The organism is Type-A symbiont of Plautia stali, from assembly GCF_059731155.1.
This window is the reverse complement of sequence record NZ_AP035891.1, coordinates 1,316,769-1,371,087: the sequence shown is the minus strand read 5'-3', so window position 1 is coordinate 1,371,087 and position 54,319 is coordinate 1,316,769. Positions and strand designations below refer to the sequence as shown.

General features: G+C 56.6%; 59 protein-coding genes and 8 pseudogenes (1 of these 67 running past the window's edge). 39 read left to right on the top strand and 28 right to left on the bottom strand.

The window, feature by feature from the left end; translation table 11 throughout:
• Positions 1-122: 122 nt before the first annotated feature.
• Positions 123-758 carry a metallophosphoesterase gene (locus AC6I8M_RS07410; protein ID WP_041387503.1) on the top strand — a complete coding sequence of 212 codons (636 nt, stop codon included), beginning with the start codon at positions 123-125 and terminating at the stop codon, positions 756-758.
• A gap of 6 nt (positions 759-764) precedes the next feature.
• On the opposite strand, the gene rsmF is transcribed toward AC6I8M_RS07410, so the two are convergent.
• From rsmF to AC6I8M_RS07395, 3 genes and pseudogenes are all read right to left on the bottom strand, one after another.
• Positions 765-2,138 carry a 16S rRNA (cytosine(1407)-C(5))-methyltransferase RsmF gene (gene rsmF / locus AC6I8M_RS07405; protein ID WP_498013800.1) on the bottom strand — a complete coding sequence of 458 codons (1,374 nt, stop codon included), beginning with the start codon at positions 2,136-2,138 and terminating at the stop codon, positions 765-767.
• A 113-nt stretch (positions 2,139-2,251) separates the two neighbouring features.
• Positions 2,252-4,887 (bottom strand): annotated as a pseudogene (locus AC6I8M_RS07400) (PqiB family protein).
• Positions 4,856-5,990 (bottom strand): annotated as a pseudogene (locus tag AC6I8M_RS07395) (PqiA/YebS family transporter subunit). The pseudogenes AC6I8M_RS07400 and AC6I8M_RS07395 overlap by 32 nt, the downstream one beginning before the upstream one ends.
• A gap of 218 nt (positions 5,991-6,208) precedes the next feature.
• Between AC6I8M_RS07395 and AC6I8M_RS07390 the strand changes: the two are divergent.
• The 4 genes from AC6I8M_RS07390 (at position 6,209) to htpX (ending at position 10,637) form a co-directional block, all read left to right on the top strand.
• Positions 6,209-6,709: a GAF domain-containing protein gene (locus AC6I8M_RS07390; RefSeq protein WP_010616373.1), complete on the top strand. Its 501-nt coding sequence runs from the start codon at positions 6,209-6,211 to the stop codon at positions 6,707-6,709.
• 96 nt (positions 6,710-6,805) lie between these two features.
• Positions 6,806-7,486: an RNA chaperone ProQ gene (proQ, locus tag AC6I8M_RS07385; RefSeq protein ID WP_010616374.1), complete on the top strand. Its 681-nt coding sequence runs from the start codon at positions 6,806-6,808 to the stop codon at positions 7,484-7,486.
• Positions 7,487-7,506: 20 nt separating this feature from the next.
• The gene (gene prc, locus AC6I8M_RS07380) at positions 7,507-9,546 is read left to right on the top strand and encodes a carboxy terminal-processing peptidase (protein WP_010616375.1); all 2,040 of its coding nucleotides are present in this window, start codon (positions 7,507-7,509) and stop codon (positions 9,544-9,546) included.
• Between the two features lie 209 nt (positions 9,547-9,755).
• Positions 9,756-10,637: a protease HtpX gene (gene htpX, locus AC6I8M_RS07375; protein ID WP_010616376.1), complete on the top strand. Its 882-nt coding sequence runs from the start codon at positions 9,756-9,758 to the stop codon at positions 10,635-10,637.
• A gap of 42 nt (positions 10,638-10,679) precedes the next feature.
• Here the strand turns inward: htpX and AC6I8M_RS07370 are convergent.
• Positions 10,680-12,059, bottom strand: a pseudogene (locus AC6I8M_RS07370) (MFS transporter).
• 162 nt (positions 12,060-12,221) lie between these two features.
• Between AC6I8M_RS07370 and kdgR the strand changes: the two are divergent.
• Positions 12,222-13,013, top strand: coding sequence for a DNA-binding transcriptional regulator KdgR (gene kdgR, locus AC6I8M_RS07365; protein WP_010616378.1), 792 nt, complete (start codon positions 12,222-12,224; stop codon positions 13,011-13,013).
• 40 nt (positions 13,014-13,053) lie between these two features.
• Here kdgR and AC6I8M_RS07360 read toward each other — a convergent pair whose 3' ends face one another.
• Entirely contained in the window at positions 13,054-13,290 is a 237-nt protein-coding gene (locus AC6I8M_RS07360; protein WP_010616379.1) for a YobH family protein, read from the bottom strand.
• Between the two features lie 218 nt (positions 13,291-13,508).
• Between AC6I8M_RS07360 and AC6I8M_RS07355 the strand changes: the two genes are divergently transcribed.
• The 5 genes and pseudogenes from AC6I8M_RS07355 to rlmA all read left to right on the top strand — a co-directional run bounded on the left by AC6I8M_RS07355 (position 13,509) and on the right by rlmA (position 16,656).
• On the top strand, positions 13,509-13,784 hold the full coding sequence (locus tag AC6I8M_RS07355) for a YebO family protein (RefSeq protein ID WP_010616380.1): 276 nt from the start codon (positions 13,509-13,511) through the stop codon (positions 13,782-13,784).
• Between the two features lie 18 nt (positions 13,785-13,802).
• A pseudogene (locus AC6I8M_RS07350) lies at positions 13,803-14,801 on the top strand (MBL fold metallo-hydrolase).
• Between the two features lie 540 nt (positions 14,802-15,341).
• A complete protein-coding gene (locus tag AC6I8M_RS07345) occupies positions 15,342-15,416 on the top strand; it encodes a DUF2627 domain-containing protein (RefSeq protein WP_110866451.1) in 75 nt (24 codons plus the stop codon).
• Positions 15,417-15,499: 83 nt separating this feature from the next.
• A complete protein-coding gene (gene cspE / locus AC6I8M_RS07340) occupies positions 15,500-15,709 on the top strand; it encodes a transcription antiterminator/RNA stability regulator CspE (protein WP_010616381.1) in 210 nt (69 codons plus the stop codon).
• A gap of 140 nt (positions 15,710-15,849) precedes the next feature.
• Positions 15,850-16,656: pseudogene (gene rlmA / locus AC6I8M_RS07335) on the top strand (23S rRNA (guanine(745)-N(1))-methyltransferase).
• Here the strand turns inward: rlmA and AC6I8M_RS07330 are convergent.
• The 4 genes from AC6I8M_RS07330 to manX all read right to left on the bottom strand — a co-directional run bounded on the left by AC6I8M_RS07330 (position 16,653) and on the right by manX (position 19,884).
• Positions 16,653-17,111 carry a DUF986 family protein gene (locus AC6I8M_RS07330; RefSeq protein WP_010616382.1) on the bottom strand — a complete coding sequence of 153 codons (459 nt, stop codon included), beginning with the start codon at positions 17,109-17,111 and terminating at the stop codon, positions 16,653-16,655. The pseudogene rlmA and the gene AC6I8M_RS07330 sit on opposite strands and share 4 nt — an antisense overlap.
• 92 nt (positions 17,112-17,203) lie before the next feature.
• Positions 17,204-18,049 (bottom strand): PTS mannose transporter subunit IID, encoded by an 846-nt coding sequence (locus AC6I8M_RS07325; protein WP_021510027.1) that lies wholly within the window; start codon positions 18,047-18,049, stop codon positions 17,204-17,206.
• Positions 18,050-18,063: 14 nt separating this feature from the next.
• On the bottom strand, positions 18,064-18,864 hold the full coding sequence (locus AC6I8M_RS07320) for a PTS mannose/fructose/sorbose transporter subunit IIC (protein ID WP_010616384.1): 801 nt from the start codon (positions 18,862-18,864) through the stop codon (positions 18,064-18,066).
• Positions 18,865-18,921: 57 nt separating this feature from the next.
• On the bottom strand, positions 18,922-19,884 hold the full coding sequence (gene manX, locus AC6I8M_RS07315; protein ID WP_010616385.1) for a PTS mannose transporter subunit IIAB: 963 nt from the start codon (positions 19,882-19,884) through the stop codon (positions 18,922-18,924).
• A 510-nt stretch (positions 19,885-20,394) separates the two neighbouring features.
• Here manX and AC6I8M_RS07310 point away from each other — a divergent pair.
• Positions 20,395-21,963 (top strand): TerC family protein, encoded by a 1,569-nt coding sequence (locus AC6I8M_RS07310; protein ID WP_010616386.1) that lies wholly within the window; start codon positions 20,395-20,397, stop codon positions 21,961-21,963.
• Between the two features lie 12 nt (positions 21,964-21,975).
• Here the strand turns inward: AC6I8M_RS07310 and AC6I8M_RS07305 are convergent, their stop codons facing one another.
• From AC6I8M_RS07305 to AC6I8M_RS07220, 18 genes and pseudogenes are all read right to left on the bottom strand, one after another.
• Entirely contained in the window at positions 21,976-22,692 is a 717-nt protein-coding gene (locus tag AC6I8M_RS07305; protein ID WP_498013743.1) for an EAL domain-containing protein, read from the bottom strand.
• Between the two features lie 58 nt (positions 22,693-22,750).
• Positions 22,751-23,170: pseudogene (locus AC6I8M_RS07300) on the bottom strand (CSS-motif domain-containing protein); the annotation flags it as partial.
• Positions 23,171-23,581: 411 nt separating this feature from the next.
• A pseudogene (locus tag AC6I8M_RS07295) lies at positions 23,582-23,983 on the bottom strand (L-serine ammonia-lyase, iron-sulfur-dependent, subunit alpha); the annotation flags it as partial.
• Positions 23,984-24,103: 120 nt separating this feature from the next.
• Positions 24,104-24,799, bottom strand: a complete 696-nt coding sequence (locus AC6I8M_RS07290; protein WP_022547375.1) for a hypothetical protein — start codon at positions 24,797-24,799, stop codon at positions 24,104-24,106.
• The gene (locus AC6I8M_RS07285; RefSeq protein ID WP_022547376.1) at positions 24,800-25,042 is read right to left on the bottom strand and encodes a DUF551 domain-containing protein; all 243 of its coding nucleotides are present in this window, start codon (positions 25,040-25,042) and stop codon (positions 24,800-24,802) included. It lies immediately after the preceding gene.
• Positions 25,043-25,148: 106 nt separating this feature from the next.
• Positions 25,149-25,523, bottom strand: a complete 375-nt coding sequence (locus AC6I8M_RS07280) for a Mor transcription activator family protein (RefSeq protein ID WP_498013539.1) — start codon at positions 25,521-25,523, stop codon at positions 25,149-25,151.
• Positions 25,517-25,939: a gp16 family protein gene (locus AC6I8M_RS07275; protein ID WP_022549413.1), complete on the bottom strand. Its 423-nt coding sequence runs from the start codon at positions 25,937-25,939 to the stop codon at positions 25,517-25,519. Before AC6I8M_RS07275 ends, AC6I8M_RS07280 begins: the two co-directional genes overlap by 7 nt.
• A 131-nt stretch (positions 25,940-26,070) precedes the next feature.
• Positions 26,071-26,250 carry a hypothetical protein gene (locus AC6I8M_RS07270; protein WP_498013742.1) on the bottom strand — a complete coding sequence of 60 codons (180 nt, stop codon included), beginning with the start codon at positions 26,248-26,250 and terminating at the stop codon, positions 26,071-26,073.
• A 16-nt stretch (positions 26,251-26,266) separates the two neighbouring features.
• Positions 26,267-26,896 carry a LysE family translocator gene (locus AC6I8M_RS07265; RefSeq protein ID WP_498013741.1) on the bottom strand — a complete coding sequence of 210 codons (630 nt, stop codon included), beginning with the start codon at positions 26,894-26,896 and terminating at the stop codon, positions 26,267-26,269.
• Between the two features lie 241 nt (positions 26,897-27,137).
• Positions 27,138-27,308 (bottom strand): hypothetical protein, encoded by a 171-nt coding sequence (locus AC6I8M_RS07260; protein ID WP_498013740.1) that lies wholly within the window; start codon positions 27,306-27,308, stop codon positions 27,138-27,140.
• Positions 27,305-27,835: a host-nuclease inhibitor Gam family protein gene (locus AC6I8M_RS07255; protein WP_498013739.1), complete on the bottom strand. Its 531-nt coding sequence runs from the start codon at positions 27,833-27,835 to the stop codon at positions 27,305-27,307. Before AC6I8M_RS07255 ends, AC6I8M_RS07260 begins: the two co-directional genes overlap by 4 nt.
• A 32-nt stretch (positions 27,836-27,867) precedes the next feature.
• The gene (locus tag AC6I8M_RS07250) at positions 27,868-28,098 is read right to left on the bottom strand and encodes a hypothetical protein (RefSeq protein WP_498013738.1); all 231 of its coding nucleotides are present in this window, start codon (positions 28,096-28,098) and stop codon (positions 27,868-27,870) included.
• Positions 28,099-28,100: 2 nt separating this feature from the next.
• Positions 28,101-28,403: an HI_1482 family protein gene (locus tag AC6I8M_RS07245; RefSeq protein WP_498013737.1), complete on the bottom strand. Its 303-nt coding sequence runs from the start codon at positions 28,401-28,403 to the stop codon at positions 28,101-28,103.
• A gap of 11 nt (positions 28,404-28,414) precedes the next feature.
• Entirely contained in the window at positions 28,415-29,569 is a 1,155-nt protein-coding gene (locus AC6I8M_RS07240; RefSeq protein ID WP_498013736.1) for an AAA family ATPase, read from the bottom strand.
• A gap of 12 nt (positions 29,570-29,581) precedes the next feature.
• Entirely contained in the window at positions 29,582-31,369 is a 1,788-nt protein-coding gene (locus AC6I8M_RS07235) for an integrase catalytic domain-containing protein (RefSeq protein WP_498013735.1), read from the bottom strand.
• On the bottom strand, positions 31,369-32,319 hold the full coding sequence (locus tag AC6I8M_RS07230; protein WP_498013734.1) for a DUF3102 domain-containing protein: 951 nt from the start codon (positions 32,317-32,319) through the stop codon (positions 31,369-31,371). The genes AC6I8M_RS07235 and AC6I8M_RS07230 overlap by 1 nt, the downstream gene beginning before the upstream one ends.
• A 12-nt stretch (positions 32,320-32,331) precedes the next feature.
• A complete protein-coding gene (locus AC6I8M_RS07225; RefSeq protein ID WP_498013733.1) occupies positions 32,332-32,652 on the bottom strand; it encodes an IclR family transcriptional regulator in 321 nt (106 codons plus the stop codon).
• 57 nt (positions 32,653-32,709) lie between these two features.
• Complete coding sequence (locus AC6I8M_RS07220; protein ID WP_498013849.1) at positions 32,710-33,132, bottom strand: helix-turn-helix domain-containing protein; 423 nt, start codon at positions 33,130-33,132, stop codon at positions 32,710-32,712.
• 72 nt (positions 33,133-33,204) lie between these two features.
• Here AC6I8M_RS07220 and AC6I8M_RS07215 point away from each other — a divergent pair.
• Positions 33,205-33,708 (top strand): annotated as a pseudogene (locus tag AC6I8M_RS07215) (DUF3102 domain-containing protein); the annotation flags it as partial.
• 72 nt (positions 33,709-33,780) lie between these two features.
• Positions 33,781-34,122, top strand: a complete 342-nt coding sequence (locus AC6I8M_RS07210; protein ID WP_498013799.1) for a helix-turn-helix domain-containing protein — start codon at positions 33,781-33,783, stop codon at positions 34,120-34,122.
• A 29-nt stretch (positions 34,123-34,151) separates the two neighbouring features.
• On the opposite strand, the gene AC6I8M_RS07205 is transcribed toward AC6I8M_RS07210, so the two are convergent.
• On the bottom strand, positions 34,152-34,919 hold the full coding sequence (locus AC6I8M_RS07205) for a DNA adenine methylase (protein WP_498013732.1): 768 nt from the start codon (positions 34,917-34,919) through the stop codon (positions 34,152-34,154).
• 277 nt (positions 34,920-35,196) lie between these two features.
• Between AC6I8M_RS07205 and AC6I8M_RS07200 the strand changes: the two genes are divergently transcribed.
• The 25 genes from AC6I8M_RS07200 to AC6I8M_RS07080 form a co-directional block, all read left to right on the top strand.
• The gene (locus AC6I8M_RS07200; protein ID WP_498013731.1) at positions 35,197-35,550 is read left to right on the top strand and encodes a putative holin; all 354 of its coding nucleotides are present in this window, start codon (positions 35,197-35,199) and stop codon (positions 35,548-35,550) included.
• A gap of 2 nt (positions 35,551-35,552) precedes the next feature.
• On the top strand, positions 35,553-36,191 hold the full coding sequence (locus AC6I8M_RS07195) for a transglycosylase SLT domain-containing protein (RefSeq protein WP_498013730.1): 639 nt from the start codon (positions 35,553-35,555) through the stop codon (positions 36,189-36,191).
• Positions 36,184-36,807, top strand: a complete 624-nt coding sequence (locus AC6I8M_RS07190; protein ID WP_058948999.1) for a hypothetical protein — start codon at positions 36,184-36,186, stop codon at positions 36,805-36,807. The genes AC6I8M_RS07195 and AC6I8M_RS07190 overlap by 8 nt, the downstream gene beginning before the upstream one ends.
• Positions 36,804-37,127 carry a hypothetical protein gene (locus AC6I8M_RS07185; protein WP_022547389.1) on the top strand — a complete coding sequence of 108 codons (324 nt, stop codon included), beginning with the start codon at positions 36,804-36,806 and terminating at the stop codon, positions 37,125-37,127. The genes AC6I8M_RS07190 and AC6I8M_RS07185 overlap by 4 nt, the downstream gene beginning before the upstream one ends.
• 2 nt (positions 37,128-37,129) lie before the next feature.
• The gene (locus AC6I8M_RS07180; RefSeq protein ID WP_022547390.1) at positions 37,130-37,441 is read left to right on the top strand and encodes a hypothetical protein; all 312 of its coding nucleotides are present in this window, start codon (positions 37,130-37,132) and stop codon (positions 37,439-37,441) included.
• Between the two features lie 2 nt (positions 37,442-37,443).
• A complete protein-coding gene (locus tag AC6I8M_RS07175; RefSeq protein ID WP_498013729.1) occupies positions 37,444-37,995 on the top strand; it encodes a DUF3486 family protein in 552 nt (183 codons plus the stop codon).
• Positions 37,992-39,308: a phage terminase large subunit family protein gene (locus AC6I8M_RS07170; protein WP_498013728.1), complete on the top strand. Its 1,317-nt coding sequence runs from the start codon at positions 37,992-37,994 to the stop codon at positions 39,306-39,308. Before AC6I8M_RS07175 ends, AC6I8M_RS07170 begins: the two co-directional genes overlap by 4 nt.
• Positions 39,308-40,759, top strand: a complete 1,452-nt coding sequence (locus AC6I8M_RS07165; protein WP_498013727.1) for a DUF935 domain-containing protein — start codon at positions 39,308-39,310, stop codon at positions 40,757-40,759. The genes AC6I8M_RS07170 and AC6I8M_RS07165 overlap by 1 nt, the downstream gene beginning before the upstream one ends.
• The gene (locus tag AC6I8M_RS07160; RefSeq protein WP_498013726.1) at positions 40,752-41,585 is read left to right on the top strand and encodes a phage head morphogenesis protein; all 834 of its coding nucleotides are present in this window, start codon (positions 40,752-40,754) and stop codon (positions 41,583-41,585) included. Before AC6I8M_RS07165 ends, AC6I8M_RS07160 begins: the two co-directional genes overlap by 8 nt.
• On the top strand, positions 41,582-42,037 hold the full coding sequence (locus AC6I8M_RS07155; RefSeq protein WP_022549422.1) for a phage virion morphogenesis protein: 456 nt from the start codon (positions 41,582-41,584) through the stop codon (positions 42,035-42,037). Before AC6I8M_RS07160 ends, AC6I8M_RS07155 begins: the two co-directional genes overlap by 4 nt.
• Positions 42,038-42,263: 226 nt before the next feature.
• Positions 42,264-43,340, top strand: coding sequence for a peptidase (locus AC6I8M_RS07150; protein WP_498013725.1), 1,077 nt, complete (start codon positions 42,264-42,266; stop codon positions 43,338-43,340).
• Complete coding sequence (locus tag AC6I8M_RS07145; RefSeq protein ID WP_058948961.1) at positions 43,333-44,271, top strand: hypothetical protein; 939 nt, start codon at positions 43,333-43,335, stop codon at positions 44,269-44,271. Before AC6I8M_RS07150 ends, AC6I8M_RS07145 begins: the two co-directional genes overlap by 8 nt.
• Positions 44,272-44,274: 3 nt before the next feature.
• Entirely contained in the window at positions 44,275-44,628 is a 354-nt protein-coding gene (locus AC6I8M_RS07140; protein ID WP_498013724.1) for a capsid cement protein, read from the top strand.
• Positions 44,628-45,092, top strand: coding sequence for a gp436 family protein (locus AC6I8M_RS07135; RefSeq protein WP_498013723.1), 465 nt, complete (start codon positions 44,628-44,630; stop codon positions 45,090-45,092). The genes AC6I8M_RS07140 and AC6I8M_RS07135 overlap by 1 nt, the downstream gene beginning before the upstream one ends.
• The gene (locus AC6I8M_RS07130; RefSeq protein ID WP_058948958.1) at positions 45,089-45,586 is read left to right on the top strand and encodes a Gp37 family protein; all 498 of its coding nucleotides are present in this window, start codon (positions 45,089-45,091) and stop codon (positions 45,584-45,586) included. The genes AC6I8M_RS07135 and AC6I8M_RS07130 overlap by 4 nt, the downstream gene beginning before the upstream one ends.
• Positions 45,561-46,184 (top strand): hypothetical protein, encoded by a 624-nt coding sequence (locus AC6I8M_RS07125; RefSeq protein WP_153005973.1) that lies wholly within the window; start codon positions 45,561-45,563, stop codon positions 46,182-46,184. Before AC6I8M_RS07130 ends, AC6I8M_RS07125 begins: the two co-directional genes overlap by 26 nt.
• Positions 46,181-47,617, top strand: coding sequence for a phage tail sheath subtilisin-like domain-containing protein (locus AC6I8M_RS07120; protein ID WP_498013722.1), 1,437 nt, complete (start codon positions 46,181-46,183; stop codon positions 47,615-47,617). The genes AC6I8M_RS07125 and AC6I8M_RS07120 overlap by 4 nt, the downstream gene beginning before the upstream one ends.
• A gap of 43 nt (positions 47,618-47,660) precedes the next feature.
• Positions 47,661-48,185: a phage major tail tube protein gene (locus AC6I8M_RS07115; protein WP_010616697.1), complete on the top strand. Its 525-nt coding sequence runs from the start codon at positions 47,661-47,663 to the stop codon at positions 48,183-48,185.
• 19 nt (positions 48,186-48,204) lie between these two features.
• Positions 48,205-48,531, top strand: coding sequence for a phage tail assembly protein (locus tag AC6I8M_RS07110; RefSeq protein WP_058948964.1), 327 nt, complete (start codon positions 48,205-48,207; stop codon positions 48,529-48,531).
• A gap of 131 nt (positions 48,532-48,662) precedes the next feature.
• The gene (locus tag AC6I8M_RS07105; RefSeq protein ID WP_498013721.1) at positions 48,663-51,101 is read left to right on the top strand and encodes a phage tail tape measure protein; all 2,439 of its coding nucleotides are present in this window, start codon (positions 48,663-48,665) and stop codon (positions 51,099-51,101) included.
• The gene (locus AC6I8M_RS07100; RefSeq protein WP_498013720.1) at positions 51,101-51,982 is read left to right on the top strand and encodes a phage tail protein; all 882 of its coding nucleotides are present in this window, start codon (positions 51,101-51,103) and stop codon (positions 51,980-51,982) included. Before AC6I8M_RS07105 ends, AC6I8M_RS07100 begins: the two co-directional genes overlap by 1 nt.
• Positions 51,983-51,996: 14 nt before the next feature.
• Positions 51,997-52,239: a tail protein X gene (locus tag AC6I8M_RS07095; protein WP_010616691.1), complete on the top strand. Its 243-nt coding sequence runs from the start codon at positions 51,997-51,999 to the stop codon at positions 52,237-52,239.
• Complete coding sequence (locus AC6I8M_RS07090) at positions 52,227-53,411, top strand: phage late control D family protein (RefSeq protein ID WP_010616690.1); 1,185 nt, start codon at positions 52,227-52,229, stop codon at positions 53,409-53,411. The genes AC6I8M_RS07095 and AC6I8M_RS07090 overlap by 13 nt, the downstream gene beginning before the upstream one ends.
• Complete coding sequence (locus AC6I8M_RS07085; RefSeq protein WP_010616689.1) at positions 53,408-54,049, top strand: phage baseplate assembly protein V; 642 nt, start codon at positions 53,408-53,410, stop codon at positions 54,047-54,049. Before AC6I8M_RS07090 ends, AC6I8M_RS07085 begins: the two co-directional genes overlap by 4 nt.
• Before the next feature lie 20 nt (positions 54,050-54,069).
• Positions 54,070-54,319 carry the 5' portion of a GPW/gp25 family protein gene (locus AC6I8M_RS07080; protein ID WP_010616688.1) on the top strand. It continues 113 nt past the right edge of the window, so the window shows 250 of its 363 coding nt (coding positions 1-250); it begins with the start codon at positions 54,070-54,072; its stop codon lies off the right edge, out of view.

The window sequence follows — 54,319 nt, the reverse complement described above, 5'->3', positions numbered from 1 at the left end:
TCATCACGAGGATGCCAACAAACTGTTTCCGACAGCTCACGCTGATGCCTCCGCGGCTACCCCTCACCGGACTATACTTTATGCCGGGTTTACTAAACTTCCAGTCAACCGGGGTTGATTACATGTTTTATCAGATGCTGCGTGCAAATAACTGGCGCAATATTTGGGTGGTCGGTGATTTGCACGGCTGCCGCGCGCAGCTGCTGCGGCAGAGCTTTGATCGGCAACAGGATCTGCTGCTATCGGTCGGGGATTTAATCGACCGCGGGCCGGAAAGCCTCGGCTGTCTGCAACTGCTGGAAGAGCCGTGGTTCCGCTGCGTGCGCGGCAATCACGAGCAAATGGCGCTCGATGCGCTGCAGGGCGACGATCCGATGCTGTGGATGATGAACGGCGGGGACTTGTTGTGGCAGCTGAGAGGTGCGCGGTTGATTGCCGCGCGTCATGCGCTGAAGCGCTGTGCCGATCTGCCGCTGATTTTACATCTGCAATTTGATGAGCGCGTCATCGTCATTGCCCATGCCGATTATCCTGCCAGTGCTTATGCCCTGGGACTGGATGTCGACTGGCATCAGGTCGTCTGGAGCCGCGACCGGCTCGCTCGCCATCAGCGCGGCCGTTCGCAGCCGATCGCCGGTGCCAGTGCGTTCTATTTTGGCCATACGCCGCTGGAGCAGCCGCTTAACGCCGCTAATCAGCATTACATTGATACCGGCGCGGTATTTGGCAACCGGTTGACGCTGGGGCAATTGCAGTAATGCTTGTTAGCGGAACAGCCGGCCGTCGCGCACCAGTTCACGCGGATAGCTGTTTTTGATGCGGCTTCCGACGCGTTTCACTAGGCCCAGCGGCTGCTGCTGGTAGGTGACAATCACTTCATCGCGCGCGGGCGGCGTGTCGGGATGAATATCCTGATCGCGATACCAGCTTTCCGCCTGCGCTTCGTCCAGTTCGAACGCCAGCGCGCTGTCCGGTTGCGCCAGCGCCACCACCGCTTCATGCTGCCAGCGAAAGCCTTTCGGGAAGGTTTCTGCCAGTTTGAGACCGATACGCGAGAAACGCACTTTGCTGAGCCAGCTCTCCAGCGCAGCCGGGAACAGCCACAGCTCTTTGTCGCGCTGCCACAGCGTCAGGCTCTCATCCCAGTGCAGTCCCACCTTGTGCGCGGCCTGCGCCACCTCCGATACCAGCTTGCGGCTGTCGGGCCAGAAGGGCAGCTTGCCGAGTTTATAGGTCGGCGCCGGCAATGGCGGCACGCTGGCAGTTTTGCGCAGCCGCGCGACGAAAAAGCCTTCGCTGTCTAGGATATGCGGAAACACGTGCAGGAACCCTTCCGGCGTCAGCGCGCGTTCGGCGCCGGCGAACAGATCGTTGAGCGGCACAATTTCCAGCGCCTCCGGATAGCGCTGCTGCAGCCAGGCAATCACCTGCTGGTTTTCGAGGGTATTGAGCGTACAGGTCGAGTAAATCAGGGTGGCGGCGATGGCCTCGGTGCTGGCCAGCGTCCAGTTGCGCAGCGCATCAGCATCTTTCCGCACCACGCCCTCGCCGGGGCAGGGCGCATCCAGCACAATGGCATCGAACTGTTCCGGCAGCGCGGCACCAAAGACGCGCCCGTCAAAATGGGTAAGCGCCACATTGCTGACGCCGCAGCGGCTGATATTGGCATGCAGCACTTTCACCCGGCTGGCGGAATATTCATTGGCGAGGATTGCGCCCTGATTGCGCATCAGCGCGGCCATCTGCGTGGTTTTAGAGCCCGGCGCAGCGGCCACGTCCATCACCTGGTGGGCATCCGGCGCGGCATCAAACAGCGCGCTGACCGGCAGCATTGAGCTGGCTTCCTGAATGTAGAACAGACCGCTGAAGTGTTCCGCGACGCTGCCGAGCGGCAGCGATTCGTCATCACGTGCAATCCAGAGGCCTTCCCGACACCACGGAATCGGCGTCAGCTGCCAGCCGTAGCCCGCCACGCGCGTGAGAAAGTCCTCCACGCTGATTTTCAGCGTGTTGACGCGCAGGCTGCGTCGCAGCGGCTGCTGACTGATGGCGAGAAAGCGTTCGAGTTCGGCCTCGTCGGCCAGGCTGGCGCGCATCAGCGCGAGAAAATCTTCAGGAAAACGATCGGACACTGATATCTACCGGACTAACAAAGTGAGGGCGAAGTGTAACGCCGAGCCCGGCTCAGGTACAGCCGTGTGCAATATCCATGGCGCAAATAAGTCGGGCAGCCCGCAGGCTGCCCGTTGTCTCAGTTTGGCGACGGAATCGCCGTGCCCCAGTTGCGCCACTCTTTTGGTGCTTCATCCTGCAGCAGGAAGTGCTTGTCGGCACCGGCCTGTGGCGCCAGCGGCACCGTCGGTGGCGTGGCAAACTGGATGTCGCCGCGAATGAACTGCTGGAAGGTGCCGGTTTTCACCACGCCGCCAATCAGGCCAAAGTCGAGGTTGTAACCGGATGCCAGCCAGAACACCGAGTTGTTACGCACCAGATGCTGATACTTCTTGCTGATGCGCAGCGCGATTTGCACGCGGTCGGCCATGTTACCCAGCGAAGTGCCGGTTACCGTGCCGACTTCTACACCGCGGAACAGCACTGGCGTGCCAATCGACAGCGATCCGGCTTCAGTGGTATCCACATAGATGTTCAGGCCGTTAAGGTAACGCGAGTCAGTAATGGTGCTCTCCTGCAGCTCAAAGCTGCGCGCCAGCGCGCCTTTGCCCGGATCCACGTTCACATACGGCTGCAGCAGCGTTTCCAGGTGATTGACGCCGGCGGGCGAAATCTCCGGTGAGACGACGGAGAAGCGGCTGCCGATGCGCGCGAAGTCCTGCACATACTCCGGATAGAGCACCGCTTTCGCCACCACCTGATTGTTATCCTGGCTCAGCGCCAGCGACTCCACCTGACCGACGTTGATACCGAGATAGCGGATCGGCATTCCGGCCGACAGTTTGCTGGCATCAAAGGTGTGCAGGGTAATCTGGCTACCCACCGCACGTGCGGCGGTCTCTGACGGATAGAGCACGCGCTTAACGCCTTTCGCTGCCTGCGCGCCCGTCAGGTTATCAAAGCTGATTGCGCCTTTCAGCGCGCGATTCAGCGGCGAAGCCTGCACGGTTAGACCGCTGCCGTTGAGCTGGACTTTGGCACCGCCTTCGGCACAGAACACGCTTTCGCTGGTCAGCAGCTTGCGATACTGCGGCTGGATATGGACCGAAATCTCAAACGCATCGGCGCGCGGCACCACATCCACCACTTCACCGACCTGGAACTTGCGGTACAGCACCACCGAGCCGGCCTGCACATCCGGCAGGCTGTTGGCGGTCAGCTTGAGCGTGGTCGGTGGCTGATCGCCGGTAATGCCTTCCGCCGCGCGCTCTGAGTCGGCGTACAGCGGGTAGCGGCTGGACGGCTGATCTTTTAGCACCCGGCACCAGTCGGATACCGCCGTCGACCCATTCGCGCGCGCTGGCGCCCAGTACCTGCATGCCGTCGAGGCCAAATTTAACGTCGAGACGGCTGTTAACGATGAACTTACTGTCGGCGTGTACCAGCTGGCGGTGCTCCGGATTGATTGCCGCCACAAAGCTGATGCCGTTTTCATCCAGCCGGCGCGAAATCACCTAGCCGATCTTTACGCCATACAGCATCACCGGTTGTCCGGCGTCAATACCGTAGGTTTCCGGCGCGCTGAGCTGAACGGTGAGAACATCCGGCTTCTGCAACAGCGTTTCGCTGGCTGGCAGCACGCTGAAGTGATCCTGCGGCTCACCTTCCCTTCGCCCGGGACCAGTTCCAGCGTATTGCCGGTCAGCAGGCTGCTCAGGCTGGTGTAGGCTGAGTTTTGGTGCGCGCATCTCAATCCGCGTGCCGCTGCGCATCAGGCCGGTGACGGAGGGATCGATCGTCAGCTCGCCGGACACTTTGCCGCCCGGCAGCAGCGTCAGTTTGGTCAGGGTGCCCACTTCCAGCCCCTGATACATCAGCGGCGTGCTGTCGGCTTTCAGGTTGTCGCCGTTGGGCAGATCGAGCGAAATCAGCACGCCGCGCTGGCTGTGCGCCAGGTCCGAATAGAGCTGATAGTTTTGATCAGCTGTTGGCCTGTTCGCCGCTGTCCGGCGAGTCAAAGGCAATCGCGCCATTCACCAGCGCGGCCAGGCTCTCCAGCTTCACTTTGGCGCCGCTCAGGCTGACATCGGCGTCAACGCCAGACACATTCCAGAAGCGGCTCTGTTTTTTCACCAGGTTGGTGAAGCGCCGCTCAATCAGCACATCGATGGTCACGCCATCGGTATTACCGTTGATGCTGTAGTCATAGACGCGGCCGACCGGAATTTTACGGTAATAGACCAGCGAACCGGTGTTGAGCGAGCCGAGATCGGGCGCGTGCAGGTGAATCAGTAGTTCGCCGGTGTTTACCCGGTATTTCGGCTGGGTATACAGCGCGGTGAAGTGATCGCGCTCTTTGCCGTCGCCGGGCATCATGCCGATGTAGTTACCGCCCACCAGCGCATCCAGCCCGGAGACGCCCGCCAGCGAAGCTTTTGGCGTCACCAGCCAGAACTGGGTATTCTCCCGCAGCGCATCGCGCATGTCGCTCTTGATGCTGGCTTTGATCTGAATGCTGCGGTAATGATCGCTCAGTACAATGCCCTGCACGGTGCCCACTTCCACGCCCTGATAGCGAATCGGCGTGCGGCCCGGCACGATGCCGCCCGCGGTCTGGAAATTAATGGTGATGGTGGTGCCGCGCTCCTGATAGTTGGTCCATAACAGCCAGCCGGCAATCAGCAGGGCGATAATGGGCAAAAGCCAGAACGGCGAAATCTTGCGTTTATTACGCAGATTAGCGCTAGTCGGTGTAGTCGGCGTTTCCTGTTGCATGTGCATCCCAGATCAGGCGGCTATCGAGCCACTCAACGGCCATAATGGTCAGGATGACTGCCGCGCCAAAGTAGAAGGCGGCAGGTCCCATGGTAAAAGCCAGCCGCTGGTCACGATTGACCAGCGACATGGTTAAAGCAATGACGAACAGATCCAGCATCGACCAGCGGCCCACCCAGGTGACGGCGCGCAGCAGACGGATGCAGGTTTTCAAACCCTGTTCACACTTGAAATGGATGCTGAGCAACAGCGTCAGCATCACTAACACGTTGACGTACACCACCGAAATCGGCAGCAGGTTAGCCGGGATCAGCAGCACAATTGAGGCGATCAGCGCCGCCTAGGATTTTTGCAGGCTGTGGCGGCGGCGAAAATCGAGCGGCGTATGGCAGCGCGTGCAGCGTCCACGTTCATCGGGCATACCGGTATGGTGGCAGTTCAGGCAAACCTGCCAACGCTCGGGCGGTTCGTGCGGCACCGACTGCGGGTAATAATGTTCCCTCAGCTCCTCCACGTTGAGATGAATCAGCGTCAGCAGGCTCATGATGGTCAGCGCGATATAGGCGACCAGCCCGTAGCCGACCTCCAGCGCGGCATAATCCTACACCTTAATGGACGCCACCGCCACGCCGACCAGATAGATATCCAGCATTACCCACTCTTTGAGTTTCTCCAGCATCAGCAGGACCGGGCGCAGGTTCATGCCGAGCGCGTGGCCGATCCACAAATAGCAGATGCCGGCCACCAGCGTCACCGGCGCGCCAATCGTGCAAAACGCCACCATGGCGTCTGTCAGCACGTTGCCCTGTTGCGCCATCTTGCAGCACGCCCTCCAGCAGGCTGGCGTTGATGCGCATGCCAAGCAGGCGGATATCCACCAGCGGCAGGCTGAAGGCGAACGGCATCAGTACGATTATCGTGACGGCCATGGCGTTGAGCCGCGTCATTAACCAGTCGCGACCGTTCTGAATACGGGCATGACAGCGCGGGCAACAAGCCGACTGATGCGATGTCACATCCGGTAAGGAAAAAAGGGTATCGCATTGCGGGCAACGCTGATAACGTGCGTGGGGCAACGTCTGGCTGATGGCGTGAATTTTCATAAATGACGCAAGGGGCCCATTGTTCGTTACAGTTACCGGCATGCGGAGCAGAGCACGTCTGTCCGCATCAATCTATGGTACGAGAATAGTCTCAAGCATAGCGTGCTAAAGGTATAGTAACTAACACAATGATTCACCTTGTGGGGTTGGATTATTAGTGCTTATTTTAACAACTGAGTGACAACAAGGTCACGCCAGTGATGAGTTATGGTTAAACAATGAACAAAAAAGCCTTTTACGAGGATTTAAATCGCGATGCCGGCGCACTGTTAACGGGCGAAACCTCTTTCCTCTCGGCGCTGGGCAACTGCAGTGCGCTGCTGTTTGAACGCCTGGAAGGGGTTAACTGGGCAGTTTTCTATCTGCTGACCGAGCCGGAGACGCTGGTGCTGGGTCCGTTCCGAGGCAAAATCGCCTGCGTACGCATTCCGGTGGGGAAAGGGGGATGTGGCACAGCGGTTGCTGAGGATAGCGTGCAGCGGGTTGAAGACGTGCACGCTTTCCCGGGGCACATTGCCTGCGACGCCGCCAGTAACGCGGAAATCGTGATTCCTCTGAAAGTGAATGGCACGATGGTTGATGTTCTCGACATCGACAGTACGGTTTATTCTCGCTTCGATAGCGAGGATGAAGCGGGGCTGGTAGCCCTTACCGACGGGCTTTGTGCAGTGCTGGCGAACAGCGACATTGAAAAATTTCTTCAGCTGACGCGCAGCTAATCGATTGGATCACATAGCATTTGGCGATGTTGTCATTATAATGTCGCCTGTTCATGCCTGCTCTGGTCGGCAAACCCGTTGTAATCAGGAAATTTCATGGAAAATCAACCTAAGTTGAACAGCAGTAAAGAAGTCATCGCCTTTCTGGCGCAGCGTTTTCCGCACTGCTTTAGCGCCGAAGGTGAAGCGCGTCCGCTCAAAATCGGTATCTTTCAGGATCTGGTGGAGCGCGTTCAGGGCGAAAACAGCCTGAGCAAGACGCAACTGCGTTCGGCCTTACGCCTTTATACCTCAAGCTGGCGTTATCTTTACGGCATTAAAGCCGGTGCCACCCGTGTCGATCTCGACGGCAACGCCTGTGGCGTGCTGGATGAGCAGCACGTAGAACATGCGCGCAAGCAGCTGGAAGAAGCCAAAGCGCGCGTGCAGGCGCAGCGCGAGCAGCAAAAAGCGAAAAAACGTGAAGCCGGTGAAGAGACCGCTGAGCGTCGTCCGCGCAAGCCTGCTGCCCGTAAAGCGGCGGAGGGTGACGCACCGCGCAAGCCACGTCCACAGGCACCGCGTGCTGCGGCCGGTGAGCGTCAGGCTGCTCCGCGTCCACCGCGGGCAAAACCCGTCACTGACACCTCAACGTTGCAAGCGGGTCAAAACATCAAAGTCAAAGCAGGCAAAAGTGCAATGGACGCTACCATCCTGGAAATTACCAAAGATGGCGTCCGGGTCCAGCTCGCTTCCGGCCTGGCAATGATTGTGCGCGCAGAACACTTGCAGTTCTGAAACGGAGGCCCGACCCTGGCATGAACAGCATTTTTAAGATCGGTATGATCGCGGGCCTGCTGCTGGCAGGCCCCACCTTTGGCGCGGACAACATTACCCGCGCCGACCAGATTCCCCAGTTACACGAAGAAGCACAGCATCCTACCGTCAGTGAACGCGTCACCTCGCGTTTTACCCGCTCTCACTATCGTCAGTTCGACCTGAATCAGGATTTTTCGGCGAAAATTTTTGATCGCTATCTGAATCTGCTCGACTACAGCCATAACGTGCTGCTGGCGTCGGACGTGGCACAATTCGCCGACAAGAAAACCACGCTCGGTGATGAGCTGCGCAGCGGCAAGCTGGATGTGTTTTACGATCTTTATAATCTGGCGCAGAAGCGCCGCTTCGAGCGCTATCAGTATGCGCTCAGCGTGCTGAACCGCCCGATGAACTTCACCGGCAATGACACCATCGATATCGATCGTGCCAAAGCTCCGTGGCCGAAAAGCACTGATGAGCTAAACGCGCAGTGGAATGCCAAGGTGAAGTATGACGAGCTGAGCCTGAAGCTGGCCGGGAAAGATGACAAAGAGATTCGCGAGACGCTGACCAAGCGCTACAACTTTGCCATCCTTCGTCTGGCACAAAGCAACAGCGAAGATGTGTTCCAGCTGGCGATGACCGCGTTCGCGCATGAAATCGACCCGCATACTAACTATCTGTCACCGCGCAACACCGAGCAGTTCAATACCGAAATGAGCCTGTTGCTGGAAGGTATCGGTGCCGTGCTGCAGATGGATGATAACTACACGGTGATCAACTCGATGGTAGCCGGTGGTCCGGCGGCCAAGAGCAAATCCATCAGCGTGGGCGACCGCATTGTGGGCGTCGGCCAGCCGGGCAAGCCAATGGAAGATGTAATTGGCTGGCGTCTGGATGACGTGGTGTCCAAAATCAAAGGGCCGAAGGGCAGCAAAGTGCGCCTCGAGATCCTGCCAGCCGGCAAGGGCACCAAAACCCGTACCGTGACGCTGACGCGTGAGAAAATCCGTCTGGAAGATCGCGCGGTGAAGGGCACAGTACACAACGTCGGCAAAGAGAAAGTCGGCGTGCTGGACATTCCGGGCTTCTATGTTGGCCTGACCGACGATGTGAAAGTGCAGCTGCAGAAACTGCAGAAGCAGAACGTCGACAGCATCGTCATCGATCTGCGTACCAACGGCGGCGGCGCGCTGACCGAAGCGGTATCGCTCTCCGGCCTGTTTATTTCGAGCGGTCCGGTGGTGCAGGTGCGTGACAATAATGGTCGCGTGCGTGAGGACAGTGACAACGACGGCATCGTTTACTACAAAGGTCCGCTGGTGGTGCTGGTCGATAGCTTCAGCGCCTCGGCGTCAGAAATCTTTGCCGCGGCGATGCAGGATTACGGCCGCGCGCTGATTGTCGGCGAACCGACCTTTGGTAAGGGCACGGTGCAGCAGTATCGCTCACTCAACCGCATCTACGATCAGATGCTGCGTCCGGAATGGCCGGCGCTGGGCTCAGTCCAGTACACCATTCAGAAGTTCTATCGCATCAACGGTGGCAGTACTCAGCGTAAAGGCGTTACGCCGGACCTGCTGATGCCGACCGGTGTGGAAGCGGCAGAGACCGGCGAGAAGTTTGAGGATAACGCGCTGCCGTGGGACATCATCAACGCGGCGACCTACACCAAAACCGGCGATATCACGCCGCTGGTGCCGCAGCTGACCAAAGAGCACGCCGATCGCATCGCCAAAGATCGCGAGTTCCAGTACATCATGAAAGACATCGCGCGTTTCAACGCGATGAAGGACAAGAGTAACATCGTGTCGCTCAATCTGGCCCAGCGCGAGAAAGAGAACCACGAAGAAGATGCGCTGCGTCTGGAATGGATCAATGCGTGCTACCAAGCGGAAGGCAAAGCCCCGCTGAAGAGCTTGGACGATCTGCCGAAAGACTACAAAAAGCCGGATCCGTATCTGGATGAAACGGTGAAAATCGCTAACGATTTGGCCCAGCTGGAAAAAGATCAGCCAGCGCCGGCGGCAGCGAAGTAACCCTTCGGCCTGAAATCACAGCACCGCTGCGGCGGTGCTTTTTTTGCCTGCAAATCGCCGCCCGGCAGGCTGCACCCGCTACCATTACCAAATGTAAAGTTATGTCTTTTTAGGCACTTAAAGATTAAGGTCGCTTGAAAAGCGCCACAATGGACATAGGATGTATATCCGCGCATGTGCGCGAGCACAACTGAGGAAGATTAACGTTTATGATGCGTATTGCGCTTTTCCTGGTCACCAACCTGGCGGTGATGTTGGTATTCGGACTGATTCTGAGTCTGACAGGAATCCAGTCAAGCAGTGTTCAGGGTCTGATGATTATGGCAGGTCTGTTTGGCTTTGGCGGTGCGTTTGTTTCACTGCTGATGTCCAAATGGATGGCGTTACGCTCGGTCGGTGGTGAAGTGATTGAACAACCCCGTAACGAGACGGAACGCTGGCTGATGGAAACCGTTGGCCGCCAGGCTCAGCAGGTCGGCATTGCGATGCCGCAGGTGGCGATTTACCACGCGCCCGACATCAACGCCTTTGCAACCGGCGCACGCCGTGACGCCTCGCTGGTGGCGGTCTCCACCGGTTTGCTGCAGAACATGAGCCGCGACGAAGCGGAGGCGGTGCTGGCGCACGAGATCGCCCATATCGCTAACGGTGACATGGTCACCATGACGCTGATTCAGGGTATCGTGAACACCTTCGTGATCTTCATTTCGCGTATCATTGCGCAGGTGGCGTCTGGCTTGCTGTCCGGCAACCGCGACGGCGAAGAGAGCAGCAACGGCAATCCGCTGGTCTATTTTGCCGTGGCGACGGTGCTGGAACTGGTGTTCGGTATTCTCGCCAGCATCATCACCATGTGGTTCTCGCGCCACCGCGAATTCCACGCCGACGCCGGTTCTGCGAAGCTGGTGGGGCGTGAAAAGATGATTGCCGCGCTGCAGCGCCTGAAAACCAGCTACGAACCGCAGGAACACAGCAGCATGATGGCGTTCTGTATTAACGGTAAAGGTAAGTCGCTGAGCGAGCTGTTTATGTCGCACCCGCCGCTCGACAAGCGTATCGAAGCGCTGCGTAGCGGTGCATACCTTAAATAAGCCACGTAGAAAATGAACAGGGCGCCTGCGGGCGTCCTTTTTTTATGACTCTGCCGGCTGTCGGCTTTGCGTCATGCGTAGCATACTGACGATAATCGCCACGCAGGCAAAGGTCCCGGCCAGCAGCAGCGAGGCATGCGTGCCGCTGTCGTTGAACAGGTTAAACATCAGCGCCACCAGCGCGGCGCCGGTGCTTTGCCCGACCAGTCGCCCGGTGCCGAGCATGCCGCTGGCACCGCCGCTGCGCTGGCGCGGAGCCGACGAGATGATGGTGTGATTGTTAGGTGACTGGAACAGCCCGAAGCCGGCACCGCACAGCATCATGCGCCAGATAATATCGGCATCCGTGGGCTGTGCAGGCAGCAGCGCCAGCAGAAACAGCCCGGCAGCAAACAGCGCCAGCCCCAGCCCACCCAGCAGCCCGGCATGAAACTTCTCGATCAGACGGCCGGCAATTGGCGCCATTACCATGGTAGCCAGCGGCCACGGCGTCAGCAGCAGGCCGGTCGCGACCTCATCCCGGCCCAGTACGTTTTGCAGGAAAAACGGCAGCGACACCATCGCCAGCATTTGTGTGGAGAACGAGCAGATCGAGGTGCCGATCGACAACGAAAAGACCGGAATGCGCAGCAAATCCACCGGCAGCACCGGCATCGCCAGCTGACGCCGCACAAATACCACGCTGACCAGCAGCAGCGCTAGCAGCATACCCGCACAATCAGCCAGCCATTTTCCCCCTGCGCGAAGCCAGTCAGCGCTGAAATCAGCAGGCCGAAAAACAGCGCATTCATGATGGCGCTCGGCACATCAAATTTCTGCTGCTTCGCTTTCTGCGTGTTGTCCGGCAGAAAGCGCAGCGCCAGCCACAGCGCCACCACACCGAGCGGCACGTTAATCAGGAACAGCCATTTCCAGCTGGCGATGGAGAGAATCGCGGCCGCCACCGTGGGACCCGGCCGCGCTGGAGACGGCCACGATCAGCGAGTTAATGGCCATGCCGCGTTCCAGGAAGCGCTGCGGGTAAATAATACGGATCAGCGCAGTGTTGACGCTCATCAGCGCCGCACCGCCGAAGCCCTGCAGCACGCGCGCCACGGTGAGCATATTCAGCGACGAGGAGAGGGCGCAGAACAGCGAGGTGAACACAAACAGCACCAGCCCAACCTGATAGACGCGCCGGTAGCCGAACATATCGCCAAGAAACGACAGCGACAGGAGCGAAATCACGATAGCGATCTGATAAGCGTTTACGATCCAGATTGATTCCGCCGGGCTGGCGTTCAGCTCACGCGCAATGGTCGGCAGCGCCACGTTGGCAATGGCGCTGTCCAGCACCGCCATCATGATGCCAAGCGCAATGGTAATTATCGCGCCGTAGCGCTGTGGAACGGGTAATCCATCCTGAGACACGGTAGGAGACATAAACAGGGAGAAGTGAATTAAGTGAATATGATCATGCTAATCAATTTTCTGCCTGAAATCACCGCATTAATGGACAAAAATTACAAGTGGATGTGTCGTTGCCGCCGTCCGGCTGTAACCTCTATACTGGCGTTTTTTGCAAAAGCGTTAAGGAAGTACCGTATGGCGAGCCGCGATAACGATAAACAGCCGGATGCCGTTTCATCGGTGATGAAAGTGTTTGGCATTCTGCAGGCGCTGGGCGAAGAGCGCGATCACGGCATCACCGAGCTTTCGCAGCGGGTCATTATGTCGAAAAGCACGGTCTACCGCTTTCTGCAGACCATGAAATCGCTCGGCTACGTGGCGCAGGAGGGCGAGAGCGAAAAATATTCGCTGACGCTCAAGCTGTTTGAACTCGGCGCGCACGCGCTGCAGAACGTGGATTTAATTCGCAGCGCCGATGTGGAGATGCGCGAACTGTCGCGCCAGACCAAAGAGACCATTCATCTCGGCGCGCTGGAAGAAGACAGCATCGTCTATATCCACAAGATTGACTCGTTGTATAACCTGCGCATGTATTCGCGCATCGGCCGGCGTAATCCGCTGCACAGTACCGCCATCGGCAAAGTGCTGCTGGCGTGGCGTAAGCGCGCGGAGGTAAACGACATCCTGCGTGAAGTGGAATTCCGTCGTAGCACCGCTAACACTATCGTCAGCGCGCAGGCGCTACTGCCGGTGCTGAATCAGGTCAGGCAACAGGGCTTTGGTGAGGATAATGAAGAGCAGGAAGCGGGTATTCGCTGTCTGGCGGTACCGGTGTTTGATCGCTTCGGCGTGGTGATTGCCGGCATGAGCCTCTCTTTCCCGACGGTGCGCTTCTCAGAACCGGCAAAAAAGGCGTATGTGGCGATGCTGCACCGAGCCGCGCGTAAGGTATCGGAGCAAATGGGCTATCAAGACTATCCGTTCTGAATCCTTCCGGGCTGACACTCAGCCCGGAAGGAGGCTTAACTTAGGTGTCGACCACTTCGCCGCTTTTCTTCAACAGCGGACAATCGGTAACGCCGTCAATGCCGCTGTCGGTGTGCAGATACTGTGCGGTAATCATGCCGCGCGCGGTCAGGTAGCTGCACTGTAAGCCCAGCCCGGCTGCGTTTTTATTGCTGCCGGTTAACACGCCGTAGCCGGTAAACAGCATCGCCAGCCACAAAACGGCCAGCACCATCACCGCACGAATCAGTAGTTTCATTTTTATTTCCTTGTGTTACATAACACAGCTGTTCCCGCGTTGCTGCGAACTCTATAGTAGCAGCATGCCTCGCTTTTCTCGCCGGATCGATCAGAGATAACTGAAAGCGGCACGCAGGCGGGATAATCTGCTTTATCTCCGCAACCATATCTTTTCCGCACGCAACGAGTAGAATCAGCGGCGATGTACCTGAATGATGTTTGAGGATTGATGCAGTTATGAACGAATTAGTCGCCAATGCCGGTCCGCTGTTTAACTATGGCGTGCTGGCCATCATTGTGGTTGTGGCCTCTATTGCCTGGTTTTTTGTTAACCGGGCCAGCGTGCGCGCCAGTGAACAGCTTCAGCTGCTGGAAGCGCTGCTGGAAGAACAAAAGAAACAGAACGTGCTGCTGCGCCGTATCGCTGAGGCGCAGCCGGTGGCCGAAAAAGCGCAGGATGAGCAGGATGCCGGGGATAAGCGCGACTTTATTCGCCTGATCCCGGAACGTTAAGCACACAACGGAGAGGCCATGGCTTGGCAAAATCCTTGGTATGACGCTTCGCTGGCCCATCATACGCCGCACGGCTTTCGTAACCCGGAAGAGGAGTTGCGTCAGCCTGGCGATCTACAGCGCTGGCGGCGCGAGCGTAAGCAGCAGAATCTGCCGCTGCCACCGCAGTCCGGCTATACGGCCTTTACCGCTAGCTGGTGTCAGCAGGCCGACCTGAGCGGTGAAGATGACCGTGTCTGGTGACTGGGCCATGCCGCACTGCTGCTGCGTCTCAATCAGCGCTATATTTTGATCGACCCGGCGCTGTCGGCACGCGCTTCGCCGCTGCCGTTTGCCGGGCCGCAGCGTAAAACCCCGGCGCCGCTCAGCGTGGCGCAGCTGCCGCATCTTGATTATGTGCTGATCTCGCATAACCATTACGACCACCTTGATCGGCCTACGGTGAAACGCATCGCCCGCCGCTTTCCTGCTGCGCACTTTCTGGTGCCGCTGGGGATGGCGGCCTGGTGTCGCCGGCGTGGCGTGCGCACCGTCACCGAACTGGACTGGTGGCAGCAGGTACAACTGGACGACATCAGCTTCACAGCCGTTCCCGCGCGCCACTGGAGCATGCGCACCTTCTGGGATCGCAACCGGTCGCTGTGGTGCGGCTGGGTAGTGCGTAATACGCAGCTCAATTTCTGGTTCTCCGGCGATAGCGGCTACAGCGATAATCTCTCTGCCATCGCGCAGCGTCTGGGGCCGTTTAATCTGGCTGCGTTGCCGATAGGTGCCTATGCACCAAAATGGTTCATGCGCGGGCAGCACATGGACCCGGATCAGGCGGTACAGCTCTGGCAGTAGATAGGGCGACCGCTGGCGATTCCGATTCACTGGGGCGTGTTTGAGCTGGCGGATGAGTCGCTTGACGATCCGCCGACGGTGCTGGCGCAAGCATTGCAGCAGGCGGGCGAGGTCGATGCACCTTTTGCCGCATGGCGAATTGGCGAGAGCCGCAGCCTGATGAATATCGATTAAGATTTATCCTAAGCCATTTTTGTTAAATGCCAGCGGCTTCCGCGCTTTTTTAACATTTAATTGTTGGGTGTTTAGAATAAAATGAGATAAATGCCAGCGTGCAGTCTGCCTATATTTGGGGCAACGGCGATTATATTTTCCTGATTTTGGTGCAAAACTATTTTTAACTTGTACTGTCAGGAATTTATTGTACAAGATTTGAGCGCTGCGCAGTTATGTCGCTCATTACACGACGGCCAGTGAAATAGCTTATCTGTGCCATATTAATTCAATATTTTTTACCTAAACTTATTCGGTTTAAATGTGAAAAAGCAGCGTTTGCCGCTGCGCTTGACGAAACGCGAGTCTGGCGCTAACTATACTGACACATAGACTTTTTTTGCACGCGCTGAGGCGTTGCTGTCAATAACGTTATCAACCTTTCCGTGCCGGTTTCAGGCAATTATGTGCGGCATGTCGATCACTGTTTAAAAATGGCTTGCCATTAATTAGCGGATATGTGATAACGAATCATGGGTCAAACGAGGTACTGTTCTGTTTATGTATGGCATCTTCAGTAAAGAAGTTACGAGTAAAGACGTTGACGTTGAATACCGCTTCCTTGCCGAACCTTAAATTAGTGCCTCATTCAGTAATGTCTCTGGTTTCTCTGTAAGACTGCCTGCGGGCAATATAAACACTCTAAGGAATTTGCAAAAATGGCAAAGATTAAAGGTCAGGTTAAGTGGTTCAACGAGTCTAAAGGTTTTGGTTTTATTACTCCTGCTGACGGCAGCAAAGACGTGTTCGTTCACTTCTCTGCTATCCAAGGCAACGGTTTTAAAACGCTGGTCGAAGGTCAACGAGTTGAGTTTGAAATTCAGGACGGCCAGAAAGGTCCAGCAGCAGTTAACGTTACTGCTATCTGATTTCGCACTCAGGCTCGGTGTCATGCACCGCTGAATCGAATCTTAAAAGCCCTGCTCAATGAGCGGGGCTTTTCTTTATCCTTTCTGTTGCCGGATGATCAGGGTAAACTGCGCCGCGAATCGCTAACCCGGAGTTATCTATGTCGTTGATTTGCCCACTTTGCCACCTCGCTTTGCACCTGCACGCCAGCAGTTATCGCTGTGCGTCCGGTCATCAGTTCGATCGGGCGAAAGAGGGGTACGTCAACCTGCTGCCGGTGCAGCACAAAGGTTCACGTGAACCGGGCGACAGCGCAGAGATGCTTCAGGCGCGCCGGGCCTTTCTTGATGCCGGACACTATCAGCCGCTGCGCGATCGGGTGGCGCAACGTCTGGCTCAGCAGCTCACGAACCGGCCCGCGCAGCTGCTGGATATCGGCTGTGGCGAAGGCTATTACACCGCCACCTTGGCTGCCGCGTTGCCCGACAGCCAGCTGTACGGTCTGGATGTGGCCAAAGCCGCGGTGCGCATGGCGGCAAAGCGCTATCGCGCGGTTAACTTTTGTGTCGCCTCCAGCCAGCGCCTGCCGTTTGCCGATGGTTCACTGGACGTCATCGTGCGCATTTACGCCCCCTGTAACGAGCAGGAGCTGAGCCGCGTCATCAGGCCTGGCGGCTATTTGCTGACGGTGACGCCGGGGCCGCACCATCTGCAGCAGTTTAAGGCGTTGATCTATCGTGAAGTGCAACTGCATACGGCGGAAGAGAAAAGCTATGCGGGATTTGAGCAGATCGATCAGCAAAACCTTCACTACACGATGACGCTGAACGGGGCGGAAGCGGTGAGTCTGCTGTAGATGATCCCCTTTGCCTGGCGTGCGCGTGAAGCGGTGTGGCAGCAGCTGGCCTCCAGCGCCACCTTTAGCTGTGACGCGGATTTCACCCTGACGCTGTGGCAGCGCGTTTAACGCGCATCCACCAGCGTATGATTAATTTTCTCCAGGTCGTCGAGCTGTTTCACCGCAATCAGCAAGCGACGCTGCTCCAGTTGCATCACCAGAATGCCATCCTCTGACAGGTTCATACTCTGGATACGCCGGTAATCGATCCACACGCTGGCAAAAAACAGGCCGTCTTTTTTCATTAGCAGCCGCGGGCTGCGGATCCAGAACAGCCAGATAGCCATAAAGCACAGCACCATCAGCAAGGTAGTGGTGAGCTGCGGGCCATGATGGCTGACGTTGTTCCACAGCAGAATCAGTAGCAGCACGATAAAGATGCCGCTGTCGATTTTATGGCGGCGGCGCAGGGTGACGCGCAGTCGGGTCGGTCCATTGCGGCGGGGCAGGATGACATCGTCGTAAATCGCAAACAGGGCGAGAGCGGCGATCAGCAGGGCAATCAGGCCGTCAGTCAGTGACATACAGGTTTCTTCCTCAACCGAAGTGACCTCAGCGTTGGCGCTCAGGTCACGCCGTTCAAAAAACGCCGGGAGTCTGACTCCCAGCGGTGAGATTACAGACCGAGCAGGCCGATCCAGTAACCAAATATACCGATGGCAAAGAAGCCAACGATGATCCACAGCGCGTTAACTTTACGGCGCAGCAGCCACATACAGCCAAAGGTCAGCAGCAGTGGAATCAGGCCGGGCATCAGCTGGTCGAGAATCGACTGCACGGTGGTGACCGTGGTTTTGCCGGTCTGGTCGGTGATACGGGATACCACCAGCGGCACGTTGACGTGCGTCCACTTGTTGACCAGCGCCCCCATGACAAACAGGCCGAGTATCGATGCCCCCTCGGTGAGTTTTTGCAGGAAGCCGCCGCCCATATCGCTGACGATATCCACCCCTTTGCGATAGCCATAGGCCACGCCGTAATAGCGGGTCAGCATGCGCGCAATGTTAAACAGGAAAAAGAACAGCAACGGACCGAGCAGGCTGCCGCTCATCGCGATACCGGCACCCAGTGCGGCGAATACCGGACGCACGGTTCCCCAGAAAATCGGGTCGCCCACGCCAGCCAGCGGACCCATCAGACCCACTTTGATCCCGTTAATGGCACCGTCATCGATCGCTGCACCGTTGGCGCGCTGCTCTTCCATTGCCATGGTCACGCCGAGCACCGGCGCCGCCACGTAAGGATGGGTGTTGAAGAACTCAAGGTGACGCTTAATCGCCTGCTTGCGTTCGTCGTTGTTTTCCGGATACAGGCGACGGATCACTGGCACCATTGAGAAGCAGAAGCCCAGCGCCTGCATGCGTTCAAAGTTCCACGAACCCTGAAACAGGTTGGAGCGCAGGAACACACCGCGCACGTCACCGGGGGTGAGTTTCTTTGGAGTATTGGTTGTATCTACCATGATGTCACCTGTTCCTAGTCGAGTTCGTTGTCGAGGTCGTTGTTAGCCGGGCCCGCCGAGGCAGCGCCTGCGACGCGGTTGTATTTTGGCGCCAGCTGGATGTACAGCACCGCCATTACCACGCCAATCACGCCCAGCGCCACTAGGTTAAAGTTGGTGAACGCGGCGGTGACAAAGCCAAGATAGAAGAACGGCATCAGGTAACCGGCACGCATCATGTTGATGACCATCGCGTAACCGACCACCACGATCATGCCGCCGGCGATGTTCAGACCATTGGTGACCACTTCCGGAATCGAACTCAGCAGGCTGTGTACCGCGCTGGTACCGACCGAGACCGCCACAATCAGCGCCGGGATAGCGATACGCATCGCCTGCAGCAGCAGGGCAGAGACGTGGATCCACGAAATCGCCGTCAGGTTGCCTTTTTCAGCGGCTTTGTCCGCCGCGTGCTGGAAGGCGACAGTGATGGTACGCACGATGATGGTCAGCACCTGACCTGCCGCCGCCAGCGGGATGGCCAGCGCAATACCGGCACCGACGCTTTGACCGCCGGCAATGACCAGAATGGTGGAGATGATGGAAGCCAGCGCCGCATCCGGCGCCACTGCCGCACCGATGTTCATCCAGCCCAGCGCGATCATCTCCAGCGTACCGCCGATGATGATGCCGGTTTTCATATCACCCAGCACTGCACCAATCAGGGTACAGGCCACCAGTGGCCGGTGGAACTGGAACTCATCGAGAATCGATCCAATCCCGGCAATACAGGCCACAATAAATATCAATACTATTTGTAGCGAGGTTATTTCCATTGCATTTTTCCTCAGCAAGATCAGAACTTTTTGCCCACGCGCGCAGGCACAGGCGAATCAGGCATTGACCTTTGCAATCAGGTCCATCATTTTCAGTTTCGGGTCGTTGGAGACTTTACGCACTTCCAGTTCGATACCGCGCTCATTCAGCTTACGGAAGGCAGCGATGTCCTTCTCATCCACCGACACCGCGTTATTAACCTGCGTTTTCCCCTGACGGAAGGCCATGCCGCCGATATTCACCGACTTGATATCCACGCCTTGCTCTACCACGCGCTCAACATCGGTCGGATTAGTAAACAGCAGCATCACGCGATCGGAACCGTACTTCGGGTTGTTCCACACGCGGATCATCTTGGCGATATCCACTACGTGGGCGGTCACGCCCGGCGGCGCCACCTGAGTCAGCAGCGTTTTGCGTACGTGATCGTTGGCCACTTCATTACTGACGACGATGATGCGCGTCACGTTGGTTTCTTTGGTCCAGCGCGTGGCCACCTGGCCGTGGATCAGACGGTCATCGATACGTGCCAGACCAATTTTCATGTGCTCGCCAGGTGCCAGCGGTTTCTGCGGCTGGGCAGGGGCTTTCGGGGCCGGTGCGGCCGCTGCCGGCGCGGCGGATTCGGTTTTGAGCGCTTTCACTCCCTCGCGGCCGGCCTCGACGGCGATGTGGAGCAGCTCTTCCAGCGATGGGTCGTCATCGCGCCCCATCAGGGTTTCCACCAGCATGGGAATGTTTACCCCGGCAATGACGTCATAGCCCGGTTTATCCACCACGATGCGGCTGGCGGCGTTAAACGGGCTGCCGCCCCAGGTGTCCACCAGAAACAGCATGCCTTTCGACGTGTCGAGTCGGGCGAGCTGCGCCTGATATTTTTCGATTAGCGTTTCTGCATTTTCGCCGGGAACGAAATCAATCCATCCGACATTTTCCTGCTCGCCCAACAGCATTTCTGCTGTTTTTAGCAGCTGTTCTGCCGCCCAGCCATGTGTACCAATTACAAGCGCAATGGTCACTTGCTACCTCCGTTCGCATGAGAGTTCCCGACCATGGCCGGGAATCATTGAGAATTACCGTTGTTATTTTCTGTGGATCGCCTGGGACTAAATTTAAGAAAGTCATCAGGAAAAGGCCCAAAACATTCCGCGATACAGCAGTAAGGTCGCGATTTATTTTAGTGAGCGAAAAAATAAAATATGTGACGTTGCTCTGCTATTCAGAGCGTACCGGCGGCTACTGGCATTTTTATGGCAGTTTCTTGCGCTGGCGCAGTTATTTGTAAATGTAAGAAAATTTTTTGACGTTGTTGATGTAACTGATACATTAGCTTTCTGTTTATTACTCAGGAGTACCGGGCTTTAGCTCACCTATATGGACCGTCACCGATGTCGCTTCACTTGTTCCCCGCGCTGCTTGGCGCGCATCCTGACACCTGCCGGTGTTGCCTCATCCGTTAACGCTCTCTCGTCTCGCCTCCCGGCGCAGGCTCAGTCGCGTTCGCCCTTACGTTTAGCAAGGAGTCATTGATGGAATTTCTCTTCGACCCCTCAATCTGGGCGGGTTTACTGACGCTGATCGTGCTGGAGATTGTGCTCGGCATCGACAACCTGGTGTTTATCGCCATTCTTGCCGACAAGCTGCCACCGAAACAGCGCGATAAAGCGCGCCTGATTGGTCTGTCGCTGGCGCTGGTGATGCGCCTCGGCCTGCTGTCGCTGATCTCCTGGATGGTGACGCTGACGCGACCCCTATTCAGCGTAGGCGATTTCAGCTTTTCCGGACGAGATTTAATTCTGTTGATTGGTGGTTTGTTCCTGTTGTTTAAGGCCACCATGGAGCTGCACGAACGACTGGAAAACCGCGGCATGGAGCATCAGGGCAATAAAGCCTATGCCAGCTTCTGGGCAGTCGTGACGCAGATTGTGGTGCTGGACGCGGTATTCTCCCTGGATGCGGTGATTACCGCCGTCGGTATGGTGAACCATCTGCCGGTGATGATGACGGCGGTGGTGATTGCCATGGGCGTGATGCTGCTGGCCTCAAAACCGCTGACCCGCTTCGTTAACGCGCATCCAACCGTGGTGGTGCTGTGTCTGAGCTTCCTGCTGATGATCGGTCTGTCGCTGGTGGCGGAAGGCTTTGGTTTCCATATTCCGAAAGGTTATCTGTACGCGGCAATTGGCTTCTCGATTCTGATCGAGCTGTTCAACCAGATTGCGCGCCAGAACTTTATCCGTCATCAGGCGCACCGTCCGATGCGTGAACGTACCGCCGAAGCGATTCTGCGTCTGATGGGTGGGCGCCAGCGTAACCAGCCGGCGCATACTGAAGAAGCGTCGTTGACTGAAGCCATGCCGCAGGAAGCGTTTAAAGACGAAGAGCGTTACATGATTAACGGCGTGCTGACGCTGTCACAACGTTCGATTCGCAGCATCATGACGCCGCGCGGCGATATCTCGTGGGTTGACGTCTCGCGTCCGCTGGATGAGATCCGCATTCAGCTGCTGGATACGCCTCACAGTCTGTTCCCGGTGTGTCGCGGCGAGCTGGATGAGATCATCGGTGTGGTGCGCGCGAAGGAGTTGCTGGTGGCGCTGGAGCACGGTATGGATGTCGCGACCTTCGCGGCCAACACGCCGCCGATTGTGGTGCCGGAAACGCTGGATCCGATCAACCTGCTGGGCGTATTGCGTCGCGCTAAAGGGAGCTTCGTCATCGTTACCAACGAATTTGGTGTGGTGCAGGGCCTGATTACGCCGCTGGACGTGCTGGAAGCGATTGCCGGTGAGTTCCCGGACGAAGACGAAACGCCGGATGTGGTGGCGGATGGCGACGGCTGGCTGGTGAAGGGCGGTACCGATCTGCACTCGCTGCAGCAGCTGCTGGACCACCATGAGCTGGTCGATCCGGATGAAGATCACGCGTCGCTGGCCGGCCTGCTGATTGAGCAGAAGGGGCAGCTGCCGCTGCCGGGCGAAATTATCGATTTGCTACCGCTGCACTTCCAGATTATCGAAGCCACGGATTACCGTATCGATCTGGTACGCGTCACCAAAGACAAGCCGCACTATGACGAGGAAGAGGGCGACGCCTGATGTCGTCCGGCATCAGGCGCCCAGCTGCGCCTGATGCTGCGCCAGCCATTGCGGAAAGTCCTCAATCGGCATCGGGCGCGCATAGTAGTAACCCTGCAGATGATCCACGCCGCGCTCGCGCAGATAATGCGCCTGCTCGGCGGTTTCCACACCCTCCGCGACCAGCGCAATATTCAGCCGCTGCGCCAGTGAAATCACCATATCTGTCATCGTGGCGTTGATCGCGTCAGTGCCAATCGCGGCGGTAAAGATTTTATCGATTTTCAGCACGTCCGGCTTCAGGTCTTTCAGATAGGCCAGCGAACTGTGACCGGTACCGAAATCGTCAATCGCTAGCCGCACGCCAATTTCATGCAGCTGCGCCACGACTGTCTGATCGATGACCGGCAGCGCATCGCGCTCGGTGAGCTCCACCACCAGTTTCGGCAGGGGATTGGCGGGCCACCAGAAGCGCTGTAAATCCTCAACAATCAGGCGATCGCGGAAATGGCTGGCCGCCACGTTAATAGCGATATGGAAAGCAGGGTACTGTGGCAGGTTGGGCAACTCCGCGACGACTCTGGCAATCACAAAGCGTGTCAGCGGTGCAATCAGATTCTGGCGTTCGGCCAGCGGAATAAACACATCCGGTGCAATCCAGCCCTGACGCAGATTGTGCCAGCGCAGCAGCAGCTCGATACCATCGCAATCGCCGCTGCGGGCATTGATCAGCGGCTGGCAGTAGACCATAAATTCGTTGGCGGTAATGCCATAGCTGATTTGTCAGCTCAGGCTCATGCGATTGGCGGTGGCCAGCCAGACGATTATAGCCCAGCAGCAGGCTCAGCAGTACCGCCAGCGGCAGCTGCGGCTCCAGCAGATAGTTGGTCATCAGTTCAATGTTGATGATCTGCAGCAGGCCGTCTTGGTTATCCAGCGACTTTGGCGTCCACAGCAGCAGCACCGGCGAACCTTTTAGCAGGTAGTCGTCGGTGGACAGCATCATGCGCTGGTTGTTGATCGCCAGCTCGGGATAGGTCTGGCTGAACGAGATGTGGCGCGGGCCATAAATACTCGAACAGTAGATGGTATCGTCCTGCACCAGCAGCACGGTACGCACGGTTTGCAGCGCCGCGATCTTCTCAATCAGCGGATAGCGCACCTGCGTACAGGGCACGCCCACCAGCCCCAGCGTGTTGTTGGCGGAGACGTCCAGCGGCGAAAACATGCGGTCAAAGCGCTCAATCGCGCGGGTGGCAAAGTTAAGGGACTGCTGCTCAATGCGTGACTTCTCTTCGATGTAGCGAAAAGTCAGCGTAAGAATGAGAACCAGCGACGCGATCACCAACGCAATAAGCAGGCGCTTACGGCGAAATTGACCCACAAATTGCTGGGGAAGGAGCATCAGTAACCACCTTGCTAACACAAAGAATGAGGCCAAATTAACGTGAAGGTTATCGGCATGGCGGCGGCCAAATTTAGCGCGGCTGGAGAAAAAAAACGGCACTAAAAAATCGCGCGACCGGTAGAGGTCGCGCGCAAAAATAATGTATCTGGTTTGATAACGCGGAGGTAGAGGCCATTGCAGAAATAATGGCCGATCGCTGCAATTGTCAGCAGCGAAACGCGACGTTGCCGGTCAGTCGCACTGCACCTTGATCGCCAGACCGCCGCGTGAGGTTTCACGATATTTAGCGTTCATGTCTTTGCCGGTCTCGTACATAGTCTCGATCACTTTATCCAGCGATACGCGCGGCTCGCTGGTACGGCGCAGCGCCATCCGCGCGGCATTGATCGCCTTGACGGAGGCAATGGCGTTGCGTTCAATGCACGGCACCTGTACCTGACCGGCGACCGGATCGCAGGTCAGTCCGAGGTTGTGTTCCATGCCGATTTCAGCAGCAACGCACACCTGCTCCGGGCTGGCTCCCAGCAGTTCAGCGAGGCTAGCGGCGGCCATTGAGCAGGCCACGCCCACTTCACCCTAGCAGCCGACTTCGGCACCGGAAATCGAGGCGTTCATTTTATACAACACGCTGATAGGACGTGAGATATTTAAACGGGAAACGTGCGATAAATGTGGATCTACCTGGGACAAACTGGATCTATCTGGGACAAGTCAGGGTGATTAAGTTACACATAGTGAAACAGGAATCATCACTCAAATTAATCGATTCTTGAAATCATGTTGCTGCTTGAAGTCGTATCCAGTTGAGTCGGTAGAAGAGCATGATGGCTTTGCTTCTCTTCTCCTGATGTCTATTCTGGTAATTTGATCTGCAGGGATGTAAGTGGCAAGAGCGCCGTAGTCCTGATGAATAACATCCCCATACTCTACCCAGTCATCGCTATTTGCCGAACTTCTATGCGTGACATAGAGAATGACATCGCCGTTATTACCCAGTGTAAAAGGCCCATTTGGAAGTCCCTCGAAGCGTCCAGGCAATCGTGACAGCAAGCCCGAACCATCCTTTAGTACCACAAATACTTCGGTCACCCGATAATCCGTCAGGCCAAACATTTGTTGCCAGGCAGAGTGGGTACCATCAGACCACGAGATATTATGCTTCCGGAGAAACGCGTACAACCGTTTACGCCCATATTTACGCCACGATGCACCCAGGGTCAATGCCAATAACACTGGCAATAACGTTGCCGTGTAAGCATTGACGCCACACCATAGTGTCACGTGGTATATTGCTGTCGGCAACAGGCTAAAAATCAGTGTGGAGAAGAGAATATCAATGGGTTTATGGTGTTCTTTCAGACCGACATTGGCAATAAAATAACCGATGTAGCCAGAGGCCAGTGTTACCAGAGTTGCCCAGGGCAGATCCAACAGCGATGCATCTATCATTCAGTCCTCCTTCGCCCCGTGTTGCCAGGGCTCATTAGTGCTTTCTCGCGGAACAGGTGGCAGCGGCATCCAGTGAGTAACTCCATGGACATCATTGTAGAAATCACCGTCATCCCACTCCCTTCTTTGGCTCAGAAAGCAGACCTTCATATCCCCATAGCTAGAGTAAACTAGCACCCATTGTTCAGGAGCTGGAAGTTGATTTTGACAAGAGATCCAACCATCAGCTGATGAATCGAGCATATGAAATATCCTTCTATTGTCTGGTTAGCATTAACCCAATACTCACTATCTGGTGTACAGGTTATGTTTTTCTCTCCGACGTTTCACTGCGTGAAACAAGAAACAGTCATCGAGGCGGCTTATCTTCATCTTCAAACAGATTGCCCTGGATGCGGGCCAGTTCTTCTTTTTTAACCCGTTTGATCACGGAATAAATCCACTGTAGTGAGACTTCGTACTTGCGTGCCAGGGCGCGATGGTTATGTCCATTGAAATCGGCAAATATCTCCCGGTCACGCTGATTAATTTTCCACATCAACCCCATTGGAAAATAGACATTCTGCCCGCCCCAGACCCGCATCATTTGGCTGGCGACGGCATCGCCTATCTGACTGGCAACAGCGGGGTCAACATCGATAATCTGTCTGACGATCTGCGCCGTGTGTTCGGCCAGCTCAACCAGTAACTCCGGCCCTTTACTGCGAAAGGTATTCTCTAGCATGAGGTTGCCCTCACCACGCGTTTTTGCCACTGCTTGAGTTTCTCGATAACCTGGCTGGCCTGCTGGCTGTCCAGCCAGTAAGGCGAATCACAGCCGGTTTCCCGTTTAACAAAGTGGGCCAGGGCTGTTGCTGACGCATCACGGACAATGCCCTCATCGGCCATTGCCTGCCACAGGGCCTGCATTTTCTGGAGTTGCGGACGGTCGGTCTGCTTTTTCGTCGTGGGTTGAGTCGGTTGGATACGAAAGCCTTTAGCTTTCAGGGCGTTTAACACCTGCGCCAGTTGACCGATATTCAGGGCTTTTGCCGAGGTTTTCCCCGTTAGCCTGTGCAGCATCTGGCGGTAAGTCGTGTCATCCAGTTTGAGGTGGTGGGCCGCAATATGGATTAACTGCAGGTATTTTTGTCGGGTCATCGGAGGCGTCCTTTATCGTCGTGGTCGAAGTTCCTTATGCCATGAATAAAAAAATAATCCTTCGGGTTTTTAAGGATTATAAAATGAATATCGTTATTATACAATTGAATGCGTCAAATACCGCTTTTCCACTATGACTTCTTCACGCAAATCGCCCTGGCATCGATATCTTTGAAGGTTTCAAATTTTTCTGCGAACTGTTTGGCGGCCTGTTGACAGGCGCTTGCCGTATCAAACTCCTGTGTATGCAGCGTGGAAAAAACATTACCGGCATAGGGACTGGCGTAGAGCGCTAAAATTAATATCCACATCGTGATTTCTCCTCTTTTACTGAATTAAAGTAGGGTGTTCAACAAAACAAAGACTGACCGCAATGAACACCAGGAAACTAGCAAATAGTCGGTTTTGTTGTTTACGGGTTTCTGGCGATTGAAAATAAGGCCGCAAGCGGGCGGCGATGAGCGCGTAGAGCGTCATCATCAGCGCATCGACCATCACCATCGTCAGGGTCATGAGGGTGATTTGTGGCCCTAATGGTTGGGCCGGATTAAGAAAGACCGGTAGTGTCGCAAGCAGGAAAGCGAGCGCTTTGGCGTTGGTGATATCGGTCAGAAAACCCCAGCAGAACCGTTGCGCGCCGCGGGTCAATGTCACGATATCGTAGGCATCCAGGATGACTGGTGCGCGCCAGGTTCGGTAGGCGGCAAACAGTAACCAGAGTACGCCAATGCCTTTCAGCAACGGCCAGGCGGTTGCTGAAGCGCGCAACGCTTCCGTGCTCAGTGCCACAATGGGCACCATCAAGGCTAATGCCGTCGCCTGACCGGCAATAAGCGGTAGCGTCTTGCGCCATCCCTGCTGGAAGGCATGGTTAAGGGTGAGGATAGCGCCAGCGCCGGGTAATACGGCACTGAGCAAGGCACCGCCTAAAAAAACTAACCAAAGGTCAAGGTTCATGGTTTATTTACCTCGTGCGTTTGATGATGGGGTGGGGTTGACGTCGAGGGTGAATGTACCTTCGTACCCGTTAAGGGATGAATATCCCAGTTAAGTACCCAGACACCATATCGCTGCCCGCAATCGGGGCAGGCCAGGATGAGGTCAATCCCCCACTCACCACTTTCCGGTTGTTGAGTGATGTTTGCCTGGATGGGATTGAGGTGGTTTGTTGCCTGATGGCAGCTGATGCAGGTAATGCTCATAACGGGTTTTCCTTATCTAAGGCGACGATGAGTTCGGCCAATATCTCGAAGGCATTTTGAAATTCACAATAAGCAGCAGCAGAATAGTCTGCCTGCAGGTGATGCATGGCACGGTTAAGGCGCTTTTCAATCTGGCGGCGCAGATGCTTTATTTCCTGATAGCTCATGAGGTCACCTCCTGCTCAAACGGGGTAATAATGAAATCCTCAAGCTGGTTGCGAAACGTAATGCCGGGAATATTCAGTCGCTGGATGGTGTCCTGCTTTTTAAGCAGGGCATTTTTATCCACCTGTGATTTGCGAATAATGCAGTCGGTCTGTTCGTTTTCTTCCAGTGCCTGCAGGATATCGTCCATCCCTTTTAGCGAAACGGACGGTGGGCGGTTACGCCATGACACCTCGCCGGTTATCAGGTTGGCGGTTTTGGTTTTGCCGTTTTCGGTAAGCTCCTCCCGGTTGGCCTCGCACCAGGTCTGGATACCTTTTTGCAACAGGGTGATGCGGGCCTTCATGGCTTCAATATCAGCCGCATGCTGATGCGTTAATCGTGCAATTTCATCATTAATCTGCGTCTCCAGCCGGGTCATTTCCCGCTGGATATCGCCCATCCGTTTAATATCGTCCATCACCTGTTCGCGGGTTTGCGGCGTGCAGGCACCCGCCGCGGCTTTAAGCCGCGTTATTTTCTTTGCCATCTTTTTTTACCTTTTCATTAACAACGTTGGGATTAAACGCGCTCGAAAATAATGTCTTCAGGGGCGTCAGTGTGTTGAATATGCTCAAATAAATTCATGGGGTATCGGGCCGCTATTTCACCAAGACGCCGGTCCTGTTCATCAACATCACGGCAGTGCTCGCAAATCGATAAATAGTCCTCATAGTCCTGCTCGGTGATATAAACTGTTTTTTCCAGATAGACCCATTGCTTTGCGCTAATGCAGACGGGCACATTTCTCATGATTAACGTACCTCCCAGGTGATTCGGCAGTTATCTTGCAGGAACTGGTATTTTTCCCAGCGGCCCTGACGGTCGGTACCCAGGGCATAACGAACGGCATGCCCCTTTTTATGTAACGCATCACACCGTCGGTCATGCAGCAGGGTAATGGTCGGACGGCTATAGCCATCAACGGCAAACTGACTGACGGTAAAACCTTCCTGGCTGAGTTTGTCCATCACCGACAGGCATTGCCTGAGCTGCTGCTGGATGGCCTGGTAGGTCATCGCTGACGGGTTTTTAATGGTCACGGCGGGGTTCAGCATAAAAGCCTCCTTTAATGCACACTGTGAATAATATTGGCGTCGATAACCGGGATGGCGTTTTGCGCGGCCAGGTTCATGGCGGCGGTCACCAGATTGCCGATAGCCAGGGGATAAAGCAGGCTGACCGGCGTGTCTTTTTTCGGGCGCAGCCAGCTTAGGCGTTGACGCAGTGCCGGTATCGCATCAGGGCCGAGGACTTTGCTAAGGTCGCCGCCGACGCGTTTAAACTTGAAATTAAGAAAGTCGTTCAGATGTTCATCCAGCGGCGGCAGGTCAATTACCTCGCAGCGCTGTACGACTTCCCTGACTGCTAACAGGCGCTCGGATAACTTGTCGCCCAGTTCGGGTTGTCCCAGCAGGACGATGGACAGCAGTTTTTTAAAGCCATCTTCCAGCTCAAAGAAGCGTTTAAGGTGCTTTAAGGTCGGGATGGGCAGGCAATGGGCTTCTTCAATCACCAGTACATGGCTGTACCCGGCCCGGCTGCTGTCTTTTAATAGTCGGTGTAGCTGACGAAAGCGGGCTTCGGGTGAGCGTTTGAGTTTTTCCAGTGGGGCCAGGGTGTGGACAATGGCCTCGGCGAGACTGGCGGCTTTCAGGGTTTTGCCCTGATGGTCGTTGTCTTCCATTGCCAGCACGTAGGGTTCAATCATCACTACGGGGGCGTTTTCCCGATAAATGCGCTCAGTCAGGTCACGTCTCAGGGTGCTTTTACCCGAGCCGGATTCACCGATAACCGCGATAAAGCCGCCATAGCGGGCAGTCTGGTATAACGCCTCGCGCACATAACGGCTTTCAGGGGTTAAAAACACATCTTCATGACCTTGTACCGCGCTGTCATCAAACGGGGCGCGAAACAGCCCAAAATGCTTTTTGGTGGCAGGCAGTAATACCTGTTTTTTCAGTAACATGGTGTCTTCCTCATTGCTAGGTGGTGTGTGCTTTTCCTTGCCGCTGGATGTGACCCCGTCAAAGCAGTCGTCCGCCGCGATGCCCTGGTCACGTAGCCAGGCACAGATACGCTGTTTTAGCGCGTCGGTGTCCTGTTTCGGCCACTGGTGGTGATTGACTATCTGCGCCAGCGTCGCCTCGGAAAGGTCAAGTGCACGGGCCAGTGCCGCCTGGGTCAGATTGTGGTGTTGTAACAGGGTTTTCAGTTTCAGCATGATGGCCTCCGGTTAACCGTGACTGGCCAGGGGGACCACCACCTCGGTGGACTGGGCCATCAGTTCATCACCCAGTGCGTCGACCTGGTCAGCCGGAATACCGTCCGGGAAGCGTTGGGTCAGCGTGGTGTAAAATTCACTGCGCCAGGTCTTGCCCGCCGCCTGGAAACGCGCTCGCAGGCGTTGCACCACCACGACCGGGTTTACGCGTTCTTCAAAACGCGGGGCGCAAACCGTGGAGACCTGGCCCTGTTTGGGCAGGTAAATCGGTGGGGTGTCGCGTTCATTGTCCAGATAAGGGTTAAAGCGACCGCCCAGTGGCAGCGCCTTGGCTTTTTGCGCAGCAGCGGTTTCGGTGGGACAGGTGGTGCCATACATCGCCTGCTCGACTTCCGCCAGATGGTGTTGCGCCGGGGTGTGGGGTAATGCCTTGAAGGATTCGCCTAATGTTGGGGCATTGAGGGGAAAACCGTACTCGTCTTTCACCACTTCCGGTACCCGGTAAAAGACTTCCATGCCGTCCTCATTCATCATGACCACCTGCGCTTCACTGTCGCGCCAGGGATTACGGACTATCTGTACGGTGTCGCCCACGCAAACGCCGGGGACTTGCCGTACATCGTATTCGCTGCCCCTGAACGACACGCGAAGATGCGTCGTGACCTTACGACTTTCCGGCAGACTCACTGCCAGCTCACGGCAGACGTCAACAGGCGGGGCCTTGATTAACTGCTGCGGGGTGATCCATAACCAGCAGTCGGTGCGGGTCATGCCAGTACGTCGGTGGATGGCGGTACGGTTGTATTTTTTACGCCATAACCCGACCAGGCGGTTTAGTTCATTAATATGATTGACTTGCACAAACCGCAGGCCGGATTCAAAATGGCACTCGAGAATGTCGCGCGCCTTTTCCACTGAGCCGGTAGCGCGGGCATTACCGGCTTTATGAGCGATAAGTTGAATCCCGAGGGTTTTACACAGGTTGTGCATGGTGGACGAGACCAGGGCGCAACCGGGGTCGGTATAAAGGATGCGCGGCACACCATGCAGTACGTCGGCCCCACCGCGTTCTTGCATAGCATTAATCAGCACATCGGTAAAGTTTTGTGTTGTTTCGCCGCCAAAGCGGTACTCGGCATAAATCCAGCCGCTGGTGTGGTCGGTCAGCTCAAATGACCAGACACGGTCATTAACAATACGGGCCAGATTTTTGGGCTTGTTCTTGTTAAATTCCGCCTCTGTCATCATGCGCAGACCGCTATCGCGTGTCGTGCGTTTTTTATCGGGATTTTTCAGGTAATAAAGCACACACAGCGACGCATCCAGCTGCCAGGCATGATTGGGATGGTCAGTTTTTAGTTGGACACACGGGGCCGGTGCCCGTAACTGATTAGGGTGTAGACGATAGTGGTACAATGCCCGGCTGATGGCATCGACCGACAGGGGAAACCACTCGCCGGTCTCGTTATCAGTATACCCGGCATCAATCAGGTTATTCGCTCGCAGGTCGTTAACCGTCTTTCGCAGACTGTAGAGGCGTTTGCCATTCTTACGTTCTGCTTCCATGATAACGCCTGATATCAACAGGGCTTCGTCGCGTGTCAGGGCACTGGTGCCACAATCCACCCGTTGCTTGCGCGGCGGTTTATAGCTTACCTGTTTGATTTTTCGCAGCAGCGTCGCCCGGGAAATGCCGAGTGCCTGACATCCTGTCTGATACACCGCGTCTTTGCCGCCATGCCCGGCTTTCTCGGCAGTCTGGGCAATCGTTAACAGGCGTTCGGTCAGGATGGGGTTCATCAGACCACCTCCTCGACGTTATCCTGTCCGGTGCCGCGCAGGTGTTCCGGTAACTGAAAATCCGCATCGTCGACATCCGCATCGGCTTTTGCCCAGTCAGGCACCAACGCTGATACTGCGTGGTGGGGTAATGAAAAATCACTGCGTAACACATTGATTTCAAACTCAATATCATTAAGCAGGCCCGCTAAATAGTCGGCGTGGGACGTGATATCACCACTGTGACTACTCAGTTTTTCCAGCCCTTCCCGAAAGCGGCCCATTAATATGGCCTTGACATCAAAACCGACCAGGCCAATTTCTTCACGGAGCTGGCGTACGCCCTCTTCCCCTAACGGGCGATGTTGATCGATCAGGCGTTTTTCACTCAGTTCATTGATCTTTTGATCTTTCTCATTGGCCAGGCGGCGGCTGGCTTCAAGGGATTTTTCTGTCTCTCGTAATTTTGCGCGCAGTTCTCGTACCGACATCCTGTCAACCTCGGTCAGTGTCATACCAGCAATAGTGCCGCCTTCGGCCAGTTCGGCGAGGTCTTCATCGTCTTCAGTTATTAATTCAAATAATTTTGTTTTTCCCAAATGTCCCAACGCTTGGACTTTTGAATGAAGAGTAGGTGATAGATATTTTATAGAAGCTTGCATCATTCTATGAGCCGTGCTTTTAGGAATACCCAACTGTTCTGTCACAATTTTTACGAATGCTCCATGCGGTTCATTCTCTTTAAGAATAATGAGTCGTTTCCCAGCCTCTAGCATAGCTTCAGCACTCTGTGCCATATAAAAGCGCGCTTCGTGCACAATGCGCTCACGCTGATAGGGCAAGCCTTCACCGTACTTGTCCATAATGGCCTGCTGATGTTCAGCCAGGGCATTCAGGTTGTTCATTAAATCCGGTGACAAAGGCTGTTCTGGGGCGATTTCAGCCGTCATCGGTAATGCTTTTCTACCCATTATTTTTTCCTCTTACGATTTTGACGATGAGGCTACGCAGCGGCCACGTCGTTCTGCCATCCTGATTTGCGCCCGTTCGGTTTCATCGAAAAAGGCCAGGGCAATCTGTATCAATTCTTCACTCAGGGCGTAATTCCCATTGAGGCGTTTTTCAATCATCCCTTCTTCCACTAAAAATGGCAGGGTGCGACTGATATTGGCCGCAGAGTCATTGATTAGCGCCGCCAGGGCTTTATTGGACAGGCCGTCGCGGTAATGCCCCTTCATGGCTTTCAAAATCCGCAGCGCCCGCCGTGTGCGTGAAGAGGGGTGCAGTGATAAGGTGTTTTTCATCGGAGGCCTCTTTTTCATTAATGGAAATTGTGTTACCGTCAGTGAAACAGGTGAATGTTATTTTTTATGGCGCTTTTTGCCCGATGGCATCGGGGAACCCATGATTTGTTCAATCGCCTGTCTGATTTTGCGTGCTTCCCCGCGCCAGCCCTGGCAGGAGCCATCAAGCAACATGTAAACCTGACAGGGTTTGAAGCCGGATTGGCGTGCCCATGCTGCCACCGTCGGATAACCCTGATAGATGCGGTCATAAAAACTGCGCTTAAAGTCGGCGGGGTGTTGTAGTGACATGGTGTTATCTCCGTCATTAAAAATTAAAAATAAATATACCAAGACATGCAAAATAATGTAAAGCCTTTTTTTGTCTGTTTTTGTATATTCCTTATCACAGTTAAAATCACTGGCTGTTATCGGCCTAAAGGAGACCTGTATGGCAAAGAAAAAAGTGGCAACCAGCCAGTCTGTCAGTACGGCGGACAATATCACGATTGCGGGGGGGGGGGGGGGGCAATTGCATACCCTGAAAAAAAGGCAGAAAACAGCGCCCAACAGGAGGTGATGGCACGTTTTGGTGATGGTCTACCCTATGAGCGTGAACGCATTGTGCATGAAGCGCGCTTCTATATGGCACAGAGTGCCGAAGCCATGCTGGAGGCGGGGAAACGACTCATTATTCTTAAGGAGAATGAACCGCATGGAGCATTTGTAAAAATTGTAACAGAACAGTTGGGTATTCCCAAAAGCACGGCTCATAGAATGATGCAAGCTTCTATAAAATATCTATCACCTACTCTTCATTCAAAAGTCCAAGCGTTGGGACATTTGGGAAAAACAAAATTATTTGAATTAATAACTGAAAACGACGAAGACCTCGCTGAACTGGCCGAAGGCGGCACCATCGCCGGATTGACGCTAGATGACGTTGACCGGATGTCGGTACGGGAATTACGGGCGGCATTACGTAAAGATGAGTCGGCGCTTAAACGCAGTCAGCAACTGGTGGCAGAAAAAGAGAAGCAGTTGCAACAGTTAAGCCAGCAACTGACCGATAAAACCTTTCCGTCTGCCGCGAGCGATAAGCAGGCTCCGCTCGATACCCAACAGTGGGTCACGCTGACCCTGGAAGGGGTGGGTGACCGCCTCAAGTCGGAGCGCCTGCGGCTGGGACTCAGTCAGGAAAGCTTCGCTGAACGGTGCGGGGTTAAAAAGCTCACCCAGTACAACTATGAAAAAAGTGAGCGACATCCTGATGCGGGCTACTTAATCGCGGCGAAAGCGTTAGGCGTCGACCTTCTTTATGTGATGACCGGGGAGCGCAGCGATGAAGCCAGTGCGCTCGATGTGGTGAGGGATGAGGAAGAAGCGGAGGTGCTAACGTTTTTCCGGCATATTCCAGGTGAAACCAGGGAGGTTGCGAAACGCACTTTGGCTGCCATGACTGAGAAAAAAACCGCCCGCCGCCGCGCATGACGCATCCCTCTCCGTTGCAGCGGAGAGGGTTATTTGACGGTAATAATCAGCTCGCGCCGTTGTGTGGGCTGATTGATGTTGAGATGATACCGAATCGGCACGCTCTGCATCTCGAACCCCTGAAACACTGCCCGCATCTCAGGAATATCATTGACGGAAATAATCATCATCCCGGCTAAATCCCGTCCCATACCCGCCAGTTTTTCATACTGCTCCAGACCAAAATCCACGCCATAGCCCTCTGTGCCCCAGTACGGCGGATCGCAGTAAAACAGCGTGTGCGGACGGTCATAACGGGCAATGCAGCTGGCCCAGTCCAGCTGTTCAATGGTGGTGCGTGAGAGTCTGAGATGAGCAAGCGACAGCTCTTCTTCCATGCGCAACAGGTTCAGGCGCGGCCCCGTGGTGGTGGTCACGCCAAAAGTGTGCGCCGCCACCTTGCCGCCGAACGCCTGTTTTTGTAGGTAGTAGAAACGGGCTGCACGCTGAATATCGGTTAAGGTCTCGGTCGGGGTGATGTTTAACCATTGATACATCGCCCGGCTGACCAGCGCCCATTTAAACTGGCGCATAAACTCTTCCAGATGGTGTTTCAGCACCCGATAGAGATTGACCAGCTCACCGTTGATATCGTTAATCACTTCCGCTTTGCTGGGTGACTTCATAAAAAAGAGCGCCGCTGCGCCACAAAACGGCTCCACGTAGCAGGTGTGCGCCGGGAAGCACGGTAAAATCTGTTTCGCCAGCCGCCGTTTACCGCCTGCCCAGGGCAGTATCGGTAAAAAATGTTGCGTCATTGTCTGTAAGCCTGTTTCACTAATGGAAATTCGTGTAGACTCTTTCCTGTTCTCGAGAACGGAAAGCGCCCCGGTTGACTCACAGGTCGGGTCTGTGTGTTGACGGCCTGCTCGGTGTTGACGCACCGGGTGGGTCGCGCTTTTTCCCTTGCCCCGTTCGGGGCTAATCACTGCGCCTAACCTAACCGCTGACCCGCATCCCCACTAGTAAACCGCTTTAAAAGCGGCTAGCGCACCGTCCTGTCACACTGTCGGCCTGATTCTCAGGGAGAGTGTGATGAAAATCCGAAAAAAACTGACCTTAACCCCCTTTAAAACCCCACGCCTCGGCGGCTGGTTGCTCACTGCGGCTGGTCTGTTGCTGGTGATTGGCCTGGTCTCGCCGCAGCAATTACCGGTGGTGCTCTATAAGCTGGCCTTGATCACCCTGGCGGCGGTGGTCGGTTACTGGCTTGACCGTTCGCTGTTCCCCAGGGCTCGTCCCGGTCAATACCTGCACCATGACCACCCTGAGGTGGCACAGGGTCGACATCCGGTACGCGGCGGCTGCCATCAGGTGTTTGCCGCCGCCCAGTTGCGCCGGGCAGTGATTGTGGCCGCAGTGTGTCTGAGTGTGGCGATGGGGTTATGACCATGAACCGCTATCAACGTCCGCAGGGCGACCCCAGATGGCTGTTATTCCTTTTGCTGATAGTGCTCCTTGGTGGCGCGCTTGATGCCGATGCGGCGCGTCCCCCACAAGCGGCACTGCCATACCGGACTGAGCTGATACGTAACGCCCGTCTGGTGTGGGGGCTTGATGCGCCGGTGGCGGATTTTGCCGCCCAGATTGAGCACGAAAGTGGCTGGCAGCCGGCTATCACCAATCGCATCGGGGCGCAGGGGCTGGGGCAGTTTATGCCTGCGACCATGGACTGGATTGGGGAGGTGATGCCGGAACTGGCCGCCAAAGCGCCGCTTAATCCCGGCTGGAGCCTGCGGGCAGTGGTGAGTTTCGACCGCTGGCTATGGCAACGCCTGTCGGCGGTGAATGCGTGTGAGCGCATGGCGATGACGCTCTCGGCCTACAACGGTGGCCTGGGCTGGGTACAGCGTGACCGCCGCCTGGCAGAACGTCAGGGGGTCGATGGCAGGCGCTGGTTTGACAGCGTTGAGCGGGTCAATGCCGGACGTAGCCTGACCGCCTGGCGTGAGAATCGTCATTATCCGCACCGTATTTTACATGCCCTGGCACCGCGTTACCTGACCTGGGGAGGGGCAAGCTGTGTTTAGTGCAGTCAGCCTGAAAAGCCCCGGCGGAGTGCTGGTAATGGCGCTGTTGTCGGGTATCTGGTGGCACGGCTACACGCAAGGCGCAGGTCGCTCAACCGAACGGTGCGCGGCAACCCTCAGTCAGCTGCGCGAGACGTTTGCCATGCAGGAAAAACAGCGCGCCGGGCAGGCCGCGCAAACCCTAAATGCCCTGCAGCAGCGTTTCATCCATCAGGTGAAGGTGGCGCATCAGGCCGAACAGCGCTACCTGAATCGCATTGCACAGCTTCATGACAAAACCCAACACTTAACCCGGCGGATAGATGACGTTACCCAACACTGGCAGGATGAAAAAGGTCAGGCTCATACTGTGGCCTGCGTATTTACTCGTGGCTTCGTGCAGCACTACAACGCCGCCCTCGGGCTGTCAGACGTTGACGGTTCAGTCCCTGCCACCCTTACCGGCGGTACTGGCAACACGACCCGGTCAGCTGAGACCCCTGGCGAGCGACACACCCCGAGTCCAGTTACCCAGCGCGATATCCTCGCCAATATCACCGACAACGGGCAACAGTGCCAGGTCTGGCGGGCACAGGTAAACGGATTGCTGGATTATATTGAAGGATCACAACCATGACATTACAGGTCGATTTCTGGGTACTGGTGAGCTATCTGTTTGGGCTGGCGGGCTTTCTCGCGGGGCTGGCACGCTGGTTTATCCGGGAGACCGAAAAGCGTCAGGCCGAACGGTTTGCTTCGCTGGAGCGGTTGATGCGTGAGGCGTCCGACAAAGGCTCACGCCTTGAGCGCGAGGTGCTGGAATTCAAAGTGGAGGTGCCGGAACGTTATGTCCGGCGCGACGAATTTATTCATTATCAGCAGGTGGTGGAGTCACGGCTTGACGCGATTTACCAGAAGCTGGAAACGATACAACTGCGTCAGGTGGCAGGAGGATAAGGATGACAGAAACCGAACAGGCGCGCCGCGAAGGGCTGCGCTGGGTGTTACTGCAGGTGGTCAACAAGGCACGGCCTTATCCGGCCAATGACCGGCTGCTGTGGGACGTGGGCCACTCGCTCTACCCGGACATGACCATGCTGGAGCTGCAAAAAGAGTTACTGTTCCTTGAGGGCTTAAGTCTGGTTCGCCTGACCCGACCGCCGGCGCGCTCATGGACCGCCACGATGACGCCGGAAGGGGTGAACCAGGTGGAATACGTCACCGACGATATCCCCGGCATTGCCCGCCCCGCCAGATACTGGAGAGAGTGACGATGGCACCGCGCAGTCATATCGATGTATTGCCTCCATCGGTGCGTGAATGGCTCGACCGGGCGCTGACGGAGCGCAATTTCAGTGGCTACCGGGAGCTGGAGACCCTGCTGCGGGATAAAGGGTACAGCATCGGTCGGGCGCAGATTTCCCGCTACGGTCAGAAGGTGCAGCGCCGCTTTGCCGCTATTCGTGACGCGACTGAAGCGGCGCGGCAACTGACCAAGGGTGCGCCCGATGACCAGGATGCCCGCTCAGAGTCCATTATGGCGTTGGTGCAGACTGAATTACTCAATAGCCTGCTGGAGGCACAAACCATCAAGGAAGAAGCGGGGTCGCCGGTTGAACGGGCTGAGCGCTTTGCCCGCATGGCGAAAAATCTGGCCCCGATTATTCATGCCAGCGTCAGCCTGAAAAAACTGCAAGGGCAGCTTAAAAAAATCAGCGCGGAAATGGCCACGCTGGAGCAGGAAGCGGCGCAGCAAGGCAAAGGGCATGTCAGTCTGGAGACCCTGAAGCGGGTGCGTGAAGAAATTTACGGGATTATCACATGAGCAAAAACGTGACACTCTACCCGTATCAGCAACACTGGATGTTAGATCCCGCGCGTTTCAAGATTGGCTGTTTTGCCCGCCAGACCGGCAAAACCTTTACCACCACGCTGGAGCTGGTTGATGACTGTTTTGAGACCGAGGCCCGTGGCGGTCGCACCCGCTGGGTCATTCTCTCGCGCGGGGAACGCCAGGCCAAAGAGGCGATGGAAGAAGGGGTCAGAAAGCATTGTCAGGCGTACGGTCTGGCCATCCGTGAAATCGAAGGCAGCGTGAAAGGCTCGGGCAGCGAGCGTTACACCCTGCTGGAGGCAGTGCTGCCCGGCGGCTCACGCATTACCGCACTTCCCGCCAACCCCGATACGGCGCGCGGCTTTGCCGCCAATGTGTTTCTCGATGAATTTGCCTTTCATGCTGACAGCCGCAAAATCTGGGCCGCGCTGTTTCCGGTGATATCAAACGGCTACAGGCTGCGCGTCACCTCCACCCCCAATGGCAAGGGCAACAAGTTTTATGAGCTGATGACCGACCCGTCGCTGGACAGCGTCTGGTCGCGCCATCGGGTCGACATTTACCAGGCGGTCAAAGACGGCCTGCCACGGGATGTAGCCGCCCTCAAACAGGCGCTCAATGATGAAGACGCCTGGGCGCAGGAATTTGAACTGCACTGGCTGGATGAAGCCGCCGCCTGGCTTTCCTATGACCTGATTGATGGCGTAGAGCACCCGCAGGCCGGCAAGCCTGAGCACTATAACGGCGGTCCCTGTTTTGTCGGGGTCGATATCGGTCTGCGCCATGACCTGTTTGTGATATGGGTGATTGAACAGGTGGGCGATGTGGTCTGGACACGCGACATCATTACCCGCAAGCGTGCCCCGTTTGCCGAGCAGGATGCGCTGCTCGATGCGGTCTTTGCCCACTACCGGGTACTGCGCTGCTGCATCGACCAGACTGGTCTCGGCGAAAAGCCGGTGGAAGATGCGAAACGCCGTCATGGCAGCACGCGGGTCGAAGGGGTGTTATTCACGCCTACTAACAAGCTGACGCTGGCGACACGCGGTAAAGAAGTGTTTGAAGACCGCCGCCTGCGACTGCCGCAAGGGGACGGGGCGCTGCGGGCCGATTTGCATAAACTGAAAAAAGTGATGAGTCCGACTGGCGCGCCGCGTTTTGTGGCCGAGAGCGATGCCGCCGGGCACGCTGACCGTGCCTGGGCGCTGTTTTTAGCGCTCAGCGCCGCCGACCAGCCCCACGGCCCGGTGCGCGCTTACTCCTGTTGCCCGCGTCAGGCCTCATCGTTGCTGGAGGGATATTGATGATTATCGATAAAAAAGCGTTGTTCAGTGACATTGCCACCCGCGCCCGCAGTCCGGCGGGCCTGGGACAACTGTTCGGCCATTTACCCAATCCCGACCCGATATTACGCGCCCGAGGCCAGGCGATTAGCGTCTACCGCCAGTTACGCGCTGAGCCGTTGGTGGGTAGCAGTATCCGGCGGCGTAAATCGGCGGTCAAATGCCTGGAGCGCGGACTGGAGCCGGGGCAGGCACCTGCGCCTGTGGTGCGCTTTATTGAACAGACCCTGGCGCAGTGGGACATAAACCGCCTCATCGGCGAACTGCTGGAGGCGGCCTTTTTTGGCTATCAACCCGCCGAACTGACCTGGGCAAAAGACGGGCGCCATCTGGTAGTGACCGATGTGGTGGGTAAACCACCCGAGTGGTTTACCTTTGATACCGAGAATCGCCTGCGCTTTCAGGCCCGGCAGTCGGGCCTGGCGGGCGAGTTATTACCGCCGCGCAAATTTGTGGTGGCGACGCAAGACGCCACCTTTGATAACCCCTACGGGTTTGCGGATTTGTCGCTGTGCTTCTGGCCGGTGACGTTCAAGAAAGCCGGCTGGTCATTCTGGATGCGCTTTAGTGAGAAATACGGCACCCCCTGGGTAGTCGGGCGTCATCCACGGGGTCAGGACCAGGCGCATGTTGGCCCGCTGCTGCACTCTCTCGAGCAGATGGTGCAGGATGCGGTGGCGGTTATTCCGGATGACAGCAGCATTGAATTCAGGGAGCCCGCCACCAAGGGGGCGTCAAGCAGTCTGTACAAAGACCTGATTGAGATGGCCCGCAGTGAAATTACCATTGCGCTCCTGGGCCAGAACCAGACCACCGAAGCCGAAACCAATCACGCCTCTGCCCAGGCCGGGCTGGAAGTGGCCGCCGATATCCGCGATGGCGATGCGGTGATGGTGATGAGTGCGGTGAATCAGATACTGCGCTGGCTGGTTGAGCTGAACTTTGGTGATGTGCCGGTGCCGACGTGGCGACTGTGGGAGCAGGAGACCATTGATGAGGTGCAGGCCAGGCGTGACCTGAGTCTGGCGCAAACCGCCGGTTTTTTCAGCGCGCAATACTATCAGCGTGAATATGGCCTGCAACCGGGGGATTTGCTGATGGAAAGCCAGCAGGAAACCCCTTCCCACTCTGCTTCCTCGCTGGCCTTTGCCGAAGACGAGACGCAGAGCGCGTCCGATGCCCAGGCACAGCTTGACCGGGCACTGGACAGCCTGATGAAAAACGGCGCGCTGGACAACACCCTGCAACCGCTGCTCACCCCGTTATTTGACGCGGTAAAATCGGGTATTTCTCCCGGCGAACTGAGGGGAAAACTGGCCGCACTTTACCCCGAGATGCCCGCGGACGCGCTACAGGAAACCCTGGCCCGGGTGATGTTTGTTGCCAATGTCTGGGGGCGTTTACATGCCTAGACTCCACGATAACGAACTGACGGCGCTGTTTAGCCTGCCGCCCAAACGGGTCATCGCTTACCTGAAAGCCAAAGGTTTTACCTTTTCCTGGGACTGGCAGGATGTCTGGCAAGACGCCCATGCGCAGAGTGCGACGGTGGCCAAAGTGACGCGACTGGATATCCTGCAGGACATGTATCAGGCACTGAACACCTCGCTGGCTGAGGGGCAAACCGGGCAATGGTTTGCCCAGGAATTGACCCCGGTACTGCAGGCCAGGGGATGGTGGGGGCAACAGGAGACCACTGACCCGGTCAGCGGTGAGCCGGTCACGGTGCAGCTGGGTAGTCCGCAGCGACTGGAGACGATTTACCGCACCAATCTCACCACCCTGTACAACGCCGGGCGCTGGGCAGAAATGCGGGAGAATGTCGCGGCGCGCCCCTACTGGATGTATGTGGCAATACGGGATAACCGTACCCGCAGAAGCCATCTGGCGCTGCATGGCCGGGTGTTTCCTGCCGATGACCCGCTATGGCGTGCACTCTACCCGCCCAATGGCTGGCGCTGTCGCTGTAGCGTGATAGCCCTGTCAGTGCGGGATGTCAACGCGCGTGGGCTAACAGTGGAAACGTCCGGTGACCGTCTGCGCTGGTCGTTGCAGGTGGTCTCGCGCAAAACCGGCGAAATGCGGCCAGTGGCCCAGCTGACACTCGACAATCATACGGTGTTTTCCCCGGATATCGGCTGGTCGTATAATCCCGGTGAAGGGTATCGACCGGACTTAACCCGCTATCAGGGGCCGTTACACACCCTGGCCGTTAACACCCTGGGGAGAGCGGAATGACCGCTACTATTCTGTCGGTTGAGATAACCGATAACGACCTGAAACAGGCACTGAAGCACCTGGATAACGCCGCTTACGACCTGACCCCACTGATGCGCCGCTGGTCTGAAACGCTGAAAACCGCCACCGACCTGAACTTTGAAGAACAGGGGCGGCCACGCTGGCAACCGTCGGTCGCGGCACTCGCCCGCCAGGGCATGACGCTCTCCCGGGACGGGTATTTGCGCCGCAGCGTGACGCCGGACTATGATGCGCACCAGGCACGGGTCGGCACCCATCGCGTTTATGCCCGCATTCATCAACTGGGCGGTCAGGCTGGAAGGGGTAACTCGGTGACACTCCCCCCGCGTCCGTATCTGCCGGTCTCCGAAGCGGGACAGTTAGACGCTGAGGTTAAACGCCAGCTGCTCGATGAAGTGCTTGATTACCTGCAACAGGCCACCCACCGCTAAGTGCTGTCTGAGGCGCTCAGGGCTTAAATGATACAATGCGATACCTGAGAGCCTTTCCATCCTTTATAAAGCTTTATAAACCCCTTCCTGAGCGCGTTATGCCCGCTCGCAGAAGCAGTATGCGAATGCTGAAAGACAATACGCAAATGAAAATCTTTAAAGCCCTTTAAAAGGGAAATCAGCCAACCCGACATAGACTGTCATCCTGATAGTCAATGGAGGTGCCATGAAACCCCTGCATATTCTCAAGCCAGGCCACTATATTACCGGCTACGGTGACAGAGTGACATTTAGTGAAAACGATTTGCATGTCTGTGCGAATGCCTATGATCCGGCGTTACATGAAGCGCCAATAGTCATCGGTCATCCCACGACCAACGCCCCGGCTTATGGCTGGATCAAACGGCTATCGGCGCAAGGACGTGATCTAATAGCCGAACCCCAACAACTGGAGCCGACATTTGCCGAATCCGTGGTCAGTGGGCGTTACAAAAAACTCTCTGCCGCCTTTTATGCGCCGGATTCACCCCATAATCCGGTGCCCGGTATTTACTATTTGCAACACGTCGGTTTCCTGGGTGCCCAGCCGCCGGCGGTCAAGGGCCTTAAGCCGGTGACCTTTAGTGAAGGTGAAGAAGGGGTCGTCGTGTTGAGTGAAGACATGCAGTGCGATCACGATCCGCTGTTTACCCGTTTACGGGCGTTCCTCAGCCACGCCCTGGGCAACCCGCCTGACACGACCATCTTAAGCACCCCGACCCAACCCTTTTCTGAGCCGGGGCTTATTACGCCGCCCCCTATAACGGAGAGCCTTACCGTGGAAAAACATGAAGTCGAAAACCAACGGCTGCAAGCCGAGAACGCCGCCTTAAAGCAACAGCTAAGCGCCCATCAGGCTGAAAAGGCCGCTCAGGCCGCCAACCTGGCGCATGAGGTTAATGTGGTGTTTGCCGAAAATCTGATTAATGAAGCGCGCCTGGCCCCTGCCGGACAAGCGGTGGTGGTGGCGTTACTGGATGCCCTGTCGGGCAAGGAGAAGGCGTTGACCTTCAGTGAGGGCAGCAAAACGCAACCACTCGTTGATGCCGTCAAGTCCCTGTTGACCAGCGCTACCCCGCTGGTCGATTTTAGTCAGCGGGCGGTGCCGGGAAGAGGCAATACGCCGCAAAACAGTCTGACCTTTAGTGAGCGGGCATCCGATCCGGATACGCTGCATCAACAGGCCATGGCGCTTAAGGCGCGTGAATCCATCCCTTACGAAGCGGCGGTGAAGCGCTGCCTGTCAGGAGAATCCCATGTCTGATTATTTAAAAAGCAAACGGGCCAACGACCCGGTGCTGACCCATATTGCTGCTGAATACCGCAATGCCAGCCTGATTGGGGAAAAGCTGTTTCCGCTCGTCCGGGTAGAAAAAGAAGGCGTCAAGGTGCCGACCTTTGGCAAGGGCCGCCTGGCGCTGTATGAAACCAAACGCGCAGTGGGGGCGGACAGCAATATCCTGTTAAGAGAGAAACAGGCGTTTACCGATATCGTGCTCGATGAGCATGATCTGGCGGTACCGGTCGATCACCGCGAACAGGCGGAATCGATGTTTAATGAAGAAATCAAGGCGATTAAACGGGCCACGGACGGTATTTTACTGCGCCGTGAGCAGTATGTCGCCGAACTGGCGCAATCGGCTTCGGTCTATGCCAGCAACGCCACCAAAGCCCTGACGGGCGAGGCCGCCTGGAACAAGAAAAATGGCGATCCACTGAAAGATATTGAAGCCGGGATGGAAGTGGTGCGCGCCAATATCGGCCTGCGCCCCAACGTCATTACCATGGGGGCCAGTGTGATGGCGCTGTTGCGCTTTCATAAGGTGCTGCAAGACGCGCTGGGTGGGAATGAACGTAAGCGTATCACTACCGAGATATTAAAAGATTTATTCCAGGTGGATGAGGTGCTGATTGGCGCGCCGGTCCAGCTAGACAAGGACGGTAAAAGCACCACCGACCTGTGGAAAGATAACCTGATGCTGCATGTGGTCAGTCCCGCCTCTGCGGGCAGTGATAGCGCGGATGAGCATAGGCCGTCCTTTGGCTATACCTTCCGCCGTCAGGGGATGCCCCTGGCCGACCGCTTTGACAGTGTTGGCGGCAAGGTGGTCAATATCCGCTACACCGATATTTACAAGGTCGCTGTGGTGGGCAGTGAGGCAGGGTATCTGATTAGCGGCATTAAAGGAGCGTAAAAGATGGTCACGCAACAGGTGGTATTAACCACGACCGTGGTGGCAGTGGAGGATTTAACCGTCCATCGTCTGGTGGGCATCACGGCAAAACCCTTTAAGGGCACCGGGACGGAACTGGGTGTTGCCGAGGTCTCCGGTAAAAAAGGGGACAGCGTGCCGATTAATGTGCTGGGCATCATGGCGGTAGAGGCAGGGGCCGCGATTAGCGCGGGCGAGCTGCTCAAGGCCGACAGTGAAGGCCGGGTGGTATCAGAAAGCGCATTAACCGGCGGCGGGCTGCCCGCTTCAACGGTGGGCGTGGCATTGGATGCCGCCACTGCCGCAGGCGAGATTATCCGCATGGTCAGAGGTATCTGATGGCCTACTGCACGTTGGAGGATATCGGGCAATTGCTCTCACACCATACGCTGGTTCAGCTGACGCAGGATGTCTCAGGCGAAGCGCTGATGGGTGGCCTGCCCAATGTGATTAACGACAAGGTGCTGAACGATGCCATTCGCTATGCCGATGAGCTGATTGATGCCCATCTGCGCGGGCGTTACGTCTTGCCGCTGGAGACTGTTCCCACGGTACTGCGCGATATGGCGGTCAATCTGGTGACGCATCGATTGTACCTGCGTCGTCCCGAAGGCCAACTGCCCGAGGCGATAAAAGAAGTGTATCGCGGCAGCCTGAAAATGCTGGAAGCCTTGCGTGACGGCAAATTAACGCTCGGGATAGCGGGAGAAGGCCAGGCGATACCGGAGCCGGGAGCCTTTCATGTTCATGCCCGTCCGGCGCGCTTTAGCGGCCCCGGCGGCTTACTGGAGGACTTTGAATGACGCTCGATATCATGCGCGCCCTTTTGGGCCTGCTGACAAAACGCTTACCGCAGCTGGAGGTCACCTTCTTTCCTGAGCAGCCGGAACGCTTTCATCTTAATCATCCGCTCGGCGCAGTCCTGCTCAGTTTTGCCCGCTCACGTTTTGGCGACATTCAGGATGTGGGCATGGTGTTTCAGCCCCGGGTGCTGCATTTTACGCTGACCCTGGTGATGCGCCAGCTTAACGGTAACGAGGGGGCGATTGCCACCCTCGATACCCTGCGTCAGGCCGTGGGGGGCTTTATGCCGCCGGACTGTCGCCGCCCACTGTGGCTGATAGATGAGGTTTTTTTGGGACAATCCGAGGGCTTATGGCAATACGCGCTGACGGTGGCGACCGAAACCTGGTTTGTGCAGGACTGGCCACAGGATGCTTTACCGTGTACCCGGGAAGCGTTCATGAAGACAGAGAATAACGAGGTGGCTTATGGCGAAGTTTCGCTACAACGGTGAATCCCCGAATGGGGCTCCCCTGCGTCTGGCTGATGGCCGTACCCAGGATGTGATGTTTTATCCCGGTCAGGTGGTCGATGTGCCGGTCGATCATCCGTTTATTGTCTCGCTGGAAGCGCAGGGCTATCTGACTTTTCTGGGCTTTGATTATCCCGATCCGCCCCCTGAACCCCCCAAACCGTTGACGGATTTTGAACAGCGCTTACAGGCCGCTCAACACCCAACCGGCAAACCGGCCCGTTACCGTTATGACGGCCAACAGATGAACGGGGCCGCTTTGCGCTTACCGGATGGAAGCATCCTGGATGTGATGTTCTGGCCGGGTCAGGAAGTGATCTTGCCGATGGATAACGATTATGTGCTGGGGCTGGAAGCCCAGGGCTATTTAACCTTTCTGGGTCAGGAAGCAGAAACTCCCGTCGACCCCATCGTGACGGCACCGTTGGCACCGGCCATCACATTGTCGAGCGACACCGTGGCGCTTCCCGCTGATGAGGTCCAGCCCGTCGAAGCGCCGATCAGCACAGCGTTAGTGATGCCCGCCAGAAAACGCGGCAAAGTGCCATCAGACACCAAAAGTAACGAGGTCACCCCATGAGCAGAGAACACCATCACGGCGTTGATACGCTGGAAATTGAACGCGGGACTCGTCCGGTCAAAACGGGAGAATCGTCCGTGATTGGGCTGGTCGGTACCGCGCCGACAGGCCCGGTCAATACCCTGACCCTGTGTACATCGGAAAAAGATGCCGCGCAGTTTGGCGATGAGCGAAGTGGATTTACCCTGCCGCAAGCCTTGCGCGCTATCTATGACCACGGTGTCGGGACGGTTCTGGTGGTCAATGTGTTTGACCCCAAAAGCCATCAGAAAACGATAACCGCAGAAAGTGTCACCTTCGATAGCACGCACCACAGTGCCACACTGAGCCAGTTACCCGTGGGCGATATGGTGGTGAAAAGCATCGATGGGCAGACCCCCTATCAGGTGGCGACCGACTATACCGTGGCCTCCGCAACCGGAAAAGTCACCCGCGTCACCACCGGCGGCATTGCGCAGGGAGGCACGGTCAGTGTGACCTATCACACCCCGGATGTCTCAAAAATTACCGCCGCTGACGTTTTGGGTGCCACCAATGCCGCCGACCAGCGTACCGGGATGAAAGCGCTGGAAAATGCCGACAGCCTGTTTGGCTTTCGCCCAAAGCTGCTGATTGCACCGGGCTTCTCGCATTTTAATGCCGTGGCCACCGCCATGATTGCCCTGGCCGACCACTGTGAAGCGATTGCTTATATTGACGCCCCGGCAGGGATAACGTTTGCCCAGGCGATAGCCGGACGGGGGCCACAAGGCACGATTAATTTTAATACCGCCTCTGACCGGGTACGCCTGTGTTATCCGCAGGTCAAGGTCTATGACAAGGCAACAAACCAGACGCGCCTGGATCCGCTGTCGGCGCGGGCGGCGGGTCTGCGGGCAAAAGTTGACCGGGAAAAAGGGTTCTGGTGGTCGTCTTCCAATCAGGCACTGATGGGCATTGTGGGCATTGAGCGCCCGTTAAGTGCGCGTATTGACGATGCCAATAGCGAGGTCAATCTGCTTAACCAGAACGGCATTACCACGGTATTTAACAGTTTTGGTAGCGGATTACGCCTGTGGGGCAACCGCACGGCGGCCTGGCCGACCGTGACGCATCTGAAGAATTTTGAAAATGTGCGGCGCACCGGGGACATGATTAATGAGTCTATCCGCCATTTCAGTCTGCAATATATTGATCGCCCGATTAATCAGGGGCTGATTGATGCGCTGACCGAATCGGTCAATGGCTATGGTCGTCGGCTGATTGCCGATGGGGCGTTGCTGGGCTTTCACTGCTGGTATGATCCGGCGAACAACACCAGGGATGCGCTCAGTCTGGGGCAGTTGAAACTGAATTACAAATACACCCCGCCGCCGCCGATGGAGCACCTGACCTTTGAGACGGAAATCACTAATGAATATCTCACCTTTCTGAAAAGTGGGGTCTCCGTATGAGCGTGACGCACAGGGTCAATAAGATAACGATAAGGAGGAGATGATGGCGGGCAATGCACTGCATTTTATGACCAATGCCAATGTCTATCTGGACGGCAATAGCCTGCTGGGTCGGGCAAAAGAAATCAAGCTACCGGAAATCAACGTGGTGCAGCAGGAGCATCAGGCGCTGGGGATGATAGGCAAAGTTCAGTTACCGGCGGGGTTTGACAAGCTGGAAGGGGAAATTCACTGGACCAGTCTGTATGAAGAGGTGGCCCTGCGTACCGCCAATCCCTTCAAGGCGTATCCACTGCAATGTCGCGGCAGCCTGCAGCGCTATAACCCGGCACAGGGTCGCCAGGATGAACTGCCGGTGGCGGTGTTTATGACGGTGATGTTTAGCAAAAACGTGCTGGGCAGCTTTAAGCAGCATGAGGTGCCGGAGATGAGCAGCAGTTTTACCTGCAGCTATATCAAGCAGGTGATGGATGGCCAGGTGCTGCTGGAGCTGGATGTGATCGCCAATATTTTTAAAATCAACGGTGAAGATATGCTCACCGATTATCGTGCCAATCTGGGTGCTTAACCTGAAAATCCGAGGAGTGATGATGACAGACCGTATTCATTATAGTTTGCAATACCCTTATGCCCTGGGCAGTGGTGAAAGACTGACCCAGGTCAGCTTAAACCGGCTCAAGGTCAGTGACATCAAGGCGGTACGCCGCTTAAGTGAAAACGTCAATGACTGGGACAGCCTGTTGATTGCCCGTATGACCGGCCTGATACCGGAAGATATCGACAATATGGATTTGGTGGATTATCAACAGTTGCAAGGCCACTTTCGCCAGTTTGCGGGGCTGGATGCACTCGCCGAAGGCGCTGCGTCAGGCACAGGCGCTGTTGGCGAGATGGTTCCGCTGGCAGCCGAGTGAGCTGGATGCGCTGACCGTGGTGGAATTTGAGGATTATTTACAGGAAGCCGCGGCTCAAATCCGCCAGGAGCACGGGCAACGCGGGGCAAACCAATAAAGAGTGATCGGGTTTAACAGAGGCAGGTGACGCAGTGTCGAGCACATTTTCGATTGGGGTGGTGATTAAGGGAGCGGTGGCCGGTGCCTTTCGCTCGGCGATGGGCGACTCCCGACGTAGCCTCAATCTGTTAGGGGACACCACCCGTCGTCTGCAGACCCGCCAGCAACAACTGACTCAGGCAATGACCCGCTACGGTCAGTTGGGCGGGCAGGCTGCGCGTCACCTCAATAGCGAGCTGGGTCGGGTGGGCCAGACGCTTTCCCGTCTCGAGCAACAGCATCGCCGTTTACATCACACTATGATGGCCAGTCAGATTGCCGGACAACAACGACAGGCCCTGATGGGGCAAGGGCTAGCGTTAGGTGCCACCACGGCGGCAGCGGTGGGCGCGGTCGCGCCGTCTGTCAGGCAGTCGATGACCTTTCAGGACAATCTGGTCGATATGGGTATCACCGCCGGTTACGACGGAGCCACCCAGGCCGCACTGGGCAAGGATATCCGCGCCTGGAGCCAGCAATACAACCAGACCCAGGCCGATTTACAGGCCGCCACCAGCGCACTCATTGGCAATAACATTGACAGCCTGGACGATATTCGCGCCTACCTTCCTCAGATTGCCCGTGGCGCGACGGCTACCCGTACTTCCGCTGAACTGTGGGCGCAGGCGGCGGTGACCACCCAGCAGTCGCTGGGCATTGCCGCGAAAGATTTTGCTGCGGTACAGAACATCATGGCGCAAGGGGGCAAGGCCGGGTCATTTGAAATCGCTGACCAGGTGAAGTGGTTGCCTGAGCTGGCCCCACAAATGGCCAACGTGGCCCAGGGCAAGGCGGCGGTGGCAGAGATGGTCGCCGCTTTGCAGGTAGCCAAAATCGGTGCCGGTAGCACCGATAAAGCGGCGAACAATTTTAATAACTTTCTTGAAAAACTGACTGCCCCGGAAACCCAAAAACGCTTTGCGGATGTCGGTATCGATATTGAAAAATCCTTGATGCAACAAAAAGCGCACGGGATTTCGCCGATTGAAGGGATGATGAATACCCTGCAACGCTATCTGGCGCAGAAGAGTCCCGAGGCGCTGGCACAATTTAAATCAGCGATGGCGCTACAGGACGATACCGCGCGCGATAAGGCATTACTCGCTTTACAGCAGAACTTTGGCCTGGGTGAACTGTTTGCCGATATGCAGGTGATGGCCTTTGTGCGTCCAATGCTGGCGAATATGGACAAGTACCGGCAAATCCGCGCTCAAGCCCTGGCGGCCGCGGATAAGGATGTATTAGCCGGTGATTATAAAAAACGTCTGGCCTCACCGATTGAGCAGATGAAAAAGTCAGGCGTTGCCAGTCAAGAGCTGTCACTCAGTGTCGGTGAATCACTCAGCCCCGCCGTATTGTCATTAACAGACACCCTGTTGCCTTACCTGAATGCGGCCAATGCCTGGGTCAAGACCCACCCTCAGCTGGTTAGCGGTATGGCTAAAACCGTGGGCGGCCTCCTGTTGTTTAAGGGGGGATTGTTGGCCACAAGGCTGGCGCTCAATCTGCTGGGTTCACCGATACGCCTGCTGTGGGGCGGGTTTACCCGGTTGCGTACCGGCTGGTTATTACTCAGCACCACCTTTGGCATGGGGGGGCGCTTAAGCCGACTCGCAGGCAGTGTGGGGCGATTGGGTAAGGTGTTGGCCGGTGGGCTGGTGACAGGCCTGCGCCTGGCCGGACAGGCACTGCTGTGGCTGGGGCGGGCACTGATGTTTAACCCTGTTGGCCTGACTATCACCGCAATAGCTGCCGGGGCTTACCTGATTGTCCGCTACTGGACGCCGATAAGCGCTTTCTTTCAGGCGCGTTGGGCCGAGGTCAAACAGGCGTTTTCCGGCGGTATTGCGGGTGTTGGGACACTTATCCTTAACTGGTCGCCGTTGGGTCTGTTGTATAAAGCCTTCGCCGGGGTGATGGGGTATTTCAATATTGAACTGCCCGCTAATTTTACCGGTGCGGGTCGCCAGCTGATTGATGGCCTGGTCAACGGGATTAAAAGTCGTTTAACCGCCGCCAAAGAGACCATTGTCCATTTTGGTGACAGTGTGTCGGGCTGGTTTAAGGAGACACTCGGCATACAGAGTCCCTCAACGGTCTTTGCCGGATTGGGGGACAATATTGTGCAGGGTGCAGTGGTGGGCATTACCCGCACCACGCCCGCATTAGCGCGCGCCGTCGGCGGCCTGATGCCGCTGATGCAAGCGCCCTCCCCGCGTGTGCCCCACTGGCCTGATACCCCCATTCCCCCTGCCGGTCAGGGGAAAGCATTTTCAGGAATACAGCTCACCTTTGCACCACAGATTGTGATGAACGGTCAGTCTCAGGCGACCCCGGCGGCGTTGCGTGACGCCTTGGCTATCAGTGTGCGTGAGCTGGAAAAACGCCTGGCGCAGCTGATGCACCAACAACAACGGCGGGACTTTTACTGATGCTGGCGATCCTGGGTGAAATTGAAGTGCAGTTACAGACCGGCTTTACCGCGCTGGAAGCCACCCTTGGCGGTGAGTTTGCCGAGCAGGCGCGCATTGGCCGCAAGCCGGGTCTGCAGTGGGTCGGCGACAAGTGCGATGAATACCGTTTAAGTGTGCGGTTTCATCAGCAGTACTGTCAACCGACCGCGCAATGGCAACGGCTACAGGCCGCCTGTCGTGCCCATCAGGCACTGGCGTTTGTGCTCGGTAATGGCGAGTACCTGGGGCATTTTGTGATCACAACGCTTACGGGCCGTACGCTGTTGGCGCATGCCGACGGGTTTGCTCAATGCCTGGAGGTCGATATCAGTCTGCGTGAATTTACCGGCGATCTGCGCCAACCACTTAAGCCGCCGGCGATAGCCACGACACTGAACAGAAAAGCCGCCGGGCTAATACCGGCGATCGGCAGCGGTACACCGCTATCGCGGGCGGTGGGTCTGGCCCGTCAGGCACAATCGGCACTGGCCACGGCCTCACAGGCGATCCGGGTGGCGCGCCAGATGAAAACGGATCCGGTCGCGGCGTTAACACGCGTGCCTGGGGTGATAAATAGCCTGGGTGAGGTGGCCACCCCGTTGATACAGGCGCACCCGTTGTTGGCCGGCCTGGAAGCCCATTTTCCTGCGGCCAGTCACCTGACCCGTGCGGCGGGCAAGGTGGCGACCACAGCCAGCCAGGCGAAAAACACGCTCAGTGCCCTGACCCCCGGTACCGGCCAGGCACTGCCCGGAGCACTGGATACGGTGGCCGGTCAGGTGGGTGGTGCCCTCAGTACCTGGAACGACGTCGCCCCGGTGCTGAGCCGTCTGACGAGCCATCTGGTGACGCGTCGCTAAAGGAGAACAGCACGATGTCTGCAAGCCAACATGAACAAGCACATAACCCGGGCGTCTGGCAACATATTACCCGTGAGGGCGAGCGCTGGGATACGCTGGCCGCCCACTATTACGGTGATGCCTTGGGCTATGTGCGGATCATTGCCGCCAATCCGGCTATTCCGATCACACCGGTGTTGCCTGCCGGCATCACCCTGGCTATCCCGCTGATTAACGCCCAGGACACCGTGGAGGAGACACCGCCATGGTTGCGTTAACGACACAACGACAGCAGGCGGTACCGACCCCGACCTGGATCCTGCATTATGGCCAAAAAGACATCACGCACGATATCACCCCGGACGTGCTCGGGATCCGCTTTACCGATCAGCTCAGTGGCCAGTCTGACGAGCTGACGGTCGAACTGGAAGACAGCGCCGGGCGCTGGCGCGGGGCCTGGTATCCGGGTAAAGGCGATACGCTCTCCCTGGCACTCGGCAGGGTCGGCGCGCCATTACGTCCCTGTGGCACCTTTTCGATTGATGAAATAGAACTCAGTGGCCCGCCGGATACGGTGTCGCTGCGCGGGTTATCGGCTTCGGTGACCACTGCGTTGCGCACCCGGAGCTACCGGGCGTTTGAGCAGACCAGCCTGGCGGCCATCGCCCGCCGGATTGCCCAAAAACACCACCTGACACTGGAAGGGCAGATTGCGCCGCTGATCCTTGACCGGGTGACACAGCAACATGAAACCGACCTGGCTTTTTTGCGCCGACTGGCGGAGGAATACGGCTATATCGTTAAAGTCACGCCGAGCAGGCTGATTTTTTCTGAGCGCGTCAGATTGCGGGAAGCCTCGCCGGTTAACGTCATTACCCCGCAAGCCGTCAGTCATTACAGCCTGCGCGATACGCTTAACCGTATCTACCAGCAGGGCAAGGTGAAATACCAGGACAGCCAGCGCAAACAACTGGTCACGGTCGGTATGAAGGCCGATGGCACGATAGGCGAAGTGGCGCGAGAAACGGTGCCTCAAAAACAGGGACGTTCAACCAGCGCCGATACCTTAAGATTGCACAGCCGGGCACGGAGCCGGGAAGAAGCGACCGCCAGGGTGTGCGCGGGCCTGAACCGGCATAATGAATATCAACGGGTGGCGACGGTAGCGCTGGCGGGCAATACGGCGTATCAAGCCGGGTTAACCGTGCGCCTGGCCGATTTTGGTCGCCTGTCCGGGGTGTGGCTTATCACCGAAGTCCGCCATGCCCTGTCGCGCCAAAGCGGTTACGCCTGTGAACTCACCCTGGGCCAGGGGCCGATGGCGCGCATGAACAGGAAAACGACGCGCGCGGATCAGTCGGCGACCCCACCGGTGATGGGGGTGAAAGCCGATGGCAGTGTGGGCCCGCTGAGTGAAAAAGAGACGACAACCGGAGAAAAGCAACCATGAAAGGACTGCAATTGATGTTCGGTACCATCAGCCAGATTGATGAGCAAAACGTCCGGGTACGGGTACGGCTGCCGACCTGTGATAACCTGCGCACCGCCTGGTTGCCGGTATTGCAACGCAACACCCAGGATAACAAGGATTACGGGCTACCGGATTTAGGTGAACAGGTGAGTCTGCTGCTGGATGCTGACGGTGATGACGGCGTGGTGTTAGGGGCGGTGTATTCCGAGGTAGACCCCCCCACGGTGGCAAACCGCGATAAACGGCGGGTGGATTTTGCCGACGGGACTGTTGTCGAGTATGACCGCAAAAACCACGCGATGACTATCGGGGGCGAGATACAGGCCCTGACGCTGACCACCCAGACCACGGTGCTGATCCAGACGCAAAACGCGACGGTGAAGGCAAGTCACACCCTGTTTTTGGATGCACCGGATACGGTCGCGACGGGCAACCTGACGGTGCAAAAGCAACTGACGTACCAGGGCGGCATGAGCGGTTCGGGCGGCAGCGGCGCGGCGGCTATCATTGACGGCACACTCCAGGCCAGCGGGGATATCCAGGCGGGTCGGGTGTCGCTGCAACAGCATCAACACAGCAACGGACATGACGGTAAGCCCACCGGTAAGCCGTTATAAGTGAGGGAGGAACACGTTTGATGAACACAATGACCGTCCTCAGCACCGCAGACTGGCAACCCGCGCTGCACGCGCCGGGTGACCGGGTCAGTGGCATAGAAGATATTCAGCAGTGCCTGCGACTGATTTTAGGCACCCCGAAAGGTAGCGACCCGCATCGACCGGATTTTGGCAGTGATCTGCATCGCTATCTGGATATGCCGGTAGAACGCGCCTTGCCGCATGTGGTGCGGGAAACGGTGGAGGCCATCAGACGCTGGGAGCCCCGCT

Excerpts from the sequence above, each read along its gene's own strand:
- AC6I8M_RS07115 (WP_010616697.1), top strand. The coding sequence starts at position 47,661 with ATGGCGGGCAATGCACTGCATTTTATGACCAATGCCAATGTCTATCTG.
- AC6I8M_RS07140 (WP_498013724.1), top strand. The coding sequence starts at position 44,275 with ATGGTCACGCAACAGGTGGTATTAACCACGACCGTGGTGGCAGTGGAG.
- AC6I8M_RS07165 (WP_498013727.1), top strand. The coding sequence starts at position 39,308 with ATGATTATCGATAAAAAAGCGTTGTTCAGTGACATTGCCACCCGCGCC.
- AC6I8M_RS07225 (WP_498013733.1), bottom strand. The coding sequence starts at position 32,652 with ATGAAAAACACCTTATCACTGCACCCCTCTTCACGCACACGGCGGGCG.
- AC6I8M_RS07290 (WP_022547375.1), bottom strand. The coding sequence starts at position 24,799 with ATGATAGATGCATCGCTGTTGGATCTGCCCTGGGCAACTCTGGTAACA.
- AC6I8M_RS07255 (WP_498013739.1), bottom strand. The coding sequence starts at position 27,835 with ATGGCAAAGAAAATAACGCGGCTTAAAGCCGCGGCGGGTGCCTGCACG.
- AC6I8M_RS07090 (WP_010616690.1), top strand. The coding sequence starts at position 52,227 with ATGGTTGCGTTAACGACACAACGACAGCAGGCGGTACCGACCCCGACC.
- AC6I8M_RS07355 (WP_010616380.1), top strand. The coding sequence starts at position 13,509 with ATGAACGAATTAGTCGCCAATGCCGGTCCGCTGTTTAACTATGGCGTG.
- AC6I8M_RS07240 (WP_498013736.1), bottom strand. The coding sequence starts at position 29,569 with ATGCTGAAACTGAAAACCCTGTTACAACACCACAATCTGACCCAGGCG.
- AC6I8M_RS07135 (WP_498013723.1), top strand. The coding sequence starts at position 44,628 with ATGGCCTACTGCACGTTGGAGGATATCGGGCAATTGCTCTCACACCAT.
- AC6I8M_RS07390 (WP_010616373.1), top strand. The coding sequence starts at position 6,209 with ATGAACAAAAAAGCCTTTTACGAGGATTTAAATCGCGATGCCGGCGCA.
- AC6I8M_RS07205 (WP_498013732.1), bottom strand. The coding sequence starts at position 34,919 with ATGACGCAACATTTTTTACCGATACTGCCCTGGGCAGGCGGTAAACGG.
- kdgR (WP_010616378.1), top strand. The coding sequence starts at position 12,222 with ATGGCGAGCCGCGATAACGATAAACAGCCGGATGCCGTTTCATCGGTG.
- AC6I8M_RS07130 (WP_058948958.1), top strand. The coding sequence starts at position 45,089 with ATGACGCTCGATATCATGCGCGCCCTTTTGGGCCTGCTGACAAAACGC.
- AC6I8M_RS07200 (WP_498013731.1), top strand. The coding sequence starts at position 35,197 with ATGAAAATCCGAAAAAAACTGACCTTAACCCCCTTTAAAACCCCACGC.
- AC6I8M_RS07150 (WP_498013725.1), top strand. The coding sequence starts at position 42,264 with ATGAAACCCCTGCATATTCTCAAGCCAGGCCACTATATTACCGGCTAC.
- AC6I8M_RS07285 (WP_022547376.1), bottom strand. The coding sequence starts at position 25,042 with ATGCTCGATTCATCAGCTGATGGTTGGATCTCTTGTCAAAATCAACTT.
- AC6I8M_RS07125 (WP_153005973.1), top strand. The coding sequence starts at position 45,561 with ATGGCGAAGTTTCGCTACAACGGTGAATCCCCGAATGGGGCTCCCCTG.
- AC6I8M_RS07195 (WP_498013730.1), top strand. The coding sequence starts at position 35,553 with ATGAACCGCTATCAACGTCCGCAGGGCGACCCCAGATGGCTGTTATTC.
- AC6I8M_RS07265 (WP_498013741.1), bottom strand. The coding sequence starts at position 26,896 with ATGAACCTTGACCTTTGGTTAGTTTTTTTAGGCGGTGCCTTGCTCAGT.
- AC6I8M_RS07410 (WP_041387503.1), top strand. The coding sequence starts at position 123 with ATGTTTTATCAGATGCTGCGTGCAAATAACTGGCGCAATATTTGGGTG.
- AC6I8M_RS07330 (WP_010616382.1), bottom strand. The coding sequence starts at position 17,111 with ATGTCACTGACTGACGGCCTGATTGCCCTGCTGATCGCCGCTCTCGCC.
- AC6I8M_RS07160 (WP_498013726.1), top strand. The coding sequence starts at position 40,752 with ATGCCTAGACTCCACGATAACGAACTGACGGCGCTGTTTAGCCTGCCG.
- AC6I8M_RS07310 (WP_010616386.1), top strand. The coding sequence starts at position 20,395 with ATGGAATTTCTCTTCGACCCCTCAATCTGGGCGGGTTTACTGACGCTG.
- AC6I8M_RS07230 (WP_498013734.1), bottom strand. The coding sequence starts at position 32,319 with ATGGGTAGAAAAGCATTACCGATGACGGCTGAAATCGCCCCAGAACAG.
- AC6I8M_RS07245 (WP_498013737.1), bottom strand. The coding sequence starts at position 28,403 with ATGCTGAACCCCGCCGTGACCATTAAAAACCCGTCAGCGATGACCTAC.
- AC6I8M_RS07270 (WP_498013742.1), bottom strand. The coding sequence starts at position 26,250 with ATGTGGATATTAATTTTAGCGCTCTACGCCAGTCCCTATGCCGGTAAT.
- AC6I8M_RS07185 (WP_022547389.1), top strand. The coding sequence starts at position 36,804 with ATGACATTACAGGTCGATTTCTGGGTACTGGTGAGCTATCTGTTTGGG.
- AC6I8M_RS07110 (WP_058948964.1), top strand. The coding sequence starts at position 48,205 with ATGATGACAGACCGTATTCATTATAGTTTGCAATACCCTTATGCCCTG.
- AC6I8M_RS07360 (WP_010616379.1), bottom strand. The coding sequence starts at position 13,290 with ATGAAACTACTGATTCGTGCGGTGATGGTGCTGGCCGTTTTGTGGCTG.
- AC6I8M_RS07170 (WP_498013728.1), top strand. The coding sequence starts at position 37,992 with ATGAGCAAAAACGTGACACTCTACCCGTATCAGCAACACTGGATGTTA.
- AC6I8M_RS07275 (WP_022549413.1), bottom strand. The coding sequence starts at position 25,939 with ATGACCCGACAAAAATACCTGCAGTTAATCCATATTGCGGCCCACCAC.
- htpX (WP_010616376.1), top strand. The coding sequence starts at position 9,756 with ATGATGCGTATTGCGCTTTTCCTGGTCACCAACCTGGCGGTGATGTTG.
- AC6I8M_RS07260 (WP_498013740.1), bottom strand. The coding sequence starts at position 27,308 with ATGAGCTATCAGGAAATAAAGCATCTGCGCCGCCAGATTGAAAAGCGC.
- AC6I8M_RS07095 (WP_010616691.1), top strand. The coding sequence starts at position 51,997 with ATGTCTGCAAGCCAACATGAACAAGCACATAACCCGGGCGTCTGGCAA.
- prc (WP_010616375.1), top strand. The coding sequence starts at position 7,507 with ATGAACAGCATTTTTAAGATCGGTATGATCGCGGGCCTGCTGCTGGCA.
- AC6I8M_RS07325 (WP_021510027.1), bottom strand. The coding sequence starts at position 18,049 with ATGGTAGATACAACCAATACTCCAAAGAAACTCACCCCCGGTGACGTG.
- AC6I8M_RS07235 (WP_498013735.1), bottom strand. The coding sequence starts at position 31,369 with ATGAACCCCATCCTGACCGAACGCCTGTTAACGATTGCCCAGACTGCC.
- AC6I8M_RS07145 (WP_058948961.1), top strand. The coding sequence starts at position 43,333 with ATGTCTGATTATTTAAAAAGCAAACGGGCCAACGACCCGGTGCTGACC.
- AC6I8M_RS07175 (WP_498013729.1), top strand. The coding sequence starts at position 37,444 with ATGGCACCGCGCAGTCATATCGATGTATTGCCTCCATCGGTGCGTGAA.
- proQ (WP_010616374.1), top strand. The coding sequence starts at position 6,806 with ATGGAAAATCAACCTAAGTTGAACAGCAGTAAAGAAGTCATCGCCTTT.
- AC6I8M_RS07320 (WP_010616384.1), bottom strand. The coding sequence starts at position 18,864 with ATGGAAATAACCTCGCTACAAATAGTATTGATATTTATTGTGGCCTGT.
- AC6I8M_RS07280 (WP_498013539.1), bottom strand. The coding sequence starts at position 25,523 with ATGCTAGAGAATACCTTTCGCAGTAAAGGGCCGGAGTTACTGGTTGAG.
- AC6I8M_RS07305 (WP_498013743.1), bottom strand. The coding sequence starts at position 22,692 with ATGGTCTACTGCCAGCCGCTGATCAATGCCCGCAGCGGCGATTGCGAT.
- AC6I8M_RS07180 (WP_022547390.1), top strand. The coding sequence starts at position 37,130 with ATGACAGAAACCGAACAGGCGCGCCGCGAAGGGCTGCGCTGGGTGTTA.
- AC6I8M_RS07100 (WP_498013720.1), top strand. The coding sequence starts at position 51,101 with ATGCTGGCGATCCTGGGTGAAATTGAAGTGCAGTTACAGACCGGCTTT.
- AC6I8M_RS07120 (WP_498013722.1), top strand. The coding sequence starts at position 46,181 with ATGAGCAGAGAACACCATCACGGCGTTGATACGCTGGAAATTGAACGC.
- AC6I8M_RS07250 (WP_498013738.1), bottom strand. The coding sequence starts at position 28,098 with ATGAGAAATGTGCCCGTCTGCATTAGCGCAAAGCAATGGGTCTATCTG.
- AC6I8M_RS07155 (WP_022549422.1), top strand. The coding sequence starts at position 41,582 with ATGACCGCTACTATTCTGTCGGTTGAGATAACCGATAACGACCTGAAA.
- cspE (WP_010616381.1), top strand. The coding sequence starts at position 15,500 with ATGGCAAAGATTAAAGGTCAGGTTAAGTGGTTCAACGAGTCTAAAGGT.
- AC6I8M_RS07085 (WP_010616689.1), top strand. The coding sequence starts at position 53,408 with ATGAAAGGACTGCAATTGATGTTCGGTACCATCAGCCAGATTGATGAG.